Raw genomic sequence first — 57671 nt, forward strand, 5'->3', positions numbered from 1 at the left:
CGACTCTATCAGACTCTTTCGTGTCCGATTCCCGGCCGGCGGGATTCGCTTTCCAGTTCCACGCTTTCGCGTTTCCCTTTCCGGCGATTCCGACTTTATCAGAATCATTTCCGCTGACCTAATCAGCCTCGTGACTCTGGATTTCGGATGGCCCAGCAGGAAATTTGATTTCCGCGAGCGAGAGAGATGCTAACTGATGGTCCCGAACCTGTCCAGTTCGGGCAACCCATTAAATCTACCTCCCCACGCGAACCGTGTCAACGGTTTTGTGGGCGAAGGAGACACTAGCAGGTCAGCAGGGCCGTACGCACATCACGTAGCCACCGGCGGCCCGGCGCTTCGACCGGTGTCCTCGAGGTCCCCGGTCTCCCAACGGGGCCCCGGGTCGATGAGTGTCGCCGAGACCCACGGTCCGGCTCCTCGTACGCCCCCGGCCACAGGCTTCGCGCCGCCTGCGTAGTAGCGGGCGGCGCTGGTACTGCGGTCTGGTCAGGGGAATGCCGAAGGCGGAGTTTCCAGGTCTTCGAGCTCGAGGCCGGGGGCCGCCAGGACTACGTCACCCGCCAGGTGGACGGTGTACTGCTCGCCGGTGTCGAGTGCGCTGACCTGGTATTCGTCCACCATCAAGGGGCCATTGTCAGTGGCGTGCGCTTCACTCTTCAGTAGCGCCCAGGACTGGTCGACGGTTCGGGGGGCCAGCACGGGTTCCGTGAAAGCAACGAGGCGGACACGAGTGGCGGGGGTGGCGGGGGTGAGACGGAGCAGTCGGGCTGTGGCGACGAGAAAGGCGGGGGACGTGCCGGTGAAGGCGTGAGCACGGGCATTGCCTTCGGTGGCATGTTCGCCGGTGGGGTCGGTACGGACCCAGGTGACGCCCTCCAGGGCGGCGCCGCGGATCTGCCAGTTCGCGGCGTGGAGTTCCAGACGGATGGGGCGGCCGAGTTCGTCGATGGCCAGATCGACGGAGCCCGCGTGGTCGCCGGAGGGGGTCGTGATCTGCGAGACGTAGCGCCAGCCGGAGGGGCCGGGCGCGCAGTGGAAGTGTTCTTCACCCAGGGAGGTGTGGTCGTGCAGATCATGGAGCGAATAACGGCCGCGGGGCATGGGGTCCTTGGAGCTTTCTGAGGCCGGTACGAGGCAGGCCCCCGACACGGGGGTGCGGGGGCCTGCCTGGTACCTACTGCTGGGGATTCCTGCTGCGGATTCCTGCTGCCACAGGGATCAGTAGCGGTAGTGGTCCGACTTGTACGGGCCCTCGACCTCGACCCCGATGTAGGCGGCCTGCTCGGGACGGAGCGTCGTGAGCTTCACGCCGAGGGCGTCCAGGTGGAGTCGGGCGACCTTCTCGTCGAGGTGCTTGGGAAGCACGTACACGTCGGTCGGGTACTCGGACGGCTTGGTGAACAGCTCGATCTGGGCCAGCGTCTGGTCCGCGAACGAGTTGGACATCACGAACGACGGGTGGCCGGTCGCGTTCCCCAGGTTCAGCAGTCGGCCCTCGGACAGGACGATCAGCGTCTTGCCGCCGGGGAACGTCCAGGTGTGGACCTGCGGCTTGACCTCGTCCTTGACGATGCCGGGGATCTTGGCCAGGCCGGCCATGTCGATCTCGTTGTCGAAGTGGCCGATGTTCCCGACGATGGCCTGGTGCTTCATCTTGGCCATGTCCGTGGCCATGATGATGTCCTTGTTGCCGGTCGTGGTGACGAAGATGTCCGCGATGGAGACCACGTCGTCGAGGGTCGAGACCTGGAAGCCGTCCATGGCTGCCTGCAGCGCACAGATCGGGTCGATCTCGGTGATGATCACCCGTGCGCCCTGGCCGCGCAGCGACTCCGCGCAGCCCTTGCCCACGTCGCCGTAACCGCAGACGACCGCGACCTTGCCGCCGATGAGGACGTCGGTGGCGCGGTTGATGCCGTCGATCAGGGAGTGGCGGCAGCCGTACTTGTTGTCGAACTTGGACTTGGTGACCGCGTCGTTGACGTTGATCGCCGGGAAGAGGAGCTGCCCGTCGCGCTGCATCTCGTACAGCCGGTGAACGCCGGTGGTGGTCTCCTCGGTGACGCCGCGGATCTCGGAGGAGAGCTGGGTCCACTTCTGCGGGTTCTCACCGAGGGTGCGGGTGAGGAGCTGCAGGATGTGGCTGTACTCCTCGCTGTCCGCGGTGGCCGGATCGGGGACCGCGCCGGCCTTCTCGAACTCGACGCCCTTGTGGACGAGGAGGGTCGCGTCACCGCCGTCGTCGAGGATCATGTTCGGGCCGCCGGTGGGCGTGTTCGGCCAGGTCAGGGCCTGCTCCGTGCACCACCAGTACTCCTCCAGCGTCTCGCCCTTCCAGGCGAAGACCGGGATGCCGGCGGGGGCCTCCGGGGTGCCCTTGGGGCCCACGGCGATGGCGGCCGCGGCGTGATCCTGGGTGGAGAAGATGTTGCAGGAGGCCCAGCGGACCTCGGCGCCGAGAGCCACCAGGGTCTCGATCAGGACCGCGGTCTGCACCGTCATGTGCAGCGAGCCGGTGACCCGGGCGCCGGCCAGCGGCTGCGTCGCTGCGTACTCCTTGCGGATCGACATCAGGCCGGGCATCTCGTGCTCGGCGAGAGTGATCTCCTTGCGCCCGTAGGCCGCCAGGGACAGGTCGGCGACCTTGAAGTCCTGGGTGATGGCGTCAGTCGTCATATGGGCTGCTCCTCGGAAGGTTGGTCGAGGGTGTATCGGCTGGGATGTCCGGGCTGGATGCTGCGGCGACGGGCGTGAAGGCACAGGAATGCCCGAGCGCTCGCGGCGCAGTCCGTCGGAGGCCCTCTCTCCCTCGGCCGGTCCGCAGCGCGGACCGCCCGACCGCCATCAGCAGCGACGTCTGGCTCTCATCGAATCTACACCGATCGGCCGGCCGGCCCCCAGCCCGGCCGGGCCGTATGGCCGGTTCTCGTCCCGGTGTCCCGGCGCGCGGTCCCCCGGCATTGCCGTCAGTGCTGCGGCACGGGGGAAGGGCCGCCCGGAGTCGCCGCGGGGTCGTTGCCTGCCGCGGCCTCGGTCTCGCTGTAGATGTCCGGCTCCAGATAGATCACCCGCGCGATCGGCACAGCGGCCCGGATGCGGGTCTCCGCGGCGTTGATCGCCTGGGCGACCTTGACCGCCGTGTCATCGTGCTGGACCGCGATCTTGGCGGCGACCAGCAGTTCCTCGGGGCCCAGGTGGAGCGTTCGCATATGGATGACGGAGGTGACGGTCTCGTGATCGACGATCGCGTCCTTGATCTTGTCCACTTCCTCCGTGCCTGCCGCCTCACCGAGCAGCAGGGATTTGGTCTCCAGCGCCAGGACGGTCGCGATCACGATGAGCAGGGCGCCGATGCACACCGTGCCGACGCCGTCCCAGACGCCGTTTCCGGTGCCGATAGCGAGGCCCACCCCGGCCAGCGCCAGGGCCAGACCGATCAGCGCCCCGAAGTCCTCGAGCAGCACGACCGGCAGCTCGGGGGCCTTCGCACGGCGGATGAACTGCGACCAGGAAAGCGCACCGCGGGTCTGGTTGGACTCCTTGATGGCCGTCCGGAACGAATAGCCCTCCGCGATGATCGCGAACACCAGCACACCGACCGGCCAGTACCAGTTGTCCAGGGGGTGCGGGTGCTTGATCTTCTCGTAGCCCTCGTAGACGGCGAACATGCCGCCGACCGAGAAGAGCACGATCGAGACGAGGAACGCGTAGATGTAGCGCTCACGGCCGTAGCCGAAGGGGTGTTCCTGGGTCGCCTCGCGCTGCGCCTTCTTACCGCCGAGCAGCAGCAGGCCCTGGTTGCCGGAGTCGGCGAGCGAGTGGACGCTCTCGGCGAGCATCGACGACGAGCCACTCAAGAGGAACGCCACGAACTTCGCTGCTGCGATCGAGAGGTTGGCGCCGAGCGCCGCCACGATCGCCCTGGTTCCGCCTGACGCACTCATAGGTGGACATATTCCCTTCGTCGCTGCTGCGGCCCCGGCACCGCGTGCTGCGGCCGCTGTTCGGCCGCATATTGTCGCATCAGGCGACGACGGTGGCGCGGTAGATCGTGCCCGCTCCGGACAGTGTGACGTTCTCGCCCGCGGGGACGAACACCGACCGGCCCGGAGCGAGTGTCAGTTGGCCGACGCCGGGCTCTCCCGCCGTGCAGAGCAGGATCTGAGCGGGGGAGGCGGGCAGCGTGAGCGGGGCTGCGCCCTCCGGCCGTACGTAGCGGGAGAGCCGGAACTCATCGATCGGGGTGTCGTAGAGCTCCTCACCGTCCGGGGCGGCCTCCGGGCGCAGGACGCCCGGGTCGGTCGCCTCGAAGCGGACGATACGGAGCAGCTCGGGTACGTCGACGTGTTTCGGGGTCAGGCCGCAGCGCAGCACGTTGTCGGAGTTGGCCATGATCTCGACGCCAAGGCCGTTGAGGTAGGCGTGCGGGACACCGGCGCCGAGGAACAGCGCCTCTCCGGGCTGCAGTTGTACGTAGTTGAGCAGCATCGCCGCGATGACGCCCGGGTCGCCCGGATAGTGGTGGGCGATGGCGGCGTACGGGGCGTGCCCCCCGCCGAGCCGTCCGGCGGCGGTGGCCGCCTCGGTGACGGTGGCGTGCATCTCCTCCGGGTCGGCTGTCAGCACCGCAGTGAGGACCTCGCGCAGCGCCGCCTCCTCGGGGTGGGCGCGCAGGAGGTCGACGTACGGTTCGAGGGAGTCCACTTCGAGCGCCGCCAGCAACGCGGCCGACTCCTCGGGGGCGCGGAATCCGCAGAGGCCGTCGAACGGGGTGAGGGCGCAGATCAGTTCCGGCTTGTGGTTCGCGTCCTTGTAGTTGCGGTGCGGAGCGTCGATCGGGACACCGCTGCGCTGTTCGTCCTCGTACCCCTGCTTCGCCTGTACGAGGTTCGGGTGGACCTGGAGGGACAGCGGGGCGCCGGCCGCGAGGATCTTGAGCAGGAAGGGGAGGTGCGGGCCGAACTTCTTGACCGTGGCCTCCCCCAGTTCGGCCTCCGGGGCGGCGTCGATGACCGCCGACAGTGGTGCCGCGCCGGTCCCGCGGTCGATGCGGGAGGGGGCTCCCGGGTGTGCTCCCATCCACATCTCCGCCTGCGGCTCGCCGGTGGGGGCGGTGCCGAGGAGGGCCGGGATGGCGGTCGGCGAGCCCCAGGCGTAAGGGCGCACGGTGTTGGCGAGGCGGTCCATGACACTACTTTCCGGGGTGTTTCAGGTGGGGGCTTTCAGGCCGAGGCGGCGAGGGCCAGGTAGACGGCGGCGAAGTCGGTGACGGCGAGCAGTTCCGCGAGAGATTCGAGGTCGCTGCCCTCCTCCGGTTCGAGCTCACTGATGGCGGTGTCCTGGCCGAGGGCGAGTTCGCGGGCTGCCGGGGCCGCGCTGAGACCGCCGGCCGGCCGGTCGCGGAGCAGCACCACTCGGGCATGCAGCGCCTGTTGCTCGTTCACCCGGTCGCGGAAGAAGTCCTCCGGGTCCGCGTCCCCCGCCAGCGCGCTCACCAGCAGTGCGCCGTGCGCGGGCAACGCCTCGGGCAGCTCGGCGGCGAGGGCGGGGCGGCCGGCCAGCTCGGTCAGCACGGCGGCGAAACGACGGCCCGCCGGCCCGGCGGCGGTGCCCTCGGTCCAGATCAGGGGGAGCGAGTCCGCGAGCTCCGATGCGAGGGTCTTGGCCGGGTTGCTGTAGGTCGCGATGGCCGGACCGCAGCGTTCCGCGGTGGAGTCGAGGCGGTCGGCGACCCGCTGGAGCGTCTCGGGCGGAGCGGTGACGAGGCCGACCCGGTCGAGCAGGACGAGCAGCGGGGTGAAGAGGGCCCACAACGCCCCGGAACCGGCCCCGGTGAACGGCGCTTCGGTCGCTTCGGTCTCCTCCTCGTACGGTGCCGTCGCCATCGGTACGACCATGCCGTGCACCCCGTCGACCGCTTCGGTGAGCGGGGAGCGGACCGGTGCCACCGCGACGACCGTGCAACCGCGGCGGTACGCCTGCTCGGCGAGCAGCGCCAGGCCCGGTTCCGAGCCGTCCGCGGTGGCGATCAGCAGCAGGTCGACCGAGCCGGTCCAGCCGGGCAGGGACCAGCGCAGGGCGCCCGCTGCGGGCGCCACGCCGGTGGGCGCCAGCCGGACGACGGGGGCCGATGCGCCGGCCAGTGCGGTGAGCAGATCGGCGACGCCGTTGGCGGCGGTCCCCGCGCCGGCGACCAGCACGGCCCGCGGGCGCCCTTCCGGTTTCAGCTCCGCGAGACCGGCCTCGGTGGCGTGCCGGGCGGCGGTGCGGACGCGGGCTCCGGCCTCGGCGGCGCCGCGGAGCAGCCCGCGGCGGTCGGCTCGGGCCAGTTCCTCCGGGGCGTCGAGCAACGACTCGTCGAGCATCGGGGTCTGCCTCCGATTCACCTTGCGGGTACGGGAACGCGGCTGCCGCGCCGGTGAGGCACGGCGGCACGGTGGGTCTGCGGGCGTAGGGTCTGCCGGCGGTGCGGCGGCCCGCCGGCGGCGGTCAGGCCGGGCGGCGTGCTTCGTCGACGAGGAGTACGGGGATGCCGTCCCTGACCGGGTAGGCGAGGCCGCAGTCCTTGCCGGTGCAGATCAGCTCGGGGTTCTCCTCGGCTGCCGACTGGTCGTTGAACGGTGCGTGACAGACCGGGCAGGCGAGGATCTCCAGAAGGCCGGCTTCGAGCGGCATGGGGTGGTCCCTTCGAACATACGGTTTGGGCCTGGTCAGCGTACCGCCGGGGCGGGGACGGTGCGGGGTGTCGGCGCGGTTGGCGGACGCCGGGGATCCCGCTTCGCCCCGCGCCGGCGATCTGCCCGCAACGGGCGCCGGCGATTCCGCCTCAGGTGGCGCGGACCAGTTGCAGCACGTCGTCGCGCACCTTGGCCATGGTCGGCTCGTCCCGGGCCTCCACATTGAGGCGCAGCAACGGCTCGGTGTTGGACGGGCGGAGGTTGAACCACCAGTCCTTCGACGTCACCGTCAGGCCGTCCAGTTCGTCGGTGGTGACGCCGGGCAGACCGGCATAGCTCGCCCGGACGGCGTCGGTACGAGCCTGCTGGTCGTCGACCGTGGAGTTGATTTCGCCCGAACCGGTGTAGCGGTCGTACTGGGCCACCAGGGACGACAGGGTGCCTGGCTGGTGGCCGAGCGCGGCCAGGACGTGCAGGGCGGCGAGCATGCCCGTGTCGGCATTCCAGAAGTCGCGGAAGTAGTAGTGGGCGGAGTGCTCGCCGCCGAAGATCGCGCCGGTGGTGGCCATCTCCTGCTTGATGAAGGAGTGCCCGACCCGGGTGCGGACCGGGACGCCGCCGTTCTCCCGCACGACCTCGGGGACGGTCCAGGAGGTGATCAGGTTGTGGATCACCGTGCCGCCGGGGTGCTTGGCGAGCTCCCGGGCCGCCACCAGTGCCGTGATCGCGGAGGGGGAGACGCCTTCTCCTCGCTCGTCCACGACGAAGCAGCGGTCCGCGTCCCCGTCGAAGGCCAGGCCCAGGTCCGCACCCTCGGCCCGCACCCGGGCCTGCAGGTCGACGAGGTTCGCCGGGTCCAGCGGGTTGGCCTCGTGGTGGGGGAAGGTTCCGTCCAACTCGAAGTAGAGCGGTACGACATCGAGCGGGAGCGGCGCGAAGACGGTGGGGACCGTGTGGCCGCCCATGCCGTTGCCCGCGTCCACCACGACCTTCAGGGGGCGGATCGCGGTCAGGTCCACCAGGGAGCGCAGGTGTTCCGCGTAGTCGTTCAGGGTGTCGCGTTCGGTGACGGTACCGGGGGTGCGGGCAGCCACCGGGGCGCCGGAAACCGCCCAGTCCTCGACGAGCGTACGGATCTCGGTCAGGCCGGTGTCCTGGCCGACCGGTGACGCGCCGGCCCGGCACATCTTGATGCCGTTGTACTGCGCCGGGTTGTGCGAGGCGGTGAACATCGCTCCGGGCAGACCGAGTTGGCCGGAGGCGAAGTACAGCTGGTCCGTCGAGCACAGGCCGATGAGCGTGACGTCGGCCCCCCGCGCGGCAGCGCCGCGGGCGAAGGCTCCGGACAGGCCGGGTGACGAGGGGCGCATGTCATGGCCCACCACGATCGCCGAGGCGTCCGTCACCTGCACGAACGCGGCGCCGAGCAGCTCGGCCACCGACTCGTCCCACTGGTCGGGGACGACTCCGCGTACGTCGTACGCCTTCACGACCTGCGACAGGTCGACGGCAGCAGCCACTTCGCTCCTCCTGGGTTCCGCTTCGGGGCCATCAAACTACCCGCAGGGGTGACATGGCCGAGCGCCCCGTCTTCAGCTCGGGGCGGGGCTCCGGGCGGCTCGGGGCTCCGGCAGCCGGGGCTCAGGGCTCCGGGGACCGCAGCACCCGCAGATGTCCGCGGCGCCCGGCCTCGACCGGATTGGCCGTCCGTCCGCCACCGGGTTCGGCCGCACGGTCGTGCGGCCTGGCTGCTTCCCGTACCGCGTTGGCGAGGGCTTCGAGATCGTCACCGCTGGGCCTGGCGGGCGCGGAACCGTCGGTGAGGCGGACGACCTCCCAGCCGCGCGGAGCGGTCAGCCGCTCGCTGTGCTCGGCGCACAGGTCGTAGCAGTGCGGCTCGGCGTAGGTGGCGAGGGGGCCGAGGACCGCGGTCGAATCGGCGTAGACGTACGTCAGCGTCGCGACGGCGGGGCGGCCGCACGCAGTGCGAGAACAGCGACGTACAGGGCTCACGGTATGGGACCGTACCGCACTCTTGAGCGGGCCGCGACGACGCGCCCCGGCGTCACCCCACCGTGTCGTGGCGCGATCTCCCTCCCCCGAGCACCCTGGGCAACTCACTTGACCTGCACGGCTACCGGGCGTGCCCAGGGAGTCGCCGAACCGATCCCGTCCGCGGTGCGGCGATTTCCGGTCACCCGCCGCGAGATACCCGGTCGAAAGCAGCCCGCCAACCGATCGGAGTCATGTCCGGTATGCACATTCTGTGACATCGCGGTGGGTGGCCGGGTATCCCGCTTCGCCGGGTCGCCCGGAGAGCTACCCTGCGTCAGTGATGGACAGCTCCCTACCGACCCCGCCGACCGAGCCCCGGCCGCGCCGTCGCGACCGGCACGGCCGCGGTATGCGCGGCCCTGTCGCACCACCGCAGGTGCCGCTTTCCGCGAGCCGGGCGGAGACCTTCCGCGATCTGGTGCAGGACTCCGTCGAGCGGCTGGAAAGGCGCTGGCCGCAGCTGTCCGAGGTGGATTTCCTGGTGCTCGACGTGCCCCGTACGGACAGCACGGACCGTCCCGACGAGTGGCCGGGCGAGACCTCCGTACCGCTCGGGGTGGCGGTCCCGGCCGCCAAGAACCGGCCCGCGCAGATCGTCGTCTACCGGCGGCCCGTCGAGATCCGCACCAAGAACCGCGACGAGCGGGCCCTGCTGGTGCACGAGGTCGTGGTCGAACAGGTCGCCGAACTGCTCGGTCTGGCACCGGAGTCGGTGGACCCGCTGTACGGCCAGGACTGACAGCTGTACGGCCAGGACTGACAGCTGTGCGGCCAGGACTGACGTCCCCACGGGCAGTCCGGCAGGCCTCAGTTGTTCAGCAGTGACAGGTCCTGCCGAGCCGTCGGCACCGAGACGGTCCCGCGATCGTCGGGCAGAGTCTGCACGGTGAACATCGGAATGCCACCCTGCGGGAGTTCCAGGGTGCGCGCCGCGTAGACCGGGCCGCCGCCCGGTTGGGGCTCGACCGTCAATGCGTACGAGCCCTTGAGCCCGGACGGCACCGGTGGCTTCGTGGCGAGCGTGGTTCCACCCTTCACGACATAGGTCTTGACGACCGGTTCGCCACCGCCGCTGCCCGCCGACGCCGTGACCTTCACTTTGGCCGTGGCACCCGGCGCGGTCAGCGAGAGCACCGACCCCTTGGACCGGTTGTCGGCCGCGGTGGCCCGCTCGCCGACCGGGCCGGTCGCCGGGATGAAGGCCACTTCCTGCTTGCTGCCCTTGCCGCGCACCACGCGCAGCGCGGCCACGAAAGGCACCGCTTTCCCGCCACCGTCCTGCGACAGCACCAGGGAGCCGGCGATGCCCTTGGTGAGATCACCGAGGTCGACGGCGGCTGTCATTCCCGCCTTGAGGTGCAGGCTTTCGTGCCCGGCCGGTGTGATCGTGCCGTCCTCCGCGGCCAGTTGGATCTTCAGGTCCGCGTCGTCCGAACCGGGCGCGAAGGCCACCAGGCGCACCGATGTGGCGTCCGCCGGGATGCCCGGCAGCACGAGCTTTCCGGCCGGGGACGCCGATGCCGGCAGCCAGTCGCTGCCCACCTTGTCGTCCATGGACTGCACCACCGCGCCGACCCGGCCGGTACGGGTGCTGACGTGGACGGTCACGTTGTCGGCCGGATCCGGCGCCAGGGTGGAGAGCAGCACGGGGACGGACGAGCGGGCCGGGACCGTGATGCCCTCCCCCACATCCGACTTGATCGCCCCGTCCTTGCCGTAGAGCTCGATGTCGGCGACCGCGGCGGTGTCGTCCGGGTTGGTGAGATGGACGTAGTCCTGGCGGTCCGCCGATGTGCTCGCACCGGGGAACCAGAAGTCGGTGTCCGGGGCGGTGCAGCGGGTTCCGAGCACGCCGCGTGAGCTGCCCGCGTCGACCGTGGTGGTCTGCTGAGCGGCCCAGCCCGGGGCCAGGCGGCCGTCGGCCGCGCCGATGAGGGCGGGCGTCTCGCCGCCCGACTCCTCGTCGGTGACGGGCTTTCCAGGTTCCTTGAGCGACAGCAGCGGCTTGTCCGAAGCCGACTTCTTGCTCCCCTTGCCCTTCTTGCCGTCGTCGGTGGTGGACGGCAGCAGCTGAGCCGTGCCCGTCGCCCCGCCGTCCTTCCCGGCCTTCCCGGCGGGCGTGAAGGAGGTGTATCTGGTCTCCGCCAGATCCGAGGTGCTGGGCGCCGGGCAGAGCAGGCTGGACCGCTCGACGGGCAGCCGGGCTGCCGCCTTCGTCACCGTCGAGTCGCTGCCCGACGGCGCGGTGAGCGAGGCGAATCCGGTGATCGCCACCAGGGCGGTGACGGCCGCGGCGAGGGCGAGTGCGGTGCGGTTCACTGATTGCTCCCGTCGGGGCGGTGCTCGTTCTCGTCGGGGTACGGGGGGTGGGGCGGTCGGGGCGGCTGCGGGTAGCCGGACGGATCGTAGGAGCCGTCCTGCGGGGGCTGTTGGTACGGATCGTCCGGGTAGGCGCCGTCCTGGTAGCTGCCGTCGTCGTAAGTGACGCCCTGTTGCCGGCCGGTGTCGTACTGCTGGTTGCCGAACTGCTCGTCGGCGTACTGACCGGCGGGATACTGACTGCCGGGGTACTGACTGCCGGGGTACTGCCCGTTGCCGTACTGGCCGGCGTACTGATCGCCCCCGTACTGGTCCGGCGCCGCGTACTGGTCGGGCGCCGCGTACTGATCCGGTGTCGGGTACTGATCCGGTGTCGGGTACTGCGGGTATTCGGCGGTCCCGTACGCGGACTGCTCCCACTCACCGTATGCGGGCTGCTGCGGCACCTCCGCCCCGTACTGCGGCTCGAAGTCGCCGCCGGGCGCGGGTGCGGGAGCCGGGCCCGGCTCCGGCTCGGGCTCGGGCTCGTCGGCGGCCTCGGCCAGCGCAGCGGCACGCAGTCGGCGGGCCCTGCGTCCCTCGCCGTCGACGGGCGCGGCCGCTGCGGCGGGTTCCTCCTCCGGCAGGTCGTCGTCGACCTCGGTACGGCGGCCGGGCAGGGCCAGGACCAGCAGTACGACGACGAACAGGCACTGGATCCAGACCCATGCCGTACGGGTGATCGGGGTGTCGTAGGTGAGGTCGAGCCGGCCGCCCTTCTCGGGCAGCCGGAATCCCTGCGCCCAGCCGTCCACGGTGGTGGCGGTCAACGGGTGACCGTCCAGGGTGGCCTGCCAGCCCGGGGCCACCGCGTCCGCGATGCGCAGCACCCGTCCCGATGCGCCGGCCGGGATGGTCGTGTGAATGTCCACCGGGCCGGCCGCGACGGACTGCGGCTCGGCGGCGTTCGGGGAGGAGGTCGACGTGCCGGAGACGATCGTGGCCCGCGCGACCTGCCGGTCGACCCGCCACAACGCGCTGCCGTCGAGCTGGCTCAGCCGGCTGAGTCCGGGGGTGGCGTCCAGCACCCGGCTGGTCCGGGCCGGTGCACCGTCCCGGACCAGTACGTAGCGCACGGCGTAGCCGCTGAGCTGAGTGGACTGGTCGGCGCCCGATCCGGCGACCAGGTTGGCCACGATCTTGTCGAGCCGGGGGCTGTCGCCTCCCGAGCGGGCGAGTTCGGCGTCGCCGAGTCGGCCGCCCGAACCGCGGACCAGCGTGTACCCGACCTCCGCCGAAGATTTTCCACCGATCACCAGGGTGCGGGGCTGGTCGCGGGTGCCGCTCTCCTCGGCGACGAAGGCCGGCACCTGCACCGGGTCACGCCGTTCCAGCGGGCCGTCCGCGCCGCTGATCATCCAGCTGAAGGCGGCGATCAGCGGTGCCAGCACGGCGGCGACGGCGATCAGCCCGGCGACCGGCTGGCGCCAGCCGAAGCTCTGGGTGGCGACGCGCTCGCGCGCGCCTTCGGCACCGATGACCGCGGCGAACAGCAGGGCGATGCCGTAGACCAGCGTGGCGGGTCCGGCCCAGCCCGAGTTGTTGGCGAGGACCGAGAAGACCAGGCCGACCAGGGCGACGGCCCAGGCGCTGCGGATCGCGAACTGCCGCTCGCCGCGCAGCAGGGCGGCCAGGGCCGCAAGGACCACGCCGATCAGCAGCACGCCGCCGGCCGCCTTGGGTCCGCCGGGGCTCATCCCCAGCAGGTCGAGGGCGGACGCGGAACCCTTGCCGAACTCCATCCCCGCTTCCCGGAAGAAGGCGGAGGGCGAGGTGAGCAACGAGAGCGACCAGGGCGCCAGCACCACCAGCGGGGTGACGATCACCGCGACGAACCGCAGCCCGTACGCCGTGATGTCGGCCCGGTTCAGCGCCAGTACGGCGATCCCGAGCACCAGCGCGAGCAGCCACACGATCGGCGTGAAGGCCATCGCGAGGGTCAGCAGGAAGGTGTACGCCCAGACGGCCCGCCAGCTTCCGCGCGCCCCGCGCAGCCCGGCCGCGGCCACCGCGCAACGGGCGATCAGCGGCAGCAGGACGGCCAGTACGGCGGTGCCGAGCCGACCGGAGGCCAGCGCGCCGGTGGCGGCCGGCAGGAAGGCGTAGGCGATGGCGCCCCAGGCCCGCAGCAGCCGGGACTCGGTGAGCGGGCGGGAGGCGAAGTAGGCGGTGAGGCCGGCCAGCGGCACCGAGCAGACCAGCAGCACCGTGAGCGCGAGCCCGATATGTCCGAAAAGCACGGCCGCCAGCGCGGCGAGGATGGCCAGATAGGGAGGCGCGGTCTGCCTGCCGCCGGTGCCGAAGGGATGCCAGGCGTCGGCGTAGCGGTCCCACAGCTCCGAGACGTGTTCGGGTGCGGGCAGCAGCGCGCCGCCCGCGAGCGCGCCGGAGCCGAGCAGTTGCCGGCAGGCGACGAGTGAGACCAGCAGCAGTACGGCGAAGAGCACCGGGCCCGGTTTACGGGCCAGCCGCTTCAGCCGCGCGAACTGTTCGACCTCCAGGAAGTCGGCGTCGTCCCCGCCGGGCCCCGACTCGACGGCGCCGTGCCGCGACCCGCCTGCTTCCACGTCGGAGCTACCGCCGAAATGGCTTACGACCTGCTCGGCGGTGGCCTTGACGGTGGCGCCCGGCGGCGGGAAGAGCGGTCGCAGCTCGCCGGCGTCGACCGTGCCGGTACCGCGTCTGCGCCGGGCGGCGAGGATCCGCTCGGGGCGCAGCACGGTGCCCATGAATCCGGCGACTTCGTCGAGGGCCTGGCCGGGCGCCTTGCCGACCAGATAGGCGATCACCCGCAGCAGCGTGCCCAGGACCAGTCGCAGCAGCACGTAGGGCAGGCCGCTGCCCCGGGTGTTGGCGAGCAGGGTGTAGACGGCGCCCGCCTTGTCCACGCGGTGCGGGTTGGCAACAGAACGGCCGACGCAGTCGATCGGTCGGCGCTCGCGCGCCGAGGCCTCCGCGTGTCGCAGTACGGCGTCGGGTGCGATCACGACCCGGTGCCCCGCCGCATGCGCGCGCCAGCACAGGTCGACGTCGTCGCGCATCAGCGGCAGCCGCCGGTCGAAGCCGCCCAGTTGCTCCCAGACGTCCCGTCTGATGAGCATTCCGGCGGTCGACACGGAGAGCACCGAGCGCACCTGGTCGTGCTGTCCCTGGTCCTGCTCGCGCCGGTCCAGCCCGGTCCAGCGCCGTCCGCTGTTGGCGATCGAGACGCCGACCTCGAGCAGTTGCTTGCGGTCGTACCAGCCGCGGAGCTTCGGTCCGACGACGGCGGCCTGCGGGTCGTTCTCGACGACCCGCAGCAGTTCGGCGAGCGCGTCCGGGGCGGGCGCGCAGTCGTCGTGCAGCAGCCAGAGCCACTGCACCGGTTCCCCGTGCGGCAGTTCGGGCAGGTCATAGGCGTCGTCGCGCCAGCTGCGGCTCACCGGGTCCCAGCCGCTGGGCCGCTTCAGATACGGCAGTTCCTCGGGGGTGAGGACGCCTGCCGTGCGGACCGCCTCGTCGACGGCGGTGCCGAAACCGGTACGGCGCGCGAGGTGCAGTACGCGCTCGGCGCCGAGCGCTTCGGTGACCAGGACCGCCGAAGCGTCGGCGCTGCCGGTGTCGGCCGCGACCACGTTCTGTACGGGGCGCTCCTGCCCGAGCAGCCCGGCGAGCGCGTCGGGCAGCCAGCGGGCGCCGTCGTGGGAGACGAGCACGGCGGTGACGACATGGCGCGGGAACTCTGGCGTTGCGGCCTCGTGAGGGGCCGTCGATTGGCTGTGCACGGACATCGAGGTACGGGCCCCTCCGGCCGGGGTCCGGGGGTCGGTCCCCCCGGAAGGCTGGGTTGCGGATGCGGTGGACGCACGCGTCCCCTGGGGACGTTGGTGCATCGCGGACGGGGCCCCACACTAACGGCTGGCTATGGCAGCGGTCCGCCGCCCGTCGGGTGGGGACGGGCGGCGGACCGGATGTTCCGCATGTTCGGTGCGACGTACGTCGGCCGTCCCGGACGGACTCGCGGTCGCGTTCGTGGTCGCGTTCCGGGTACCGGGTTTCCGGTACCGGGTCAGACGGCGGCCTTCTTCAGGCGCCGGCGCTCGCGCTCGGAGAGGCCTCCCCAGATGCCGAACCGCTCGTCGTTGGCGAGGGCGTACTCGAGGCATTCGGAGCGGACCTCGCAGGCCAGACAGACCTTCTTGGCCTCGCGGGTGGAACCGCCCTTCTCGGGAAAGAAGGACTCGGGATCCGTCTGCGCACACAGTGCGCGCTCCTGCCAGCCGAATTCCTCGTCCGCGTCCTCGACCAGCAGTTGCTGGAACAGCTCGGTCATGTGCGCCCCTTGTCCGTCTTTGCGTCCCCGTGTTGCTGTCGCTACCGATTTCGGCCGAACGACACGAGTGAAATTACAAGCGTGTGATGCGAGCCAGTCAAGCCGAGATCTGCTATTGGGTCCCTTATTCACTCTGCAGAACCAAGGCTGGGCAGAAAGTGTTCAAATCACTAAAAACCTGACACACGCCACTGGCTCACCCGCACGCCTTCCCACTCATCGGGAGAAGACGCCACAGAGGTCGATCTTGTTGCGCCCCGTCCGGGGAAGCGACCCGGATCACAGTCCGATCACGGGAGTGCCGCAGCGTTTACGACGGGACTTGGTGCGCCACATCTCCACCTGCCCTTCCGGACAAACCTTTCTCCGGAAGGAGTAACCGGATGTGGTGAAACATTGCGGCCGAATCGTCCATTGAGTTGACAACCGGACCTCGAGCCGTTCTCCTTGACCTCATGCCAGCGACCGCAGCGTTCTCCGCAACCCACGTGCGTGGGTTCCGCAGCGCTGTCCAGGCGCGCTGTTGCTGTTCCAGCTGTTGAAGCCACTGACTGCCCCCAGCCACTGAAGCTCCAGCGCCCTTCCCGCAGCACCGTCTGCACGCTCTGTGACGGCCCGGCCTGCGACCCCAGCGCATTGACCGCCGAGGAACCCCCGCACCATGAACAGCAACAGCCTCACCACCGGCGACCGCACCCCGGTCGGCCCTCGCCCCGTGCCCACGGAGAGCGACCTGCAGATCGCCGGCGACATCCTCTCCGTCCAGCATCTGCTCCGGCCCGCGCCCGAACACCCGGCCACCGTGGCCGAGTTCGCCGGGCTCGCCCGCTCCATCGCCGCCGACCGCTCCCAGTGGGAGCACCTCGTCGAGTACGACGCGACATCCCGCTGGTATCACCGGCTGCGCAGCGTCCCCCAGGCCCCCGGCTCCCCTCGGGCCGACCGCACCCCGCTCGGTTACGAGGTCTGGCTGCTCAGCTGGGTCCCCGGTCAGGGCAGCGGACTGCACGATCACGGCCGCTCCTCCGGCGTGCTCACCGTCCTCGACGGCCGGCTGACCGAGCACAGCGCACGCGGCTCCCGCACGCTGAGCGGGGGCACACAGAGGGTTTTCGCCCCGGGCTACGCCCACGAAGTCGTCAACGAATCGCTGGAGCCGGCGGTCAGTCTGCACGTCTACTTCCCGGGCCTGACCGAGATGCCGATGCACAACGCCCGGTGCACCCCGGCTTCCCTCATGGACTCGGGCGTGGCCTGACAGCCCACCCGTCGCCCGACCACCACCCCTCAAGGAATCAGGCTTCGCCTGACACACTGTCTGCATGCGCATTGTGGTTCTGGCCGGCGGTATCGGTGGTGCTCGGTTTCTGCGTGGCCTCAAGCAGGCCGCGCCCGACGCGGACATCACCGTCATCGGTAACACCGGTGACGACATCCATCTGTTCGGGCTGAAGGTCTGCCCCGACCTCGACACGGTGATGTACACCCTCGGCGGTGGCATCAACGAGGAGCAGGGCTGGGGACGTACCGACGAGTCCTTCGCCATGAAGGAGGAACTCGCCGCCTACGGAGTCGGACCCGAGTGGTTCGGCCTCGGTGACCGCGATTTCGCGACGCACATCGTGCGCACCCAGATGCTGAGTGCCGGCTACCCGCTCAGCGCGGTGACCGAGGCACTGTGCGAGCGCTGGCAGCCCGGCGTCCGGCTCATCCCCATGTCGGACGACCGCGTCGAGACCCATGTCGCGGTCGACGTGGACGGCGAGCGCAAGGCGGTGCACTTCCAGGAGTACTGGGTGCGGCTGCGCGCCTCGGTCGAGGCGCATGCCGTGGTCCCGGTCGGCGCCGACCAGGCCAAGCCGGCGCCCGGGGTGCTCGAGGCCATCGCATCCGCCGACGTCGTGCTCTTCCCGCCGTCCAACCCGGTCGTGTCGGTCGGCACCATCCTCGCGGTGCCCGGCATCCGTGAGGCGATCGCCGATGCGGGCGTGCCCGTCGTCGGGCTCTCGCCGATCGTCGGGGGCGCACCCGTGCGCGGGATGGCCGACAAGGTACTCGCGGCGGTCGGCGTCGAGTCCACCGCAGCCGCGGTCGCCGAGCACTACGGCTCGGGCCTGCTGGACGGCTGGCTCGTCGACACCGTCGACGCATCCGCCGCCGGCCGGGTCGAGGAAGCGGGGATCCGGTGCCGGGCCGTACCGCTGATGATGTCCGACCTGGAGGCCACGGCGGCGATGGCCCGCGAGGCGCTCGCGCTGGCGGAAGAGGTACGGGTGTGACCTCCTACCGCGTCTGGGCCCTGCCGGGGCTCCCCGAGGTGCAGCCGGGTGACGACCTCGCCAAGCTGATCGCCGGCACGTCACCCGGACTCGTCGACGGCGATGTCGTACTCGTCACCTCGAAGATCGTCTCGAAGGCCGAGGGCCGGATCGTCAGCGCGACGGACCGCGAGGAGGCCATCGACGCCGAGACGGTACGCGTGGTGGCCCGCCGCGGCACCCTCCGCATCGTCGAGAACCGGCAGGGCCTGGTGATGGCCGCCGCCGGCGTCGACGCGTCGAACACCCCTGCCGGCACCGTACTGCTGCTGCCCGAGGACTCCGACCGCTCGGCGCGGGCGATCCGCGAGGGGCTGCGGGACACCCTGGGCGTGGACGTGGGCGTCGTCGTCACGGACACCTTCGGGCGGCCGTGGCGCAACGGACTCACCGATGTGGCGATCGGGGCCGCCGGGGTGCGGGTGCTCGACGACCTGCGCGGCGGCACGGATGCGCACGGCAATCCGCTCAGCGCCACGGTCGTCGCCACCGCCGATGAGCTCGCCGCGGCGGGCGACCTGGTGAAGGGCAAGGCGGAGGGCCTTCCGGTCGCGGTGGTCCGCGGTCTCCCCCACGTCGTCGCTCCCACGGACGAGGGCGCCGCCGCGATGGTCCGGGTCGCCGCCGACGACATGTTCCGGCTCGGTACCTCGGAGGCGGTACGTGAGGCGGTCACCCAGCGACGCACGGTCCGTGATTTCACCGACGAACCGGTGGACCCCGGTGCGGTACGCCGCGCGGTCGCCGCGGCCGTCACCGCTCCCGCGCCGCACCACACCACCCCGTGGCGCTTCGTCCTGCTGGAGTCCGCCGAGGCCCGCACCCGGTTGCTCGACGCGATGCGGGACGCCTGGATCGCGGATCTGCGGAGCGACGGCAAGTCGGAGGAGTCGATCGCCAAGCGGGTGCGCCGCGGCGATGTGCTGCGGCGGGCGCCGTACCTGGTGGTGCCGTGCATGGTGATGGACGGCTCCCACACCTACGGGCACGCCCGGCGCGATGCGGCGGAGCGCGAGATGTTCGTCGTCGCGACGGGAGCGGGTGTGCAGAACTTCCTGGTGGCGCTCGCCGGTGAGCGGCTGGGGTCGGCGTGGGTGTCCTCGACGATGTTCTGCCGGGACGTCGTACGGGATGTGCTGTCGTTGCCGGCCGAGTGGGAGCCGATGGGGGCGGTGTCGGTGGGCCACCCGGCCGCCGCGGCTCCTGCCCGGGGGGCGCGGGACGCGGAGGCGTTTGTCGTGGTGCGGTGATGGGTGCGGGCCCGCGTTGATGCGGTGCATCCACTTATGGCCGGCGGCATCCAGCCTCTCCGGCGCTTGAGGAGCGGGGCCTGGGGCGGAGCCCCGGGAGTCACAGCCGCGCGATGTCCACCCGTGGCATCTTGGGCACGCGCCGCCCCGGCACCCGCCCCGTCAGCAGAATGAACCGCACGGCCCGATGCCGCTGCCCGGACTCGGCGTACGGCTCCAGCAGCTCCAGCATCCCCGCGTCGTCCACACCCCGGCGGCCCGTGAGCGCGTAACCGACGATGCCGGGGAGATGCAGGTCGCCGACGGTCACCGCGTCGGGTGCGCCGATGGATCGCTGGAGGGTTTCCGCGGAGGTCCAGGGGCCGATGCCGGGAATGAGTTCCAGGCGGCGGGCCGCCTCGGCCAGCGGCATCGCGGCGGCTTCCTCCAGGCGGCGGGCGACCCGTACCGCTCGCAGGACGGTCGATGCGCGCTTGTTGTCGACGCCCGCGCGGTGCCACTCCCAGGACGGGATGAGCGACCAGGTCCGCGGGTCCGGCATGACGTGCATGTGCTCGGGTGCGGGGCCGGGCGCCGGGGTGCCGAATGTCCGGACCAGGAGGCGCCAGGCCCGGTACGCCTCGTTCACCGTGACCTTCTGCTCGAGGATCGACGGGATCAGCGATTCCAGTACCAGACCGGTGCGGCAGAGCCGGAGATCCGGGTGCCGGCGGTGTACGTCGGCGAGCAGCCTGTGCCGCGGCACGAACTCGGCGTGGTCGTCCAAGTCCCCCAGAAGGGCGGGGAGTTGTTCGAGCAGCCAGTCCGCACCGGGGCCCCAGGCCTCCGCCCCGTCGTCCGCGACCCGCAGCGTGCCGGGGCCCTCGGGGGTAAGGCTGGCACGCCAGACGGCACCGTCCGGGGTCATCCGGAAGGTGGGGTCCCCCTGGCCACGACGGAGCACCCCGAGGACCAGTGCGAGGTCGGCGGGGCCGCGCCTCGCGATGAAACGTCCTGCCACCCGGTAGAGGCTACTGGTCCGACGAGAAACGCACGCACGCGTCCGGCAGGACCGCCTCGCACCAGATCCGGACCCCCGCGCGCAGCTCGTTGTCGGCGCCCACCCGCGCGCCGTCCCCGATGACCGCACCGGACAGCACCGTACGGGCCCCGATCCGCGCCCCGGCGCCGATCAGCGAGTCGGCCACCACCGCGCCGGCCTCGACGACCGCGCCGTCCAGCACCGTGCTGCCGTCGATCCGGGCGCCCGGGCCGATCACCGCGCCGGCGCCGATCACGGTGCCGCCGGTGAGTTTGGCGTCGACGGCGACCGACGCGGTGTCCAGCACCAGCCGGTCACCGCAGCGGCCCGCCACCGCGGGGGACGGCGCCCGGCCCAGTACCAGGTCGGCGGAGCCCCGGACGAAGGCCTGCGGGGTGCCGAGGTCGAGCCAGTACGTCGAGTCGACCATGCCCTGGAGGTGGGCGCCGGTGAGCAGCAGATCGGGGAACGTCTCGCGTTCCACCGAGACCGGTCGGCCGGTGGGGATGGTGTCGATGACCGAGCGCCGGAACACATAGGCGCCGGCGTTGATCTGGTCGGTGACGATCTCCTCCGGGGTCTGCGGCTTCTCCAGGAAGGCCGTCACCCGGCCGGTGCTGTCGGTCGGCACCAGGCCGAAAGCGCGGGGATCCTCGACCCGGGTGAGATGGAGCGAGACGTCGGCGCCGGATGTCTCGTGGGTGGCGACCAGGGCGCCGATGTCCAGGCCGGTGAGTATGTCCCCGTTGAAGATCAGCACCGGCTCGTCAGGGCCGGAGTGCAGCCGCGAGGCGACATTGCGGATGGCCCCGCCGGTGCCCAGGGGTTCGTCCTCGGTGACGTACTCCAGGTGCAGGCCCAGTGAGGACCCGTCACCGAAGTACGGCTCGAAGACCTCCGCGAGATACGAGGTGGCCAGCACGATGTGGTCGATTCCGGCGGCGCGGGCCCGCGCCAACTGATGGGTGAGGAAGGGGACTCCCGCCGCCGGAACCATCGGTTTGGGGGTGTTGACCGTGAGCGGGCGCAGCCGCGTGCCCTTGCCGCCGACCAGGAGTATCGCTTCTGTCACCTTGACGTCTCTGCTTCCTGCTGGGGTCGGCCGTTCACGGGCTGGCCAGTGTATGCAGAGGGGACAGGGCCGTTGCGGGCAGAGGTGCGGATCGCGGTCGTGGTCAGCGGCCCTGTGCTCGGGCGGCCGCGGTGCGGATCTCGCCGAGTTCGCTGTAGAGACGCGCTCCCGGGCATTCGGTCGCGAACCCGTCGCGGTGTCCGGAGATCACGTTGAGGCCGACCTTGCTGCCCTTCGCGTAGCGGTTGCCGCCGCCCGAGGTCAGGGTGGTCCTGCCGTCCGGGTTGGCGCCCGTCAGTCCGAGCTTCCAGGCGGTGAGCTTGGCCAGAGCGTCCGTCACGGCCTTGGGCGGGTCGGCGGTGGAGAAGGTGCCGAGGACCGCGATGCCGGTGGTGTCGGTGTTGAAGCCGAGCGTGTGGGCACCCATCACCGGCTTGGCCACCCCGCCCGCGCGGCCTTCGTAGATGTTGCCGCACTTGTCGATCGCGAAGTTGTAGCCGATGTCCCGCCAGCCGTTGCTCTTCACGTGGTAGCGGTAGATACCCCGCAGAAGTGAGGGTGCCTGCTCGCAGGTGTAGTTGTTGCCGGTCGCGGTGTGGTGGATGAAGGCGGCCTTGACCGTGTTGGTGTAGAGGAAGCCGTCTTCTCTGATGCTCTCGTCGGCGCCCCAGCCCTTTCGGGTGATGATGCCGGGGCGGGGTCCGATGAACGAGGCCTTGAAGCCGGTGGTGTGTGAGGTGCCCATGGTGCCCGGGGCGGGGGTGGTCTTCGTGGCGTCGTTCAGCGCCTTCTCGGTGGCCTCCTTGCTGAGCGCCGGGATCCTGTTCGCGCCGAGCGGCGCGAGCCCGGCGTTCGCCTCGGAGCTCGCGCGGGCCGCGCTGCCGGCCGCCGGGACATCGGCGGCGCTCTCCGGTGCGGGGTCGGGCCCGGGATCGACGAGGTCCAGGTGCAGCCCGCGCGGAAGCGGGGCCACCGCGGCCCGTGCGGACGTCGGCTTGTGCTGCTGGACCCGTAGCTGCACACCGTTGGAAGGGCCCACCCACAGCGGGGGGGTGGAGCCGTGCACGGTGGGGGCGTCGGCCTCCGCGGTGCCGGGGTCGGCCGCGTGGTCGTCGTTGTGCATCTCGATGTTCTGCCAGCCGGTCCAGGTGCTGGAGCCCACCGGCCGGGTCCTAACCTGGGCGGTGCCGTCGAGCGCGGCCTTCGGGTCGTCCCAGACCACGCCGACCAGCGAGAACGGTTTGACGGACCGTGCAGGGAGCCCGACGGTGGGCGTCGGCGAACGATCGGACGAGGCGAGGGGGGTGAGTCGCAGCGACTGCGTGGAGCCGGGGACCCCGGCTGCGGACACCCTGGCGGCCGATGTCGCAGCGCCGGCCGGTGCGGCGATCGGCAGGGCCAGCGCGGCGGACGCCACGGTGATCGAGACGGACAGGACAGCAGAGGACATAAGTGGACGCATACCAGCAATCCTTGTCATAGTCAGATAAATCTGTCCATCCACGAACTGACGACCCATCGGCCGTTCCGGCGAGCGATCCGCCCGCAAGGCACTCCCCGGCCTGCCTCGCCGCGTACCCTTGCGCAGATGACTTCCAGCGACCGCACCCCCGCCGACCTGCTGCGATCCGCACTCGCCGCAGACCCGGCCCGCCCCCTGGTCACCTTCTACGACGACGCCACCGGCGAGCGCGTCGAACTGTCCGTCGCGACCTTCGCCAATTGGGTGGCCAAGACCTCGAATCTGCTCCAGGGCGAGCTCGCCGCCGGGCCGGGCGACCGGCTCGCGCTACTGCTCCCGGCGCACTGGCAGAGCGCCGTCTGGCTGCTCGCCTGTTCGTCCGTGGGTGTGGTCGCGGAGGTCGGCGGCGATCCGGCGCAGGCCGATGTGGTGGTGAGCGGCCCCGACACGCTGGACCGGGCGCGGGCCTGCGGCGGGGAGCGGGTCGCGTTGGCGCTGCGCCCGCTGGGCGGCCGCTTCCCGCAGACGCCGGCCGGGTTCGCCGATTACGCGGTGGAGGTGCCCGCCCAGGGCGACCGCTTCGCTCCATACGCCCCGGTGGACCCGGACGCAGCCGCGCTCACGGTCGGCGGACTCCGGCTGTCCGGCGCCGAACTGGTCGGGCGGGCCCGCGAAGACGCGGCCGCGCTCGGACTCACCCCGGGCGCGCGGCTCCTGTCGGGCCGTCCGTACGACAGCTGGGACGGCCTGTCCGCCGGGCTCTTCGCTCCGCTGGCGGCGGGCGCCTCCGTGGTGCTCTGCCGCAACCTGGCGGAGCTCGCGCCGGACGGCCTGGCGAAGCGCGCCGAGAGCGAGCGGGTCACGCACTCCGTGGCGTAGCCACAACGGGAAACCCGGCGGTGGAAACGCCACTCGTCCGGCCCAAGCGTGCCGAGTCCTCAAGGAGACACACACTCACAGGTACATGATCGGGAGAGAGCACAACCAAGCGCGGGGTTCAGTCGTCTATCCGTTCGACCGGCGGCCCAGCGCTTCGCCTACTCCGTGAATGGACGCAGACGTGACGGACAGTGCCGACAAGCCCGACGACGAGCGGCAGACGGATGCGCCGGAAGCAGACCCGGCGGCACCCGGCGTGCCCCCCGTCGGACGGAAGCGGCACTGGCTGCGCTGGACCGCGCTCGGCGTCTCGGTCGTGGTCCTCGCCACCGCGGGCACCGGCTGGTGGTTCTACCACAAGCTCGACCGCAACATCAGGACGGACAATGCCGCGACGGCGGAGCTGCGGGCCTACGAGAAGGAGCGCCCGACGCCGGTCGCCGCCGGCGCGGAGAACATTCTGCTGATCGGCTCCGACTCGCGTTCGGGCGACAACAAGAAGTACGGCAGGGATTCGGGGACGCAGCGCTCCGACACCACGATCGTGCTGCACCTGTCGGCGGACAAGCAGAACGCGGCGGCTGTCTCGATCCCCCGCGACCTGATGACCACCGTCCCCAGCTGCGCCAAGCCGGACGGGACCCGCACCAAACAGCAATTCGCGCAGTTCAACTGGGCGTTCGAGTTCGGTGGCACGGCGTGCACCGTGCGCACGGTCGAGAAGATGACGGGCATCCGCATAGACCACTACATGGTGATCGACTTCGAGGGGTTCAAGGGCATGGTGGACGCCGTCGACGGGGTCCAGGTCTGTCTCAAGAAGCCGGTCGACGACAAGGACGCGCACCTGAAGCTCCCGGCCGGCCGCCAGACGCTGAACGGTGAGCAGGCCCTGGGTTACGTCCGCGCCAGGCACTCCATCGGCAACGGCAGCGACACCGAACGCATGGACCGCCAGCAGCAGTTCCTCGGGTCGCTGGTGAAGAAGGTGCAGAGCAACGGTGTGCTGCTCAATCCGACCCGGCTCTACCCGGTGCTCGACGCGGCGACCAAGTCGCTCACCACGGACCCGGGACTGGACACGCTCAAGGACCTGTACGACCTGACGCGACGGATTCGTGACATCCCGACGCAGAACGTCAAATTCCTGACCGTGCCGCGGGAGCCGTACACCTACGACCCGAACCGGGACCAGCTCAAGCAGCCGGCCGCGAAGAAGCTTTTCCAGCTACTGCGCGACGACACTCCGATAGTGATCAGTCACGGCCGTGCCAACGCCTCCGCGAGCACCTCGCCGGACAGCGGGGCGGAAGGAAAGGAGAAGAAGACAGCCAGCCCCCAGCCCACTTTCAAGGGCACCGACGCCGCAGCGGGGGCCTGCGGGTAAAACAATTCTCAAGGGGGGATCTGTGACGCATGTGGATTGGGTGGTATGCCCAGTTGTAAGGGACGGGGAATGTGTCCCGCACGTCGCTCGAGGTCGAAGTGGGCAGATAGTGTGACGCGATCCGGTGCATCCGGCCAAGTGGTCGCGCACTGCAGGAACGCAGGAACGAATGACCGAGCGCCCGGGGGGGAGGGCGCCTCGCGTGGCACCGACGGAGGACACAGGCAACCGTGGACGCGCATAGCCGTGGGCGGGCGGACGATATCGATCCCGCAGACCAATGGGTGCTCAACCCGAATACCGGCAATTACGAACTGCGACTGAACCCTTCCGGTCAGCAATCGGGAGGCGCGGGGAACCGGGATTCCGGGTCGGCTTCCGCATCCACCCCTCGCAGAGACACGCCACCCCGGCAGGCCGGCCGCCAGTCGCGCCGGACAGCGCCGCAGCAGCCCTCGCGCCGTGATGTGCCGGCGCAGCGCAGCCGGCGGGCCGGTACCGGCCAGGAGGCTCTGCACGGCCCGCCGCAGCCCGGCCGCCGCAAGCGCAAGCCGCAGAAGTCGCGGAAGCAGAAGGCGCTGATCTGGACCGGCGGGGTGATGGCCTTCGTCCTCGTCAGCGGCTCGGTCGGGGCGTATCTCCTCTACGAGCACTTCCAGGGCAACATCAAGACCGTCGACGTGGTCGGCGGCACCAACGGCTCGACCGCCAACCAGGCCGTCAACATCCTGCTGATCGGTACGGACAAGCGCACCGGCAAGGGCAACGAGGGCTACGGGGACAAGGGCAGCGTCGGTCACGCCGACACCAACATCCTGTTCCACGTCTCCAAGGACCGCACCAACGCCACCGCGCTGTCCATCCCGCGTGACCTGATCACCGACATCCCGGACTGCCAGACGAAGCAGCCCGACGGCAGCATCAGGACCATCCCGGGCACCCAGCAGGTCCGCTTCAACACCAGCCTCGGCCAGGACGGCCGGGACCCCGGCTGCACCATGGCGACGGTGAAGAAAATAACCGGTCTCACCGTCGATCACTTCATGATGGCCGACTTCAACGCCATCAAGACGCTGAGCACGGCGGTGGGCGGAGTCGAGGTCTGCGTGGCCCACCCCGTCGACGACAAGGAATCGCACCTCAAACTGCCCGCGGGCAAGTCCGTGGTGAAGGGTGAGCAGGCGCTCGCGTTCGTACGGACCCGGCACAGCTTCGGCAACCAGGGTGACCTCGACCGCATCAAGGTGCAGCAGCAGTTCCTCTCCTCGCTGATCCGGAAGATGACGTCGAGCGACATGCTCACCAGCCCCACCAAGCTGTACAAGCTGGCGGACGCGGCGACCAAGGCGCTCACCGTCGACAAACAGATAGGCAGCATCAGCAAGCTCAAGGCACTGGCGCTGGACCTCAAGAAGGTCAATCCGAAGAACGTCACGTTCGCGACGCTGCCGGTCCTCGACAACCCGGCGGAGAAGGTCCACGCGACGGTGGTCATCAACCCCACCCTGGCCGACCCGCTGTTCTCGATGATGCATGACGACGTCTCGCTCACCGAGGTCAAACAGAAGGCGAGCGCGGCCAAGAGCAAGCAGGAGGCACTCCTCAAGGGCACCCAGGCCGCGGCGTCCGACGTCCGGGTCAAGGTGCTCAACGGCGGCGCCGTCGCGGGCTCCGCGCAGACCACACTGAACTGGCTGCAGAACACCGAGGGCGTACTCAAGTCCGAAAACGGCGGGAACTACAAACCGGATCTCAAGAAGACCATCCTGAAGTACGCGCCGAACCAGGCCGACCAGGCCCGCAAGCTCGCCGACATGATGGGGCTGCCCGCGACGGCGATGAAGCCGGGCACCAAGGACGCGGTCGGTCTCACTCCGATGACTCTCATCCTGGGAGCCGACTTCCAGGCAGCGGGAACACCGATCGCCGCTCCGACGAAGGCGCCGAAGGACATCCCGCAAACACATGCCGACAAATCCGTGTGCGCCAAGTGACGCCAAGTCACCGGGGCATGGAGATACCTGAATAGCAGGGGGGACCGGTGGCACAGAGCAGCGCACGGAGGGAGGGGACGCGACCAAGCGTTCCGGACACCGCCCGGCCCGGCGGCCTGCCCGGGCAACGCGGCGCCGCCGGGCCCGGACCGCGCACGGGGGGCGGCGGGGGTCGTCGGCACGGCGGAGGCCGTCGGCGCGGCAAACGCGGGAAACGCCGAATACTTCGCTGGGTGGCGGCCGTCGTGTCCCTGGTGATCATCGGCACCGCAGGCGCCGGTTATCTCTACTACCGCCATCTCAACGGCAATCTGCAGAAGGACGCGCTCAACCTCGGGGACCACCAGGTCCCCAAGACGAAGGCGAACGCGGCGGGTCAGACGCCGCTCAACATCCTGCTCATCGGCTCGGACGCGCGGGACTCCAAGGAGAACCAGGAGCTCGGCGGCGCCAAGAACACTTTCGGCGCCGCCCCGCTGGCGGATGTGCAGATGCTGCTGCACGTTTCGGCCGACCGCAGCAACATGTCGGTGGTGAGCCTGCCGCGCGACACCGTGCTGAAGATTCCCAAGTGCACCGATCCGCAGGGCAAGACCTACCCCGCGACCGGGTGGACGCTGGCCAACGAGTCCCTCGGCCGCGGTGGCCCCGGCTGCACCGTCGCCACCTGGGAACAGCTCACCGGCATCCACATCGACCACTTCATGAAGATCGATTTCTCCGGGGTAGTCTCCATGGCGGACGCCATCGGCGGGGTGCCGGTCTGTGTGGACGCCAACGTGTACTCGCACACCCACGACGGTCACGGCTCGGGACTGAAGCTGAAGCGCGGCACCACGTCGGTCAAGGGCCAGCAGGCGCTGCAGTGGCTGCGGACCCGGTACGGATTCTGGCCCGACACCGACGTCGTACGCACCAGGGCCCAGCACCAGTACATGAACTCGATGGTCCGGCAGTTGCGCAAGGGCGCCAAGCTCACCGATCCCGGTAAGCTGATGGACCTGGCCGATGCGGCCACCAAGGCGGTCACCGTCGACACCGGTATCGGCACCCCCAAGAAGCTCTACGATCTGGCCGGCGAGTTGCAGAAGGTCCCCACGTCCCGGATCACCATGACCACCATGCCGAATGTGAACTCCACCCGGCCCGGGTTCAGTCAGAAGGTCGATCCCAAGGCGGGCGACGCGGACAAGCTGTTCGCGATGGTCCGCGACGACACACCGCTGGACGGCAAGGCGTCGAAGAAGAAGACCCCGAAGCTCTCGGACGATCCGGCGGCCGCCAAGGACGAGATCGGCATCACCGTGCGGAACGGCACCGGCGGGGACGGGGCAATGCCGACCAGCCACCGTGCGACGGACGTCGCCACCCTGCTCCGCGGCCAGGGCTTCACCCGGGCCGCCTCCGACACCCGGCAGGACCCGCAGAAGACGACCGAGATCCTCTTCCCCGGCGCCGACCTCGAGGGTGACGCCCAGTCCGTGGCTCAGGCCATCGGGGTGCCGCTGAGCTCGGTGAAGAAATCCACCGACGTATCCGGGGTCACCGTCGTGGTGGGCAGCGACTGGCGCACCGACACGATCTACAAGTCCGCCGCCGACGACGACGGCAAGACCCCGGATACGGCCGACGTGATCCATGGGGACGACAAGACCCAGTGCATGCACGTAGACCCGGCGTACACCTGGTGACGTGATCGTCAGGCCGTCGCCCGCACCGCCGGGCGGCGGCTGGCGATGACCTTCCGGGCAAGTGCCTTGGGGCTGGTCAGGAAGCCGAAGCCCCAGCACATGTGCATGGTGGCCAGGGCCACCGGGATCTGCGCCCGCGCCTTCAGCGACAGGCCCTTGCCGGCCGGCAGCGATCCCGCCACGATGGCCGCGACGTAGCCGGCCGGCACCAGGAACGCCCACGGCGTGACGGCCGCGCCGACCACGACGCCCGCGGCGATCGCGCAGACCGCGGCCGGCGGCGCGAGGTAACGGAGGTTGATCGAACCCTCGTGGTAGCGGGCGACGACATGACGCCAGCGGCCGTAGTCCTTGTACTGCTTGGCGAGTGCCCGGACGGACGGCCGGGGCCGGTACTGGACGCGCAGCTCGGGCGAGAACCAGATCAGGCCGCCCGCGTCACGGATCCGGAAGTTCAGCTCCCAGTCCTGGGCGCGGATGAACTCCTCGTTGTAGCCGCCCTGCTGCTCCAGCGCCTCCCGCCGGAATACGCCCAGGTACACGGTCTCGGCCGGACCCGCCTGCCCACCGGTGTGGAACGCGGCGTTGCCGACGCCGACCTTGGAGGTCATCGCCGCGGCGACCGCTTCCTCCCAGGCGTTCTCACCCTCGGCGTGCATGATGCCGCCGACGTTCATCGCGCCGGTCTCCGCCAGCAGCCGGACCGCGGTGGCGATGTAGTTCGGCGACAGCATGCCGTGACCGTCGACCCGCACCACCACGGGGTGCCGGGACGCCTTGATCGCGGCGTTCAGCGCGGCCGGGGTGCGGCCGGTGGGGTTGGCGACGGTGTGCACCCGGGGGTCTTCACGCACCAGCTCGGCGGCGATCTCCTCGGTGCGGTCCGACGACGGGCCGATGGCGATCACCACCTCCATCTCGCCGTCGTACTCCTGCTCCAGGATGTGGCGGACCGAGTTGCGCAGATGCCGCTCCTCGTTGAGGACCGGCATGATCACAGAAACAGCGGGCGTGGCGTTCATAGGGAGGTCACGTTACCGCGAACGAGGGACACCGGGCGCGGCGCCCGGGTCGCTTCCCCGGGACGTTGATCACAGCGGCCTACGGTGCTCGCGTCCCCTGCCCGACTTCCGCGGAGGTGCCCCCATGTCCCCCGTGCCCCCACCCCGCCGCAGCAGGCGGAAAGCACGGCCCCGCTGGGGCACGCGGATGGCCACCGCGATGTCCGTCCTGGTGCTGGGTGCCGGCGGCGTCGGCCACGCGGTGGTCAGCCAGCTCGACGACATCGGCCGGGTCGATCCCTTCCACGACATGAAGAACCGCCCGGCCGGCGGCCGCGGCATGAACGTGCTGCTCGTCGGCACCGACGGCCGGGACGAGATCACGCCGGCCGAGAAGGCGAAGTACCACCTCGGCGGCGCCCCCTGTCACTGCACCGACACGATCATGATCGTGCACGTCTCCGCCGACCGGTCACGGGTGAGCGTGGTGAGCCTGCCGCGGGACAGTTACGCCGTGGTGCCCGCCCGGACCGACCCGGCCACCGGGAAGGAACGCGCCGCCCACCCGATCAAGCTCAACGCGGCCTATGCGGAGGGCGGCCCCGGGCTCACTGTGCGGACCGTGGAGCAGCTGACCCATGTGAAGATCGACCACTATCTGGAGGTCGACTTCACCAGTTTCATGAAGACGGTGGATGTGCTCGGCGGGGTCGACGTCTGCACCACCCACCCGCTGAAGGACTCGTACACCGGCCTCGACCTGCCGGTCGGCACCACCAGGCTCGACGGCGGCGAGGCCCTGCAGTACGTACGCTCCCGGCACCTCGACGCCGCGTCCGACCTCGCCAGAATGCAGCGCCAGCAGCGCTTCCTCGCATCGCTGATCGCCAGGGCGACCAGCAGCGGCGTGCTGCTGAACCCGGTCAAGTTCCGCGAGGTGGCGTCCACGATCTTCGACTCGGTCCGTGCGGACAAGAGCTTCGGCACCGACGAGATGCTCGCACTGGGCCAGGCCATGCGCGGTTTCACCCCGGCATCGTCCGAGTTCTCGTCGGTGCCGGTCGGCAAGGCGAGCTTCCCGGTCAAGGGTCTCGGCTCCACCGTGAAATGGGACACCCCGAAGGCCGAGAAGCTCTTCGCGGCGCTGCGCGAGGACCGGCCGATCGCGGCTCCGCTGCCGAAGCAGCGGCAGGCCGCCCGGGTCGACGTGCCACCGGACCAGATCCTGGTGCAGGTGACCAACGGAACCACGAAGGACGGCCTGGCCACCCGCGCCGTCCAGGAGCTGCACGACACCGGTTTCCTCGCCTCGGTCGCCCCCATCGCCCCGGCCCCCGCCTCCCCGACCACCGTCACCACGAGCCCGGCCCACACGACCGCCGCCACCACGAGCGCGGCCGCTGAGCAGCAGGTTCCGCACACCGTCATCGAGTACGATCCGCGCTGGGACCGCTCGGTGAAGTCGGTGGCCGCGGCGCTGCCGGGCGCCGAACTACGGGCGGTGAACGGCATCGGCGGGACGATCAAGGTGACTATCGGGTCGGACTTCGACTCGGTGACCCAGGTCCGGGCGGACGAGCCGGCGCCGGACAAGTTCGACGCGGTGAAGGGCGACGAGGTGGTCTGCCACTAGGTCCGGTCCGGCGTGGGTGCGGTAGCCGGCTCGCGGGTCAGTCGTCGATCCCGTCGGCGACCCGCTGCTCACGGAGTTCCTTGATCGCGCGCCGCCTGGCGAGCCGGTGCGTACGCCGGATCTGGGCCTCCTGGTAGCGGCGCTTGTCCCGCTCGGTCTCCGGGAGCACCGGCGGTACCACCCGAGGCTTGCCGTCCGCGTCGACCGCGGCGAAGACCAGGTAGGCGCTGCCGACCTGCTGCGCCGGCGACGATTCGTTCCACCGCTCGGCCAGGACCCGGACCCCGACCTCCATCGATGACCGGCCCGTCCAGTTCACCTGGGCCTTCACGTGCACCAGGTCACCGACGCGCACCGGCTCCAGGAAGACCATCTCGTCCATCGAGGCGGTGACCGCGGGCCCGCCGGAGTGCCGGCCTGCCACGGCACCGGCCGCGTCGTCCACCAGTTTCATGATGACGCCTCCGTGCACCGTACCGAGGAGGTTGGTGTCCGTGCCCGTCATGATGTGGCTCAAGGTGGTACGGGAGGCCGAGGTGGGCTTGCCCGGAAGATCTGTCATACGTGCAGCTTATGCGGGTCCCGCCACCGCCATTTTGCATCAGCTTCGCAACAGCCCTGCCCCGATCCCTCACCCGCCCTGTGATGAGCACACCGGGTGACTGCACACTGGTCCGTATGAATGACAGGGACCGTTACGGACGCGGCAGCGAGAGTGCGCGACCCGAGGGCGCTCGGGTCATGCGGCAGGTGCCGCGGACACCCCCTGCTCAGGGGCAGCGCCGGGTACCGCCGCCCGCCCAGGGATACGACGACGGCTACGACGCCCCGTACGACAGCGGCTACAACACCGGCCAGGTCTACGGCCAGGACGGCCGGAGAGGCCCCGGCCGTCCCGGCGGCCCCCGCATCCCGGGCCCCCGCTCCGGCGAGCGCCCCGGCGCCGCTCCGAACTGGGGCCGTCGCATCAGGGTCGGCGCGCTGGTCCTGGTCGTCGCCATCCTCGGCGTCTCCATCGGCACGTACTTCTGGGCCGACGGCAAGCTCCGCCGTGAGGTCGACCTCTCGAAGGTGATCGACCGCCCCGCCACCGGCAAGGGCACGAACTACCTGATCGTCGGTTCGGACAGCCGCGAAGGCATGTCCGCGGCCGACAAGAAGAAGCTGCACACCGGCTCCGCCGAGGGCAAGCGCACCGACTCCATGATCATCCTGCATGTCGGTGACAACGGGAACACGATGGTCTCGCTGCCCCGCGACTCGAACGTCGAGATACCGACCTTCAAGGGCTCGGAGTCCGGCAAGACCTACCCGGGCACCGGCAAGCACACCAAGCTGAACGCCGCCTACGCCGAGGACGGCCCGGAGCTGCTGGTGCGCACCATCGAGTTCAACACCGGCCTGCACATCGACCACTACGCGGAGATCGGCTTCGACGGCTTCGCGAGCATCGTGGACGCGGTCGGCGGCGTGGAGATGAACCTCCCGCAGGGCTTCAAGGACAAGTACTCGGGCGCCGACTTCAAGTCGGGCAAGCAGACCCTCAACGGCCAGCAGGCCCTCGCCTTCGTCCGCACCCGCCACGCCTTCGCCGCCAGTGACCTGCAGCGCACCAAGAACCAGCAGAAGTTCCTGGCAGCCCTGGCCGGCCAGACCGCCACCCCCTCCACGGTCCTGAACCCCTTCAAGCTCTACCCGGTGATGGGCGCGGGCCTGGACACCCTGATCGTGGACAAGGACATGAGCCTGTGGAACCTGGCGTCCATGTTCTGGGCCATGAAGGGCGTCTCGGGCGGCGACGGCAAGCAGATGAACATGCCGGTCTCCGGCTCCACCGGTGGCAACCTGGTCTGGGACCAGGCCAAGGTCAAGCAGCTGGTGCAGGAGCTGCAGAACGACGACAAGGTGACCGTGTCGGGTAACTGACTCGCTCCGCCGTTAGGCCGTCCCGGTCACGTAGCCGCCTCGCCTGCCGTCCCTGCGGTGTGCCCCGCGCCCGCCGGCCCCGCCCTGCACCAAGTTGGTCCCCGTACGGGCTACGGGCCGCCGGACTGCGCACGGGCCGCGGGCCGGCCGTCCCGCGGGTGCCACGCGAGGTGAGGGAGCAGGCGGTGACTCAGCTGTACATCGACGGCGAGTGGGTCCGGGCGGCGGCAGGTGGCCGACGGGACGTGATCAACCCGTTCGATGCCTCCGTCATCACCTCCGTCGAGGAAGCCGACGCGAGCGACGTCGACCGCGCCGTACGGGCGGCGAAACGTGCCTTCGAGCGCGGTGACTGGTCCGGCTCGCCGACCCGCCACCGCGCCGACCTGTTGCACCGCGTGCACGATCTGCTGCTGCGCGACCAGGAGGAGATCGCCCGCACCGAGACCCTGGACACCGGCAAGACCCTGACCGAGGCGCGGATCGATGTCGAGGACGTGGCGAACGCCTTCCGCTACTTCGCCGAGATCGCCGACAAGGACGGCGGTCGCGTCGTGGACGTGGGCCCCGATGTCTTCAGCCGGGTCGTCCACCAGCCGGTCGGCGTGTGCGCGCTGATCGCACCCTGGAACTACCCGATGCTGCAGGCCTCGTGGAAGGTGGCGCCGGCGCTCGCGGCGGGCAACACATTCGTCCTCAAGCCCAGCGAGACCACGCCGCTCAGCACCATCGCCATGATCCGGCTCATCGAGGAGGCCGGCGCACCGCCCGGTGTGGCCAACCTGGTGCTGGGGCCCGGCGCCACCGTCGGTGCCGCCCTGTCCGCGCACCCGGAGGTGGATTTGGTCTCCTTCACCGGCGGACTGGCGACCGGGCGCCGGATCATGGAGGCCGCGGCGCCCGATGTGAAGAACATCGCACTCGAACTCGGCGGCAAGAACCCCAACATCGTCTTCGAGGACGCCGACTTCGCCGCCGCCGTCGACTACGCGCTGGACGCCGCTTTCCTGCACTCCGGGCAGGTCTGCTCGGCCGGCTCCCGGCTCATCGTCCAGGACACCGTCCACGACCGCTTCGTGGAGCGGCTGGCCGCCCGCGCGCAGGCCATCCGGCTCGGCAACGGCTTGGACCCGCAGACCGAGAGCGGCCCGCTCAGCTCCGCCGCGCACCGCGAGAAGGTGGAGAGCTACCTGCAGATCGCCGATGCCGAAGGGGCGCGGCTGGTCACCGGCGGGCGCCGTCCCGACGATCCAGAACTGGCCCGCGGGTACTTCCTGCTCCCCACGATCTACGCCGACTGCGACCGGTCCATGCGCATCGTGCAGGAGGAGGTGTTCGGCCCGGTGGTCACCGTGGAGCGGTTCCGCACCGAGGAGGAGGCCGTCGAGCTGGCCAACGACACCCGTTACGGGCTGGCCGGCGGCGTGTGGACCAGCGACGCGAGCCGCGCCCAGCGCGTCGCGATCCGGCTGCGGCACGGCACGGTCTGGATCAACGACTTCCATCCCTACGTGCCACAGGCCGAGTGGGGCGGATTCGGCCGCTCCGGCATCGGACGGGAGCTCGGGCCGACGGGTCTGCGCGAGTACCAGGAAGCGAAGCACATCTACCAGAATCTGCGCCCCGCGCCGTCCGGCTGGTTCAAGGGCTGACATGAGTGACGAGAGCGGATACGACTACGTCATCGTCGGCGGCGGAACAGCCGGCTGTGTACTGGCGGCCCGGCTGACCGAGGATCCGGACTGCCGGGTGTGCGTCGTGGAGGGCGGCCCCAGCGACGTCGGGGACGAGCGCATCCTGGCGCTGCGCAACTGGATCAACCTGCTCGACTCCGAGTTCGACTACGGCTACACCACCGAGGAGCAGCCGCGCGGCAACTCGCACATCCTGCACTCCCGGGCCCGGGTGCTGGGCGGCTGCTCCTCGCACAACACGCTCATCAGCTTCCTGCCGTTCCCCGAAGACCTCGACGAGTGGGCACTGCGCGGCTGCACGGGCTGGGACGCCCACACCGTGCTGCCCTACCGGCAGCGGTTGCGGAACCACATCGTCCCGGTCGCGGAGCAGGACCGGAACCCGATCGCCCAGGACTTCGTGACCGCTGCCGCCGAAGCGCTGGGCGTGCCCGTCGTCGAGGACTTCAACCGCCGCCCGTTCGCGGACGGCGCGGGCTTCTTCTCGGTCGCCTACGACCCGGCCACCGGCCACCGCTCCTCGGCGTCCGTCGCCTACCTGCACCCCGTGCTCGACCGGCCGAACCTCACGCTGAAGCTGGAGACCTGGGCGTACCGCCTGCTGCCGGACGCCTCCGGTCGCCTCACCCGCGTCCAGGTGCGTCACGCCGACGGCAGCACCGCCACCCTCCGGTCCGAGCGCGAGACGCTGTTGTGTGCCGGGGCGATCGACACGCCCCGGCTGCTGCTGCTGTCCGGCATCGGCCCCGCCGACCAGCTGCGCGCCCTCGGCATCGACGTACTGGCCGATCTGCCCGGCGTGGGCGAGAACCTGCTGGACCATCCCGAGTCGGTCATCGTGTGGGAGACCGACGGGCCGTTGCCGCCGAACTCGGCCATGGACTCCGATGCCGGACTGTTCGTACGACGGGACCCGGCCCTGTCGCGGCCCGACCTGATGTTCCACTTCTACCAGGTGCCGTTCACCGTCAACACGGCCCGGCTCGGTTACCCGACGCCGGACCACGGCGTCTGCATGACGCCCAACGTGCCCAAGGCCCGTTCGGTCGGGCGGCTGTGGCTGCGCAGTGCCGACCCGGGCGACAAACCCGCCCTGGACTTCCGGTACTTCACCGACCCGGAAGGCCACGACGAGCGCACCATCGTCGACGGGCTGCGGCTGGCCCGCGAGGTGGCGGCCACGGAACCGCTGCGGCACTGGCTGCGACGCGAGGTCGCGCCCGGCCCGGACGTACGGACCGACCGGGAGCTCTCGGAATACGGGCGCCGGGCCGCGCACACCGTGTACCACCCGGCCGGCACCTGCCGGATGGGCGCCGAGGACGATCCGACGGCCGTGCTCGACCCGCAGTTGCGGGTGCGCGGCCAGGACGGGCTGCGGGTGGTCGACGCCTCGCTCTTCCCGACCATGCCGGCGATCAACCCGATGGTCACCGTGCTGCTGGCCGCCGAACGCGCGGCGGACCTGCTGACCGGCCGGGACGGTCCCGCGCCCACCGGAACGGAACGCCGATGACGTCCGGGCTGCCGCAGACCGGCGGCGCGGCGGAGGAGCCCGGCGGGCACGGCGGAAACAGCGGGGCCGCCGGGGCGGAGCAGTCCGAGTTCCGCAAGGACATGGGGCCCTGGGCCAACTTCGCGCTCGGCTTCACCTACCTCTCGCCCGTGGTGAGCACCTACACCCTCTTCGCCACCGCGCTGGCCACCGGCGGACCGCCGATGATCTGGGCGTTCCTGATGGCCGGCGCCGGACAGTTCCTCGTCACCCTCGTCTTCGGCGAGGTCGTCGCCCAGTTCCCCATCGCCGGCGGCGTCTACCCCTGGGCGCGCCGCCTGTGGGGCAAACGCTGGGCGTGGATGACGGGCTGGATGTACATGTGGGCGCTGCTCGTCACGATCACCAGCGTGGCGTACGGCGCCGGCCCGTACATCGCCATCCTCATCGGTTTCCGGCCGACCGTGCACACGACCGTGCTGTGCACCATCGTCCTCATCTTCATCGCCGCGCTGGTCAACTGGGCCGGTACCAAAGCCCTGTCCATGGCCGCCATCATCGGCTTCAGCGCCGAGCTGATCGGCGCCCTCATCGTCGGCGTCTACCTGCTGTCCACCCACCGCGAGCACGGCATCGGCGTCATCGTCGACGACTTCGGGACCTCCGGCGGCGGCTCGTACACGCCGGTGTTCCTGGCCGCCGCCATCATCGGCTTCTACCAGTACTACGGTTTCGAGGCGTGCGGCGACACCGCCGAGGAGGTCAACCACCCCGGGCGCGTCATCCCCCGCGCGATGCGCCGCACCATCTACGTCGGCGGCGCCGCGGCCACGTTCACCTGCCTGAGCCTGCTGCTGTCCGTCACCGACTACCGGGCCGTCATCTCCGGCAAGGACACCGACCCGGTGGTGCGCGTGCTCTTCGACGCGCTCGGAGAGGCGGGGGCCAGGCTGGTCATGGCCGTCGTCCTCATCTCGTTCCTGTCCTGCACCATCAGCCTGCAGGCCGCGGCCGGGCGCCTCATCTACTCCTACGCTCGCGACGAGATGATCGTCGGCCACCGGTTGCTGCGCCGCTTCTCCAAGGCCCGTGCCGTACCGGAGTTCGCCCTGCTGCTGGCGGCGGTCATCCCCGCCCTGATCGCGCTGGGTTCGCTGTTCTCGGAGGACGCCCTCACCAAGATCGTCTCGTTCGCCATTCTCGGCATCTACACGTCCTTCCAGATGGTCGTGCTGGCCTCGTTGCGGGCCCGGCTCAAGGGCTGGCAGCCGGCCGGGGAGTTCCGGATGGGGCGCTGGGGCCTGCCGGTCAACGTGGCGGCGCTGGCCTACGGCATCTTCGCCATCGTCAACATCTCCTGGGCCCGCACCCCCGAGGCCCCGTGGTACGACAACTGGATCGTCCTGTTGTGCGGCGGAGTGGTCCTGATCGTGGGGCTCCTGTACATGTTCACCACCCACCACTACGGCCGCAGTGACGCCCCGGCGGGCAGCGCCATCCCGGACCGGACGACTGCGGACCGAGCGGCCCCGACCTCCTGAGGTCCGGCCGGGCAAACGCCGAGGGGCGCCCCGAAGGGCGCCCCGAGCCGGGCCACTGATCCGCCGGGTTACGGCAGGTTGCGGGCCATGACGATGCGCTGAACTTGGTTCGTGCCCTCATAAATCTGGGTGATCTTCGCGTCCCGCATCATCCGCTCCACCGGGTAGTCCCGCGTGTAGCCGTAGCCGCCGAGGATCTGGACCGCGTCGGTGGTGACCTCCATGGCGACGTCGGAGGCGAAGCACTTGGCCGCGGCGCCCGCGAAGGTCAGGTCGCTGTCGAGGCGTTCGGACTTGGCCGCCGCCGCGTAGGTGAGCTGACGGGCGGCCTCTATCTTCATGGCCATGTCGGCGAGCATGAACTGGATGCCCTGGAAGTCGTTGATCGGCTTGCCGAACTGCTTGCGCTCCTGGGCGTAGCCCTTGGCGTAGTCCAGAGCGCCCTGGGCGATGCCGAGGGCCTGGGCGGCGATGGTGATGCGGGTGTGGTCGAGGGTCTTCATCGCGGTGGCGAAGCCGGTGCCCTCGGCGCCGATCATGCGGTCGGCGGGGATCCGGACGTTGTCGAGGTAGACCTCGCGGGTCGGGGAGCCCTTGATGCCGAGCTTCTTCTCCGGGGCGCCGAAGGAGACGCCCTCATCGGACTTCTCGACGACGAAGGCGCTGATGCCCTTGGAGCGCTTGGTGGGGTCGGTGACGGCCATCACCGTGTAGTACTCGGAGACACCGGCGTTGGTGATCCAGCGCTTCACACCGTTGAGCACCCAGAAGTCACCGTCGCGGACGGCCTTCGTCTTCATGCCCGCCGCGTCCGAGCCGGCGTCCGGCTCGGAGAGGCAGTACGAGAACATGCCGTCGCCCTGGGCGAGCGGGGTCATGTACTTCTTCTTGAGGTCCTCGGAGCCGGAGAGGATCACCGGGAGCGAACCGAGCTTGTTCACGGCGGGGATGAGGGAGGACGACGCGCAGACGCGGGCCACCTCCTCGATGACGATGACCGTGGCGAGCGCGTCGGCGCCCGCGCCGCCGTACTCCTCCGGTACGTGGACCGCGTGCAGGTCTGCGGCGGTCAGGGCGTCCAGCGCCTCCTGCGGGAAGCGGGCCTCCTCGTCGACCGCTGCGGCGAACGGCGCTATCTTCGCCTCCGCCAGGGAGCGGACCGAGTCACGGAGCATGGCGTGCTCTTCGGCCGGGCGGTACAGGTCGAAATCGGGCGAACCTGCCAAGGTCACTCACTCCCCAGGATGCTAACTACCGTTAAGTAACTTCATTTTAGACGGCGAGCCATCACCGGTATATCGCCGTCGTACGTGAGGTTGGCGACAGCGGGAATCCGGCCGTCGGGGGCGCCCCGGATATGCTCGGGCGCGCACCCGAACCCGTACGCCCTCTGGAGCATGCTGATGGCCCTGAAAATCACCGTGATCGGCACCGGCTACCTCGGCGCCACGCATGCCGCGGCCATGGCGGAGCTGGGCTTCGACGTGCTCGGTCTCGATGTGGTGCCCGAGAAGATCGAGCTGCTCTCGCAGGGGCGGGTCCCGATGTACGAGCCGGGTCTCGAGGAGATCCTGCAGCGTCACGTCGCGGGGTTCGACGGGTCCACCGGGCGGCTGCGGTTCACCACCTCGTGGGAAGAGGTCGGGGAGTTCGGGGATGTGCACTTCGTCTGCGTGAACACCCCGCAGAAGCACGGCGAGTACGCCTGCGACATGTCGTACGTGGACAGTGCCTTCAGCCTGCTCGCCCCGCATCTGAAGCGGGCCGCACTGGTCGTCGGCAAGTCGACCGTGCCGGTCGGCAGCGCGGCGCGGCTGGCGGAGCTGCTCAGCGGGCTCGCCCCGGCGGGTGACTCCGTCGAGCTGGCCTGGAACCCGGAGTTCCTGCGCGAGGGCTTCGCCGTGCAGGACACCCTGCGCCCGGACCGGATCGTGGTGGGGGTGCGGAGCGAGCGGTCCGAGAAGCTGCTGCGCGAGGTGTATGCGGGGCCGATCGGCGAGGGCTCACCGTTCGTGGTGACCGACTTCCCCACCGCCGAACTGGTGAAGACCGCGGCGAATTCGTTCCTGGCCACGAAGATCTCGTTCATCAACGCGATGGCCGAGGTGTGCGAGGCCGCGGAAGGCGACGTGGCGAAACTGGCCGAGGCACTCGGCCATGACGAGCGGATCGGCAAGAAGTTCCTGCGGGCCGGTATCGGCTTCGGCGGCGGGTGCCTGCCCAAGGACATCCGGGCCTTCATGGCGCGCGCCGGCGAGCTGGGCGCCGACCAGGCCCTGACGTTTCTGCGCGAGGTCGACTCGATCAATATGCGGCGGCGCGGGCACATGGTCGAGCTGGCCCGGGAAGCAGTCGGCGGCGGTTCGTTCCTCGGCAAGCGGGTCGCTGTGCTGGGTGCGGCCTTCAAGCCGGATTCGGACGACGTACGGGATTCGCCCGCGCTGAACGTCGCCGGGCAGATTCATCTGCAGGGCGGCCAGGTCACCGTGTACGACCCCAAGGGCATGGAGAACGCCCGCCGTCTCTTCCCGACCCTCGGGTATGCGGAGTCCGCGCTGGACGCGGTACGCGGGGCGGACGTCGTGCTGCACCTGACCGAGTGGCGCCAGTTCCGGGAGCTGGACCCGGTGGAGCTGGGGGCGGTGGCCGCCGAGCGGATACTGCTGGACGGGCGCAACGCGCTGGACGCCGCAGCGTGGCGGGACGCCGGGTGGACGTATCGCGCCATGGGGCGGCCGCGGGCGTAGCCGGCGGCCGCCGGGCGGTCAGCCGTCCAGATCGGCCAGGGTCGCGTTGGACGGGCCGCGCTGCGACTGGAGATCGCGCGCGACGTCCTCCGCCGCGCGCAGCACTCGTACGGCGTTCAGCCAGGTCAGCTTGGACAGCTCGTCCACCGACCAGCCCCGGCGGATCAGCTCGCCGATGAGATGCGGATAGCCGCCCACGTCCTCCAGACCGGCCGGGGTGAACGCGGTGCCGTCGTAGTCGCCACCGATGCCGATGTGGTCGACACCGGCGACCTCGCGCATGTGGTCGAGGTGGTCGGCGACGGTGGACACGGTGGCCATCGGCCGGGGATGCGCCTCCTCGAAGGCGCGCTGCACCTTCATGCCGGCGGGCGTCGTGTCCAGGTGGTGCAGGCCGTGGGCGCGCATGTTCTCGTCCGCCCGGACGGTCCACTCGACCGCCTCGGGGAGGATGAACTTCGGAACGAAGGTCGCCATCGCGATCCCACCGTTCACCGGCAGCTGGGCCAGCACGTCGTCCGGGATGTTGCGCGGATGGTCACAGACCGCGCGGGCCGAGGAGTGCGAGAAGATCACCGGCGCGGTGGACGTCTCCAGCGCGGCCCGCATCGTCTTCGCCGACACATGGGAGAGGTCCACCAGCATGCCGGTGCGGTTCATCTCCCGTACGACCTCGTGGCCGAAGGCGGTCAGCCCGTGTGCCTTCTCCACGTCGGTCGCCGAGTCCGCCCAGGCGATGTTGTCGTTGTGGGTGAGGGTCATGTACCGCACGCCGAGCGCGTACAGCGCGCGCAGGGTGCCCAGCGAGTTGTTGATGGAGTGGCCGCCCTCGGCCCCCATCAGTGAGGCGATACGGCCCTGACCGCGGGCGGACTCCATGTCGTCCGCGGTCAGCGCCCGGACCAGGTCACCCGGATAGCGGGCGATCAGCTGGTCCACCACGTCGATCTGTTCCAGCGTGGCGCTGACCGCCTCGTCGCCCGCCAGGTCGCTGCGGACGTAGACCGACCAGAACTGCGCGCCGACACAGCCCTTGCGCAGCCGGTGCAGGTCGGTGTGCAGCCGGCCCGTCTGGTCGCGCGCGATGTCGAGCTTGTCCAGGTCGTACCGGACGTGTTCGCGCAGCGCCCACGGCAGGTCGTTGTGCCCGTCGACGACCGGGTGGTCGGCGAGCACATCGAGGGCCTCGGTGAGATGAGCCGACATGGCTTCCGCCTACTTTCCGAATCCGAAGGAACCTGCCCCTTCGACCTTCGCACGCAACCGCTTGCCCTTCTCGGTGGCCTGCTCCTTCAGCTCCTGCTGGAATTCCCGCATCTTGTCGAGAAGTTCCGGATCGGCGGTGGCCAGGATCCGCGCGGCGAGCAGGCCGGCGTTCCGCGCGCCGCCCACCGAGACCGTCGCCACCGGGACGCCGGCCGGCATCTGGACGATGGACAGCAGCGAGTCCATGCCGTCCAGGTACTTCAACGGCACCGGCACGCCGATCACCGGAAGCGGGGTCACCGAAGCGAGCATGCCCGGCAGGTGAGCCGCTCCCCCGGCACCCGCGATGATCGCCTTGAGACCACGACCCGCGGCCTCCTCGCCGTACGCGATCATCTCGTGCGCCATCCGGTGTGCGGAGACGACATCGACCTCGTAGGGGATCTCGAACTCGTCCAGCGCCTCGGCGGCGGCCTCCATGACCGGCCAGTCGGAGTCCGAGCCCATGACGATGCCGATGAGCGGGGTGGTCGTACCGACGGGCTCATTCATGTGAGCAGTGTCCCTCGCAGGTATCCGGCGGCGTGACGGGCGCGCTCCAGCGCCTCGTCCAGGTCGTCACCGTAGGTGTTGACGTGGCCGACCTTGCGTCCCGGCTTCACGTCCTTGCCGTACATGTGGATCTTCAGCTGCGGATCGTGCGCCATGCAGTGCAGATACGCCTGGTACATGTCCGGGTAGTCGCCGCCGAGGACGTTGCACATGACCGTCCAGCGGGCGCGCGGGCGCGGGTCGCCCAGCGGCAGGTCGAGCACGGCTCGCACGTGGTTGGCGAACTGCGAGGTGACCGAGCCGTCCTGGGTCCAGTGACCGGAGTTGTGCGGGCGCATCGCGAGCTCGTTGACCAGGATCCGGCCGTCGCGGGTCTCGAAGAGCTCCACCGCGAGGTGGCCGGTCACCCCCAGCTCCGCCGCGATCCGCAGGGCGAGCTGCTGGGCCTGGCCGGCGAGCTCCTCGTCCAGGCCGGGGGCCGGTGCGATCACCGTGTCGCAGACCCCGTCGACCTGCTGGGACTCCACGACCGGGTAGGCCACCGCCTGGCCGTGCGGGGAGCGCACGACGTTCGCCGCGAGCTCCCGTACGAAGTCCACCTTCTCCTCGGCGAGCACCGGGACGCCCGCCTTGAAGGGCGCTTCGGCGTCCGCCCGGGAGCGTACGAACCACACGCCCTTGCCGTCATAACCGCCCCGGACGGTCTTGAGGATGACCGGGAAGCCACCGACCTCGTCCGCGAAGGCCACCGCGTCGCCGGGGTCCGAGACGATCCGGTGCCGGGGGCAGGGCGCGCCGAGGGCGGTGAGCCGCTCGCGCATCACCCCCTTGTCCTGGGCGTGCACCAGCGCGTCCGGCCCGGGCCGGACGGGAATGCCGTCGGCCTCCAGGGCCTTCAGATGCTCGATCGGCACATGCTCGTGATCAAAAGTGATCACGTCGCAGCCGCGGGCGAAGGCGCGCAGCGTCGGCAGATCACGGTAGTCGCCGACGACGACTTCGTTCACCACCTGAGCGGCCGAGTCCTGCGGGGTGTCACTGAGCAGCTTGAATCTGATGCCGAGGGGGATGCCTGCCTCGTGGGTCATACGGGCGAGCTGTCCGCCACCGACCATGCCGACTACGGGAAACGTCACACACCCAGGGTATCCGCCGGTCTGTCACAGCCCTGCCACCGCTCGGCCACCCGCAGCGCGGGCCGGTAGGCGCTCGTCTAGCATGGCGGGGTTGACGACCGAGTGACGGCAGGCGACCGGCGCACCTGCCGGCGGTACGGGACGGGGCTGAGCCACACCATGAGCGAACGGGGCGCGCTGCGGATACGGGTGGACGCGCTGGCTCGCGAGCTCGCCAAGTTCGGGGCGGTCGGGGCGATCGGTTTTGTAGTCAATGCGGTCGTTTTCAATATCTGCACGCACTCTTTTGATCTCGCGGTGGTGCGATCCGGGGTGATCGCCACCTGCGTCGCCATCGCGACGAACTATGTCGGCAACCGCTACTGGACCTACCGGCACACCGACCGCAGCAAGCGGACCCGGGAGCTGACGCTCTTCCTGCTCTTCAGCGGTATCGGTCTGGTCATCGAGAACGGCACGCTGGCCCTGTCGCACTACGGCTTCGGCCTCACCTCGACGCTCGCCGACAACATGGCCAAGAACGTCGTCGGCCTGGGCCTCGGCACCGTCTTCCGCTTCTGGTCCTACCGAACCTGGGTGTTCCGTGCGCTGCCCGCCCAGGAAGCGATGCAGACCGCCGGGCGGTGACCCGCCTCATCTGATCGTCGGCTTCTCCTGATCCGGACCGGAGGCGGCCGTCAGCCCCTGGGACACCCGGCTGAGGAAGAGCGCGAAGACCGGTGGGTGCTGCTGCAGCATTTCCAGACGGCCGCCGTCCGCCTCGGCCAGGTCGCGGGCCACGGCAAGCCCGATCCCGGTGGAGTTGCGGCCGCTGATGGTCCGCTCGAAAATCCGCGCCCCCAGCTCGGGCGGCACCCCGGGGCCCTCGTCCGTCACCTCGACGACGGTCTGGGTGCCGGTGACCCTGGTGCGGATCGCGACGGTGCCCCCGCCGTGCATCAGCGAGTTCTCGATCAGCGCGGCCATCACCTGGGCCACCGCGCCGGGGGTACCGACGGCGCGCAGGCCGTGCTTGCCGGACCGTACGATCGCGCGTCCCGCGCTGCGGTATGCCGGGCGCCACTCCTGCAGTTGCTGCTTGACGACTTCGTCGAGATCGAAGGTGACGGCGGAGCCGGTGCGCGGGTCCCTGGAGTTGGTCAGCAGCCGCTCCACCACGTCGGTGAGCCGCTCCACCTGGGTCAGGGCGATGGTCGCCTCCTCCTTCACCGTGTCCAGGTCGTCGGTGAGGGTGATCTCCTCCAGCCGCATGGAGAGCGCGGTCAGCGGCGTCCGGAGCTGGTGCGAGGCGTCCGCGGCGAGCCTGCGCTCGGCGGTCAGCATGCGGGTGATCCGCTCGGCCGACGAGTCCAGCACATCCGCGACCCGGTCCAGTTCGGGTACCGCGTACCGCTTGTGCCGCGGACGCGGGTCGCCGGAGCCAAGACGTTCGGCGGTCTCGGCGAGATCGGTGAGCGGCGAGGCGAGCCGGTTGGCCTGGCGCACGGCGAGCAGCACCGCCGAGATGATCGCGAGCAGCGCGACCGCCGCGATGATCAGCAGGGTTCGGCCCACCTCGCGGGTGACGGTGGAGGCCGGTTCCTCGACGGAGATCTTCTCGCCGCGCCCGCCGGTTGCCGTACCGCGGATGACGCTGCCCTGCGGTTCCGTGCCGAGCCGGATGGTTCCCTTGCCGGGGATCTGGACCACCGCGTAGCGGTTGGCGTCCACCTGGTCGCGAAGGATGTCCTTGGTGACCCGCTCGTCACCGACCAGCCGGCTCTCCACGATGCTGGACAGCCGCAGCGCCTCGGAGTCCACGCTCTCCTGGGCGCTGCTGCTGATGGTGCGCGTCTCGACGATGACGAGCGAGACGCCGAAGACGGCGATCACGACGAGCACGACGGCGAGCGTGGAACTGATCAGGCGGCGGCGCATGCCGCCAGTGTCGCAGCCGCTCTCCGCGGCGGACCGTCAGCTCTTCTCGAAAGCGTCAGCTCTTCTCGAAAGCGTCAGCTCTTCTCGAAAGCGTCAGCTCTTCTCGAAACGGAAGCCGACACCGCGCACGGTGGCGATGTAGCGCGGGTTCGCCGCGTCGTCGCCGAGTTTCTTGCGCAGCCAGGAGATGTGCATGTCGAGGGTTTTGGTCGAGGACCACCAGGTGGTGTCCCACACCTCGCGCATCAGCTGATCCCGGGTGACGACCCGGCCGGCATCCCTGACCAGCACCCGCAGCAGGTCGAACTCCTTCGCGGTGAGCTGGAGCTCCTCGTCACCCATCCACGCGCGGTGCGACTCGACATCGATCCGGACGCCGTGGGTGGCGGGCTGCGGGGCCGTCTCGGAGGCGCCGCGCCGCAGCAGGGCCCGTACCCGGGCGAGCAGCTCCGCCAGCCGGAACGGCTTGGTGACGTAATCGTCGGCACCGGCGTCCAGGCCGACCACCGTGTCCACCTCGTCGGCGCGGGCGGTGAGCACCAGGATCGGCACGGCGTGCCCTTCGGCACGCAGCCGCCTGGCCACCTCGAGACCGTCCATGCCGGGCAGACCCAGATCCAGGACGACCAGGTCCACACCTCCCTGAAGGCCGGCGTCGAGCGCGGTCGGACCGTCTTCCCGCACCTCGACCTCGTAACCCTCCCGACGCAGTGCGCGGGCCAGGGGCTCCGAGATGGATGCGTCGTCCTCGGCGAGCAGTACACGGGTCATGGAGGTGATGGTAGTCCGCGACGGGTACTGCTCGTGTGGTGATCGACAACCCCTGCAGGTGTGCGCCAGAACGCTGGTTTGAACCTTCGAATGTGGGAACGTGGTTCCATGTTCACCTGTGATCCATGTCTCAAGTACTTCCAAATGCCATGACTGGCTCCTTATGGTGTCGATACGCCTGTAGCACCACTCGGGACTCTTTGGCCTGCTATGACATGCCAAAGGTCCTTTTTCTGTGTGAGGTTGGCATCGCCGGCCTCGTGGACAGTGAATGACCAGCGAATGACCTAGCGGCCGGGCCGCGCACGCCGAAGCGCGTGCGGGGTGTAGATCCCGGTGTGGTTTTCCCCCTCGGCCCGGAGCATCTCCGGCCGGGACCCCAAGGCGTGGGCGGGGAGGGGCCACGCCGGTGCCGGCCACCCCCCACCGGGCGCTGCTCCGTTTCGCGGCGCGTCCCGAAAAGCAAGGAACGACCATGGCGTCCAGCCTGACGAAGGACCCGGCCAGCACGGCCGATACCGGGAAGACCTTCTTCGGCCACCCCCGCGGCCTGGCGACTCTCTTCATGACCGAGATGTGGGAGCGTTTCTCCTACTACGGCATGCGCGCCCTCCTTCCGCTGTATCTGATCGCGCCCAATGGGCTGCACATGAACCCGGCGACGGCCACCGCGATCTACTCGGTCTATCTGTCCCTGGTGTATCTGCTCGCCATGCCCGGCGGCTGGTTCGGTGACCGGGTCTGGGGCCCGCGCAAAACGGTCGCCGTCGCCACCGCCGTGATCATGCTCGGGCACCTGACCCTGGCGCTGCCCTCGCAGGGCACCTTCTTCGTGGGTCTCGGCCTGGTCGCACTGGGCTCCGGCCTGCTGAAGGCCAACATCTCCACGATGGTCGGGCACCTGTACGACGGACCGGACGACCCCCGGCGCGACGGCGGCTTCACCGTCTTCTACATGGGCATCAACCTCGGTGCCTTCGCCGCGCCGCTGACCATCGGCACCGTCGGCGAGAACGTCAACTGGCACTTCGGCTTCGCCCTCGCCGCACTCGGCATGGCGCTCGGCCTCGTCCAGTTCCTGATCGGCACCCGCCACCTGAGCGAGCGCAGCAGCGTCGTCCCGAAGCCGCTCTCGGCGGCCGAGCGGTCGTCCTCGCTGCGCAAGGCCATGATCTGGATGGCGGTCGCCGCCGTCTTCTACCTCGGCACGGTCGTCACCGGCGTCTACACCCTCAACTGGGTGCTGATGCCGATCACACTGGCCGGCCTGATCATTCCGCTGGTGGTGCTGACCCGGATCAAGCGGGACAAGGAGCTCAGCGAGACCGAGCAGCGCAAGATGTCCGGCTACATCTGGTTCTTCGTCGCCGCCGCCGTCTTCTGGATGATCTACGACCAGGGCGGATCGACCCTGTCGATCTTCGCCGATTCCTCGGCCCACAACGCGGTCTTCGGCTGGAACTTCCCTGTCTCCTGGTACCAGTCGGTCAACCCGGTCCTGATCATGGCGCTGGCCCCGGTCTTCGCCGCCTTCTGGCTCACGCTGAACCGCAAGGGCAAGGAGCCCAGCACGGTCGTGAAGTTCGCGTCCGGCCTGGTGCTGATCGGCGCCTCGTTCTTCGTCTTCCTGGCACCGCTGGCGATCGCCACGGACGGTGCGAAGGCCGGCGCGCTGTGGCTGGTCGCCATCTACTTCGTACAGACCGTCGGCGAGCTGACACTCTCCCCGGTCGGCCTGTCGGTCACCACGAAGATGGCCCCGGCGAAGTACGCCAGCCAGATGATGGGTGTCTGGTTCCTGGCCGTCACCGCGGGCGACTGCATCACCGGCATGCTCTCGCTGCCGCCGTTCAGCCTCGACCTCAACAAGAGCGGCATCGTCGCGGTCGAGGCGATCGTCGCGGTGCTCGCCGGTGTCGCCGTGTGGATGAACCGCGGCAAGGTCAAGGAGCTCATGGGCGACGTCCACTGACGAGGTCCGCATGCTGTACGGAGGGCCCGGCCGCACCGATTTCGGTGTCGCCGGGCCCTCTTGTCGTCAGAGGTCTGTGGCGTTCGCGGTGCGGCTACGCGGGGGCGGAGAGCTCCGCCCAGACCATCTTGCCGGGGCTGCCGGGCGTACGGACGACGCCCCAGTCCACACAGAGCCGCTCGACGATGAACATGCCGTGCCCGCCCGGCCGACCCGCCCGGTGCGGGCTGCGCGGGGCGGGCTGGCCCGCGCCGCGGTCGGCGACTTCCAGCCGCAGCACCTTCTGCCCGTACGAGACCCGCAACTCATCGGGCCCCTCGGCGTGCAGGCAGGCGTTGGTGACCAGCTCGGAGACCACCAGCAGGACATCCTCCGCAGCGGCGCGCCGTTCGGCGCTCTCCGCGGGCAGCCAGGCCCAGTCGTACAGCGCCTGGCGCGTGAAATCACGCGCCAGCGGAACAATGCCGCTGGCGCTCTGCAGGGAGAGCGTGCGGCTGCGGCCGTCGGCGGACATGGTAAAGCCTGGTCCGGCGCCGTCACGCTCGGGGCCGAGGTCCCCCGGCGGCTGCTGCCGGGTGGTGCTCATCAGCGCTTCACCTCACCGATTCACCGGTTCAAGAAAGTCAGCGGTACATAAGATTGCGGAGGGACTCCTGCCCTGCCGAATGGTGACAACACCCATTTCTTTCGACAGAGTGTGTGGGCTCAGTCGCGCAAGGCGTCGTCCAGGGAATCGTGCACGGTGAAGACCGCCTCGGCACCTGTGATCTCGAACACTCTGGCTACCACCGGTTGCATACCTGCCAGGTGCACCCCGCCACCGGCGGCCTCCGCCTTGAGCCGGGCCCCCAACAGCACGTTCAGCCCGGTGGAGTCGCAGAATTCGAGCTCGGAGCAGTCGACGACCAGACGGGTGCGGCCGCGCTCCAGAGCTTCGTCCAGTGGTTCGCTCAGCAACTCGGCAGTGTGGTGGTCCAATTCACCCGCCGGGGTCACGACTTCACTCCGGCCCTCGGTGCGGACCTCGACCAGAAGCCGGCCCCTGTTCGCGCTGCCGACGGTCCCGCGGTCCATGTCCGTGTCCGTCCTCTTCGCCGTGGTGGGAGATGTCTTGACGTGCAGCAACGAAGACTACGCCCTCAGCACGCCGTCCGGTAGCCGAACAACCCCAACAAGCGGGACCAATACGGACATTTGTCACTTGCGCTCGTACCTACCCAGCCGATAGGGGTAGTACGCACACCATTCGAAACGACCGGCTTTGGAGGCGCCGCTACACCGCGGACGAACGAACAGGCATCGGCAGCCATACGCCGAGAACCATGGAGGACACCATGTCACCCCGGCTCGACGAATACCGCAGTGGTGCGTCGACAAACCAGACTGACCAGCCCAACCGGATCGAGACCGGACTCGAGGACCTTCCCGAGATTCCGCCGTACGACGAGGTGGGCCCGCTGGATGCCAGGGCCCTGTCGAAGACGCTCTTCGCGCGTCTCGAGTCCCTCGAAGAGGGAACGCACGAATACGCCTACGTACGGAACACACTGGTCGAGCTGAACCTCGCGCTGGTCAAGTTCGCCGCCTCCCGCTTCCGCTCCCGCAGCGAGCCGATGGAGGACATCATCCAGGTCGGCACCATCGGCCTGATCAAGGCGATCGATCGCTTCGAGCTCAGCAGAGGTGTGGAATTCCCCACCTTCGCGATGCCGACCATCATCGGCGAGATCAAGCGCTTCTTCCGTGACACCTCCTGGTCGGTGCGGGTACCGCGCCGCCTCCAGGAGCTCCGGCTCGACCTCGCCAAGGCGGGCGACGAACTCGCGCAGCAGCTCGACCGCTCCCCCACCGTGGCGGAACTCGCCGCGCGGCTCGACCTCAGCAGGGAAGAGGTCGTCGAGGGGATGGCGGCGAGCAACGCCTACACCGCGAGTTCGCTCGACGCGCAGCCCGAGGAGGACGATTCGGAAGGCGCGCTGGCGGACCGGATCGGCTACGAGGACCACGACCTCGAAGGCGTCGAGTACATCGAATCGCTGAAGCCCCTCATCGCCGGGCTGCCCGCCCGCGACCGGCAGATCCTCTCACTGCGCTTCGTCGCCAATCTGACGCAGTCCGAGATCGGCGACGAGCTGGGCATCTCGCAGATGCACGTGTCGCGGCTGCTGTCGCGCACCCTGGTGAAGCTGCGCAAGGGGCTGACCCTGGAGCAGTGAGCACGCCCACGAGGGGCCCCGGCCCCTCGGCTCAAGAGCCGGTCCCGCTCGTCGGGACCGGCTCTTCCGCGTCGAACAGGCCCTCACGGCCGTTGTGACCTACGACAAGCGGCTCGCCTGCCGCTGCCGCCGACCGCGGCCTGCCGGGAGAAATGCCAGGGCTGTGACCCCGCTGTATGCGCATGTCAGAGTGCGCGCTCACCGCGCTGCCACACCGCTGAGACCAGCGGGACGCCGGGGCGGTAGGCGAGGTGGACCGGTGACGGCGCGTCGAGCAGGGCCAGGTCGGCGCGGGAGCCCGGCGTGAGGCGGCCCACATCGGTGCGACGCAGGGCGGCCGCGCCACCCGCAGTGGCCGACCAGATCGCTTCGTCGGGGGTCATCCCCATGTCCCGTACCGCGAGCGCGATGCAGAACGGCATGGAGGACGTGAAGGACGAGCCGGGGTTGCAGTCGGTGGAGAGGGCGACCGTGGCGCCGGCATCCAGCAGTCGGCGGGCGTCCGGCCAGGCGGCCCGGGTGGAGAACTCGGCCCCGGGCAGCAGCGTGGCCACCGTGTTGCCGCTCGCCAGGGCGGTCACGTCCGCGTCGGTGAGATGGGTGCAGTGGTCGGCCGACGCCGCGTCAATTTCCACCGCCAGCTGGACTCCGGGACCGTAGCTGAGCTGGTTGGCATGGATGCGTGGATGCAGCCCCTTGGCCCGGCCCGCGGTGAGGATCGCGCGGGCCTGGTCGCCGTCGAAGGCTCCCCGCTCGCAGAACACATCGATCCAGCGGGCGTGCGGGGCGCAGGCGTCGAGCATCGCGCCGGTCACCAGCGCCACATAGGCTGCCGGGTCGTCGGCCTGCTCGGGCGGCACTATGTGGGCGCCCAGATAGGTGACTTCGTCGGTGTGTGAGGCTGCGATGCGCAGCGCCCGCGCTTCGTCGTCCACGGTCAGGCCGTAACCGGACTTGGTCTCCAGGGTGGTGGTGCCCTGTCGGAGCGCCTCCCGCAGGTACTTCTCGACGTTGGCCGACAGTTCTTCGTCGGACGCCGCCCGGGTGGCGGCGACCGTGGTGCGGATGCCGCCCGCCGAATAGCTGCGGCCCGACATCCGGGCGTTGAACTCGGCTGTCCGGTCACCCGCGAAGACCAGATGCGAGTGGGAGTCGACGAAGCCCGGGATCACCGCACGCCCGCCGGCGTCGACCGCGTTGTCAGTGGCGGGTGCTTTGCTGGATTCACCGACCCAGGCAATGCGGTCGCCGTCGATGACGAGCGCCGCGTCCTGGATCAGTCCGAGGGGGGAACATCCCCCGTGCTCGAATTTGCTCGAACGGGGGGACCCCCATCCGAGGGAGGGGTCGTTGGTGACCAGAGTGCCGATGTTGGTGAGTGCGGTGGTTGTCGTCATCGCGGTGTGCTCCTACGCGTACGGGGCGGGGCGCGGGTGGTCCCGGCTCGGGCGGTCCGGGCTCAGGCGTGCAGTGCGTCGATGGACCGGGCCAGAGCCTGCGGCACGTCCGGGACCAGGACGTGCACTCCGTCGCGCACGACCTGGCGTCCGCCCACGACCGTGTGGCGAACGTCCGCCGCGGAGGCGGCGAATACCGCGGTCTCCGCTCCGAGCCGCGGCAGCGGCCCCGCTGTTCTGACCGTGTCCAGCGCGATCGTCGTGAGGTCGGCGAGAGCGCCTGGCTCGATGGTCCCTGCCTCCGGCCAGCCGATGGCCGCATGGCCGCCGGCGGTGGCGGCGCGCAGCAGGGCGGCCGCCGTCCAGTGACCGCGGGTACGGGTGCGCAGGCGCTCGTTGAGCTCCATCGCGCGCGCCTCCTCGAACATGTCGATCACGGCGTGGCTGTCACTGCCGAGGGCCAGCGGGCTGCCCGCCTGCTGGAGCCGGACCGCGGGGCCGATGCCGTCGGCGAGGTCCCGTTCGGTCGTCGGGCACATACAGGTGCCGGTCTGCGTCGAGCCGATGAGGCTGATATCGCCCGCGGTGAGATGCGTGTTGTGGACCCCTGTCGTCCGCGGGCCGAGCACACCGTGGTCGGCGAGCAACCGCGTGGGCGTGCAGCCGTGGGCGGTCTGGCATGCCTCGTTCTCCGCGGTCTGTTCGGAGAGGTGCACATGGAGCGGCGCACTGCGCGCACCGGCCCACTCGGCCACCGTGGAGAGCTGGCTCGCGGGCACCGCGCGCACCGAGTGGACGGCCGCGCCGATCCGGGCGTACTCGCGGTCCTTCAGCAGCGACACCCGCTCGGCCCAGGCCTGCGCGGTGCCGTCGGAGAAGCGCTGCTGGTGCTGGGTGGGGGCGGCGCCCCGGCGCCTGTCCACCAGTCCGGAGGCGAGGTAAGCGGTGTCGAGAAGGGTGATGCGGATGCCCGCGTCGGCAGCGGCCGCGATCAGCGCCTCACCCATCGCGTTCGGCTCGTCGTAAGGCGTGCCGCCCGGCCCGTGGTGCAGATAGTGGAACTCACCCACGGCGGTGATACCGGCCAGCGCCATCTCGGCGTACACGGCGCGGGCGAGCGCGTGATAGCTGTCCGGGGTGAGCCGGGCGGACACCCCGTACATCACGTCGCGCCAGGTCCAGAAGGTGCCGGAGCCGACCTGGACGGTGGAGCGCAGGGCGCGGTGAAAGGCATGGCTGTGCGCGTTCGCGAGGCCGGGCAGCGTCAGGCCGCGCAGCGCCGTCGCACCTGGCGGAGGTGTGGGGACCTCCTTGCGGACGGCGGTGATCCGGCCGCCGTCGGTCTCCAGGACGACACCCGGCTCGACATGGGTGTCCAGCCAGGCATGTTCCAGCCAGTACGTCACCTGCACGCCAGGCCCTCCAGTACATCGGCGAGTGCGGTCACCCCGGCGAGGCAGTCGTCCTCCCGGGCGTGCTCCGCCGGGGAGTGCGAAACACCCGTGGGGTTGCGTACGAACAGCATGGCGGTAGGGACCGAAGCGGAGAGGATTCCGGCGTCGTGTCCCGCCCCCGTTCCGAGGACGGGTATGCCGCGGCCGTCCCGGCCGCTGTCGCCTGCGCCGAGGATCTCGGCGAGTTCGTCGCGCAGCGCGTGCTCGAACTCGACCACCGGAGTGAAGGACTCCCGGGTGACCCGGACGTCCACCCCGTCGCGCTCGCCACGCTCCCGGGCGGCCTGTTCGATGCCGGCGATGACCGTGTCCAGGGTGGACTGGTCGGCGGCGCGCGAGTCGAGCCAGCCTCGGACCAGCGAGGGGATGGCGTTGACGCCGTTCGGCTCCACGGAGATCTTGCCGAAGGTGGCGACGGCGCCGGCGAGTTCCGCTTCCCGGCGGGCGGCGAGGACGGTCTCGGCGTACGTCAGCATCGGGTCGCGGCGGTCCACCAGGCGGGTGGTGCCCGCGTGGTTGGCCTCGCCGTGGAAGTCGTACCGCCAGCGGCCGTGCGGCCAGATCGCGGACGCGATGCCGACCGGGTCGCCGCTGAGGTCCAGGGCGCGGCCCTGCTCCACATGCAGTTCGACGAACGCGCCGATCCGGGCCAGCCGCTCCGGGTCGGGGCCGATCGACTCGGGGTCGTATCCGGCCTGCTCCATCGCGTGGGGCAGCGACACGCCGTTGCCGTCGCGCAGCGCGTGCGCGTTCTCGACGGTGAGCCGGCCGGCCGTCAGCCGGGAGCCCACACAGGCGAGGCCGAAGCGGGCGCCTTCCTCGTCGCCGAAGTTCCCGATGGCCAGCGGCTTGGTGAAGGTCACGCCCCGGCCGCGGAGTTCGTCGAGCGCCGCGAAGGACGACACCACGCCGAGCGGACCGTCGAAGGCGCCGCCGTCCGGGACGGAGTCGAGATGCGAGGCGGTGACGACGGCATCGGCGCCCTTCGGGTCCCCGAGCCAGGCCCACTGGTTGCCGTTGCGGTCGAGCTCGTACGTCAAGCCGCGGAGCTCCGCCTGGCCCCTGAACCAGGCGCGGCAGTCGGCGTCCGCCGCGGTCCAGGCGTACCTGCGGTATCCGCCGCTGTCCGCGTCGCGGCCGAGGGGGGCGAGGTCGCGCCACATGTCCTGGAAGGACGGCGCCGCGCTGCTCGCCGTCACTGGGAGTCCTCACGCATCGGGATGCGGACGCCGCGCTCGTCGGCCACCCGCTCGGCGATGTCGTATCCGGCGTCGACGTGGCGGATGACGCCCATGCCGGGGTCGTTGGTGAGCACCCGGCGGATCTTCTCGCCCGCGAGCGCCGTACCGTCCGCCACCGACACCTGGCCGGCGTGGATGGAGCGGCCCATGCCGACCCCGCCGCCGTGGTGGATGGAGACCCAGGAGGCGCCGGACGCGACGTTGACCATGGCGTTGAGCAGCGGCCAGTCGGCGATCGCGTCGGAGCCGTCGAGCATGGCCTCCGTTTCGCGGTACGGGGAGGCCACCGAGCCGCAGTCGAGGTGGTCGCGTCCGATGACCAGCGGGGCGGCCAGGGTGCCGTCCGCCACCATGTCGTTGAACAGGGCCCCCGCCTTGTCGCGTTCCCCCTGGCCGAGCCAGCAGATCCGGGCCGGCAGCCCCTGGAAGTGGACCCGCTCGCCTGCCATCTTGATCCAGCGGTGCAGCGATTCGTTCTCCGGGAAGAGCTCGAGCAGCGCCTTGTCCGTCTTGTGGATGTCCGCGGCCTCGCCGGACAGCGCCGCCCAGCGGAACGGGCCCTTGCCCTCGCAGAACAGCGGGCGGATATACGCCGGAACGAAGCCGGGGAAGTCGAACGCCCGGGTGTAACCGGCAAGTTGGGCCTCACCACGGATGGAGTTGCCGTAGTCGAAGACCTCGGCGCCGGCGTCCATGAAACCGACCATCGCCTCCACGTGCCGGGCCATCGACTCGCGGGCGCGCAGCGTGAAGTCGGCGGGCTTCTCCGCGGCGTACGCCGCCATGTCGTCGAAGTCGACGCCGACGGGGAGGTAGGCGAGCGGGTCGTGGGCGGATGTCTGGTCCGTCACGATGTCGATCGGAGCGCCCTCGGCGAGCAGCCGAGGCAGCAGCTCGGCCGCGTTGCCGAGCAGCCCGATGGAGAGCGGCTTGCGGGCGTCGCGCGCCTCGACGGCGAGCCGCAGCGCGTGCTCCGCGCTGTCGGCCTTCACATCGAGGTAGCGGTGTTCGATCCGGCGCTCGATGGCGCGCGGGTCGACGTCGATGCAGATGGCGACGCCGTCGTTCATCGTCACGGCCAGCGGCTGGGCGCCGCCCATGCCGCCGAGACCGGCGGTGAGGGTGATCGTCCCGGCGAGGGTGCCGTTGAACCGCTTGGCGGCGACCGCGGCGAAGGTCTCGTAGGTGCCCTGCAGGATGCCCTGAGTGCCGATGTAGATCCAGGAACCCGCGGTCATCTGGCCGTACATGGTCAGGCCGAGCGACTCAAGGCGGCGGAACTCCTCCCAGTTCGCCCAGTCGCCGACCAGGTTGGAGTTGGCGATCAGCACCCGCGGAGCCCACTCGTGGGTCTGCATCACACCGACCGGGCGGCCGGACTGGACGAGCATCGTCTCGTCCTGCTTCAGCGTCCGCAGTGTGCGCACCATCGCGTCGAAGGAGCGCCAGTCACGGGCGGCCTTGCCGGTGCCGCCGTAGACGACGAGCTTGTCGGGGTGTTCGGCGACCTCGGGATCGAGGTTGTTCTGCAGCATCCGCAGAGCGGCTTCCTGCTGCCATCCCAGGGCGCTCAGCTCCGTACCGCGCGGTGCCCGTACCGGCCGGGGTCCTGACATGGCGTGCCTCCTCGATCCACGACTATTGCATTAACTATTCACATATTGACGGGCTGAATAGAGCTAGTCAATACGGCTCGGTACCCCACTGCACCCGGACGGATGATTGGCTGGATCCCATGGCTTCTGAATCGGCTCCCGAGGCGGCTACCGCCGAACCCCCCGGCGCGGCGCACGGACCGGCCCCCAGCCCGGCGCACCACACACCGCACGGAAGAGCCGCCGCCCTGCGGCGCGAGCAGGCGGTCCTGGCCGCGGTGGAGACCGGCATCACCGGCCCGGAGGCCCCCATCGTCGGGCTCCTCGACATCGCCGGCATCCGCAGCAGCGCGGCCGCCCTGCATGCCGCGTTCGCCGCGGTCACCCCGGCCGGCACCCCCGTGCTGCACGCCTTCGCCGTGAAGGCCGCACCCCTGGTGCCGGTGCTGCGGCTGCTCAGGGACGAGGGCATCGGAGCGGAGGTCGCCAGCCCCGGCGAGCTGGGGCTGGCCCGCGCCGCGGGCGTACAGCCGGAGCACACCGTGCTCGACTCGCCCGCCAAGACCCCGGCCGAGCTGCGCGAAGCCCTGGCGCTGGGGATCGCGGTCAACGCGGACAATCCGCAGGAGCTGGCCCGCATCGACGCACTGGTCGCCGCCGCGCCGACCGGCACCCCGCTCGGCCTGCGGGTGAACCCGCAGATCGGCGCGGGGTCCATCGGGGCACTGTCGACCGCCACCGCGACATCGAAGTTCGGGATCGCACTGCGCGACGAAGGGGCCCGCGAGTGGGTCGTCCGCGCCTACCTGGACCGGCCCTGGCTGAACCGCCTGCACACCCATTCCGGCTCGCAGGGCGTACCGCTCGCCCTGATGGCCGAAGGCGTCCGGACCGTCCACGAGCTCGCCGATGAGATCAACGCGGCAGCCGGCCGGCAGCAGATCGACACCATCGACATCGGCGGTGGTCTCCCCGTCAACTTCTCCTCCGACGAGGAGACCCCCGGCTACGCCGAATACGCCCGCCTTCTCAAGGAGACCGCCCCCGGACTGTTCGACGGCCGCTACGGCCTGATCACCGAGTTCGGCCGCTCGCTGCTCGCCAAGCACGGCACGATCCTGGCCCGCGTCGAATACACCAAGTCGGCCGGCGGTCGGCCGATCGCAGTGACCCACGCGGGCGTCCAGGTCGCGACCCGCACGGTGTACGCGCCCATCTCCTGGCCGCTGCGGATCGCCGCCCATGACGCCAAGGGCCGTCCCAAGTCCGGTCCCCCGGTGGCGCAGGACGTGGCGGGGCCCGCGTGTTTCGCCGGTGATCTGCTGGCTGAGAACCGGGAGTTGCCGATGCTGGCGCCCGGGGACTATGCGGCGGTACTCGATACGGGGGCGTATTACTTCGCCCACCACTATGCGTACAACAGCCTTGGCCGGCCGGCGGTCTACGGGTTCGCTGCCCGGGAGGACGGGGTGCGGTTCGTGGTGGTGCGGGATGCGCAGACTGTGGCGGAGATCGTGGCGGAGGCGGGTGGAGCGCACCGGGACGCGCTGCTTCCGGAGTGACGTCCGCAGGGCATGACTGCCCGGCCGACGCCCGCATCCGAGCGGCGGAACCCGGACTTTAGCCTCGCGCCGCATGTTCCGCCGGAAAATGCCAGAACTCCCACCAGCAGAGCGAACGTTGCGTAACTTCACGGTT

The 57671-nt window shown here is 70.1% G+C and carries 46 protein-coding genes; 18 read left to right on the forward strand and 28 right to left on the reverse strand.

Features of this window, described 5'->3' with window-relative positions; genetic code table 11:
* Positions 1 to 489: 489 nt before the first annotated feature.
* The 8 genes from AB0436_RS21135 to AB0436_RS21170 all read right to left on the reverse strand — a co-directional run bounded on the left by AB0436_RS21135 (position 490) and on the right by AB0436_RS21170 (position 8693).
* A complete protein-coding gene (locus AB0436_RS21135; protein WP_366469449.1) occupies positions 490 to 1104 on the reverse strand; it encodes a hypothetical protein in 615 nt (204 codons plus the stop codon).
* A 117-nt stretch (positions 1105 to 1221) separates the two neighbouring features.
* Positions 1222 to 2679, reverse strand: a complete 1458-nt coding sequence (gene ahcY, locus AB0436_RS21140; protein ID WP_366469450.1) for an adenosylhomocysteinase — start codon at positions 2677 to 2679, stop codon at positions 1222 to 1224.
* A 290-nt stretch (positions 2680 to 2969) separates the two neighbouring features.
* Complete coding sequence (locus AB0436_RS21145; RefSeq protein WP_366469451.1) at positions 2970 to 3947, reverse strand: cation diffusion facilitator family transporter; 978 nt, start codon at positions 3945 to 3947, stop codon at positions 2970 to 2972.
* 79 nt (positions 3948 to 4026) lie between these two features.
* On the reverse strand, positions 4027 to 5190 hold the full coding sequence (gene manA / locus AB0436_RS21150; RefSeq protein ID WP_366469452.1) for a mannose-6-phosphate isomerase, class I: 1164 nt from the start codon (positions 5188 to 5190) through the stop codon (positions 4027 to 4029).
* A 35-nt stretch (positions 5191 to 5225) separates the two neighbouring features.
* A complete protein-coding gene (locus AB0436_RS21155; RefSeq protein ID WP_366469744.1) occupies positions 5226 to 6368 on the reverse strand; it encodes an SIS domain-containing protein in 1143 nt (380 codons plus the stop codon).
* A 124-nt stretch (positions 6369 to 6492) separates the two neighbouring features.
* Positions 6493 to 6678: a Trm112 family protein gene (locus AB0436_RS21160; RefSeq protein WP_365856415.1), complete on the reverse strand. Its 186-nt coding sequence runs from the start codon at positions 6676 to 6678 to the stop codon at positions 6493 to 6495.
* Between the two features lie 151 nt (positions 6679 to 6829).
* Entirely contained in the window at positions 6830 to 8200 is a 1371-nt protein-coding gene (locus AB0436_RS21165) for a phosphomannomutase/phosphoglucomutase (RefSeq protein WP_366469453.1), read from the reverse strand.
* A gap of 121 nt (positions 8201 to 8321) precedes the next feature.
* Entirely contained in the window at positions 8322 to 8693 is a 372-nt protein-coding gene (locus tag AB0436_RS21170) for a DUF3499 domain-containing protein (protein ID WP_366469454.1), read from the reverse strand.
* Positions 8694 to 9015: 322 nt separating this feature from the next.
* Between AB0436_RS21170 and AB0436_RS21175 the strand changes: the two genes are divergently transcribed.
* The gene (locus AB0436_RS21175; protein ID WP_366469455.1) at positions 9016 to 9474 is read left to right on the forward strand and encodes a metallopeptidase family protein; all 459 of its coding nucleotides are present in this window, start codon (positions 9016 to 9018) and stop codon (positions 9472 to 9474) included.
* A 68-nt stretch (positions 9475 to 9542) separates the two neighbouring features.
* Here the strand turns inward: AB0436_RS21175 and AB0436_RS21180 are convergent, their stop codons facing one another.
* The 3 genes from AB0436_RS21180 to AB0436_RS21190 form a co-directional block, all read right to left on the reverse strand.
* Complete coding sequence (locus tag AB0436_RS21180; RefSeq protein WP_366469456.1) at positions 9543 to 11054, reverse strand: DUF5719 family protein; 1512 nt, start codon at positions 11052 to 11054, stop codon at positions 9543 to 9545.
* Positions 11051 to 14863 (reverse strand): glycosyltransferase, encoded by a 3813-nt coding sequence (locus tag AB0436_RS21185; RefSeq protein WP_366469457.1) that lies wholly within the window; start codon positions 14861 to 14863, stop codon positions 11051 to 11053. The genes AB0436_RS21180 and AB0436_RS21185 overlap by 4 nt, the downstream gene beginning before the upstream one ends.
* A gap of 278 nt (positions 14864 to 15141) precedes the next feature.
* On the reverse strand, positions 15142 to 15405 hold the full coding sequence (locus tag AB0436_RS21190) for a WhiB family transcriptional regulator (RefSeq protein ID WP_164266780.1): 264 nt from the start codon (positions 15403 to 15405) through the stop codon (positions 15142 to 15144).
* 715 nt (positions 15406 to 16120) lie between these two features.
* Between AB0436_RS21190 and AB0436_RS21195 the strand changes: the two genes are divergently transcribed.
* From AB0436_RS21195 to AB0436_RS21205, 3 genes are all read left to right on the forward strand, one after another.
* Positions 16121 to 16663: a cysteine dioxygenase family protein gene (locus tag AB0436_RS21195; RefSeq protein ID WP_366469745.1), complete on the forward strand. Its 543-nt coding sequence runs from the start codon at positions 16121 to 16123 to the stop codon at positions 16661 to 16663.
* A gap of 64 nt (positions 16664 to 16727) precedes the next feature.
* Positions 16728 to 17684, forward strand: a complete 957-nt coding sequence (cofD, locus tag AB0436_RS21200; RefSeq protein ID WP_366469458.1) for a 2-phospho-L-lactate transferase — start codon at positions 16728 to 16730, stop codon at positions 17682 to 17684.
* Positions 17681 to 18973, forward strand: a complete 1293-nt coding sequence (locus AB0436_RS21205) for a coenzyme F420-0:L-glutamate ligase (RefSeq protein ID WP_366469459.1) — start codon at positions 17681 to 17683, stop codon at positions 18971 to 18973. The genes cofD and AB0436_RS21205 overlap by 4 nt, the downstream gene beginning before the upstream one ends.
* 100 nt (positions 18974 to 19073) lie before the next feature.
* Here the strand turns inward: AB0436_RS21205 and AB0436_RS21210 are convergent, their stop codons facing one another.
* The 3 genes from AB0436_RS21210 to AB0436_RS21220 all read right to left on the reverse strand — a co-directional run bounded on the left by AB0436_RS21210 (position 19074) and on the right by AB0436_RS21220 (position 22528).
* Positions 19074 to 19973, reverse strand: a complete 900-nt coding sequence (locus tag AB0436_RS21210) for a DNA-3-methyladenine glycosylase 2 family protein (RefSeq protein WP_366469460.1) — start codon at positions 19971 to 19973, stop codon at positions 19074 to 19076.
* Between the two features lie 10 nt (positions 19974 to 19983).
* Positions 19984 to 21066, reverse strand: coding sequence for an NDP-sugar synthase (locus tag AB0436_RS21215; RefSeq protein ID WP_366469461.1), 1083 nt, complete (start codon positions 21064 to 21066; stop codon positions 19984 to 19986).
* A 103-nt stretch (positions 21067 to 21169) separates the two neighbouring features.
* A complete protein-coding gene (locus tag AB0436_RS21220; protein ID WP_366469462.1) occupies positions 21170 to 22528 on the reverse strand; it encodes a peptidoglycan recognition protein in 1359 nt (452 codons plus the stop codon).
* A gap of 126 nt (positions 22529 to 22654) precedes the next feature.
* On the opposite strand from AB0436_RS21220, the gene AB0436_RS21225 reads away from it, so the two are divergent.
* The 4 genes from AB0436_RS21225 (at position 22655) to AB0436_RS21240 (ending at position 28479) form a co-directional block, all read left to right on the forward strand.
* Entirely contained in the window at positions 22655 to 23407 is a 753-nt protein-coding gene (locus AB0436_RS21225; RefSeq protein ID WP_366469463.1) for a TIGR03089 family protein, read from the forward strand.
* A 181-nt stretch (positions 23408 to 23588) separates the two neighbouring features.
* Positions 23589 to 24794, forward strand: coding sequence for an LCP family protein (locus tag AB0436_RS21230; protein ID WP_366469464.1), 1206 nt, complete (start codon positions 23589 to 23591; stop codon positions 24792 to 24794).
* 230 nt (positions 24795 to 25024) lie between these two features.
* Positions 25025 to 26788: an LCP family protein gene (locus AB0436_RS21235; protein ID WP_366469465.1), complete on the forward strand. Its 1764-nt coding sequence runs from the start codon at positions 25025 to 25027 to the stop codon at positions 26786 to 26788.
* A 47-nt stretch (positions 26789 to 26835) separates the two neighbouring features.
* On the forward strand, positions 26836 to 28479 hold the full coding sequence (locus AB0436_RS21240; protein WP_366469466.1) for an LCP family protein: 1644 nt from the start codon (positions 26836 to 26838) through the stop codon (positions 28477 to 28479).
* 8 nt (positions 28480 to 28487) lie between these two features.
* On the opposite strand, the gene AB0436_RS21245 is transcribed toward AB0436_RS21240, so the two are convergent.
* On the reverse strand, positions 28488 to 29501 hold the full coding sequence (locus AB0436_RS21245) for a glycosyltransferase family 2 protein (RefSeq protein ID WP_366469467.1): 1014 nt from the start codon (positions 29499 to 29501) through the stop codon (positions 28488 to 28490).
* A gap of 124 nt (positions 29502 to 29625) precedes the next feature.
* Between AB0436_RS21245 and AB0436_RS21250 the strand changes: the two genes are divergently transcribed.
* Positions 29626 to 31113: an LCP family protein gene (locus tag AB0436_RS21250; RefSeq protein WP_366469468.1), complete on the forward strand. Its 1488-nt coding sequence runs from the start codon at positions 29626 to 29628 to the stop codon at positions 31111 to 31113.
* 37 nt (positions 31114 to 31150) lie between these two features.
* On the opposite strand, the gene AB0436_RS21255 is transcribed toward AB0436_RS21250, so the two are convergent.
* A complete protein-coding gene (locus AB0436_RS21255) occupies positions 31151 to 31675 on the reverse strand; it encodes an acyl-CoA thioesterase (protein ID WP_366469469.1) in 525 nt (174 codons plus the stop codon).
* 116 nt (positions 31676 to 31791) lie between these two features.
* Here AB0436_RS21255 and AB0436_RS21260 point away from each other — a divergent pair, with 116 nt between their 5' ends.
* From AB0436_RS21260 to AB0436_RS21275, 4 genes are all read left to right on the forward strand, one after another.
* Positions 31792 to 33039, forward strand: coding sequence for an LCP family protein (locus AB0436_RS21260; RefSeq protein WP_366469470.1), 1248 nt, complete (start codon positions 31792 to 31794; stop codon positions 33037 to 33039).
* Between the two features lie 185 nt (positions 33040 to 33224).
* Positions 33225 to 34691: an aldehyde dehydrogenase family protein gene (locus tag AB0436_RS21265; protein ID WP_366469471.1), complete on the forward strand. Its 1467-nt coding sequence runs from the start codon at positions 33225 to 33227 to the stop codon at positions 34689 to 34691.
* Position 34692: 1 nt separating this feature from the next.
* Positions 34693 to 36249: a GMC oxidoreductase gene (locus AB0436_RS21270; protein WP_366469472.1), complete on the forward strand. Its 1557-nt coding sequence runs from the start codon at positions 34693 to 34695 to the stop codon at positions 36247 to 36249.
* Positions 36246 to 37769 (forward strand): amino acid permease, encoded by a 1524-nt coding sequence (locus tag AB0436_RS21275; protein WP_366469473.1) that lies wholly within the window; start codon positions 36246 to 36248, stop codon positions 37767 to 37769. The genes AB0436_RS21270 and AB0436_RS21275 overlap by 4 nt, the downstream gene beginning before the upstream one ends.
* 68 nt (positions 37770 to 37837) lie before the next feature.
* On the opposite strand, the gene AB0436_RS21280 is transcribed toward AB0436_RS21275, so the two are convergent.
* Positions 37838 to 38995, reverse strand: coding sequence for an acyl-CoA dehydrogenase family protein (locus AB0436_RS21280; RefSeq protein WP_366469474.1), 1158 nt, complete (start codon positions 38993 to 38995; stop codon positions 37838 to 37840).
* 177 nt (positions 38996 to 39172) lie between these two features.
* Here AB0436_RS21280 and AB0436_RS21285 point away from each other — a divergent pair, with 177 nt between their 5' ends.
* A complete protein-coding gene (locus AB0436_RS21285) occupies positions 39173 to 40516 on the forward strand; it encodes a UDP-glucose/GDP-mannose dehydrogenase family protein (RefSeq protein ID WP_366469475.1) in 1344 nt (447 codons plus the stop codon).
* Positions 40517 to 40534: 18 nt separating this feature from the next.
* Here the strand turns inward: AB0436_RS21285 and AB0436_RS21290 are convergent, their stop codons facing one another.
* The 3 genes from AB0436_RS21290 to AB0436_RS21300 are packed head-to-tail and all read right to left on the reverse strand — an operon-like array spanning position 40535 to position 43410.
* Positions 40535 to 41722, reverse strand: coding sequence for a dipeptidase (locus AB0436_RS21290; protein WP_366469476.1), 1188 nt, complete (start codon positions 41720 to 41722; stop codon positions 40535 to 40537).
* 9 nt (positions 41723 to 41731) lie between these two features.
* Complete coding sequence (gene purE / locus AB0436_RS21295; RefSeq protein WP_366469477.1) at positions 41732 to 42274, reverse strand: 5-(carboxyamino)imidazole ribonucleotide mutase; 543 nt, start codon at positions 42272 to 42274, stop codon at positions 41732 to 41734.
* Positions 42271 to 43410, reverse strand: a complete 1140-nt coding sequence (locus tag AB0436_RS21300; RefSeq protein ID WP_366469478.1) for a 5-(carboxyamino)imidazole ribonucleotide synthase — start codon at positions 43408 to 43410, stop codon at positions 42271 to 42273. Before AB0436_RS21300 ends, purE begins: the two co-directional genes overlap by 4 nt.
* Positions 43411 to 43569: 159 nt before the next feature.
* Here AB0436_RS21300 and AB0436_RS21305 point away from each other — a divergent pair, with 159 nt between their 5' ends.
* Positions 43570 to 44037 (forward strand): GtrA family protein, encoded by a 468-nt coding sequence (locus AB0436_RS21305; RefSeq protein ID WP_366469479.1) that lies wholly within the window; start codon positions 43570 to 43572, stop codon positions 44035 to 44037.
* A gap of 6 nt (positions 44038 to 44043) precedes the next feature.
* On the opposite strand, the gene AB0436_RS21310 is transcribed toward AB0436_RS21305, so the two are convergent.
* A complete protein-coding gene (locus AB0436_RS21310) occupies positions 44044 to 45327 on the reverse strand; it encodes an ATP-binding protein (RefSeq protein ID WP_366469480.1) in 1284 nt (427 codons plus the stop codon).
* Between the two features lie 93 nt (positions 45328 to 45420).
* Positions 45421 to 46098, reverse strand: a complete 678-nt coding sequence (locus AB0436_RS21315) for a response regulator transcription factor (protein ID WP_365856356.1) — start codon at positions 46096 to 46098, stop codon at positions 45421 to 45423.
* Between the two features lie 475 nt (positions 46099 to 46573).
* On the opposite strand from AB0436_RS21315, the gene AB0436_RS21320 reads away from it, so the two are divergent.
* On the forward strand, positions 46574 to 48070 hold the full coding sequence (locus AB0436_RS21320; protein WP_366469482.1) for an oligopeptide:H+ symporter: 1497 nt from the start codon (positions 46574 to 46576) through the stop codon (positions 48068 to 48070).
* Between the two features lie 94 nt (positions 48071 to 48164).
* On the opposite strand, the gene AB0436_RS21325 is transcribed toward AB0436_RS21320, so the two are convergent.
* Complete coding sequence (locus AB0436_RS21325; protein ID WP_366469483.1) at positions 48165 to 48656, reverse strand: ATP-binding protein; 492 nt, start codon at positions 48654 to 48656, stop codon at positions 48165 to 48167.
* 119 nt (positions 48657 to 48775) lie between these two features.
* Positions 48776 to 49144: an STAS domain-containing protein gene (locus AB0436_RS21330; RefSeq protein ID WP_366469484.1), complete on the reverse strand. Its 369-nt coding sequence runs from the start codon at positions 49142 to 49144 to the stop codon at positions 48776 to 48778.
* Between the two features lie 248 nt (positions 49145 to 49392).
* Here AB0436_RS21330 and AB0436_RS21335 point away from each other — a divergent pair, with 248 nt between their 5' ends.
* Positions 49393 to 50286 carry an RNA polymerase sigma factor SigF gene (locus AB0436_RS21335; protein ID WP_366469485.1) on the forward strand — a complete coding sequence of 298 codons (894 nt, stop codon included), beginning with the start codon at positions 49393 to 49395 and terminating at the stop codon, positions 50284 to 50286.
* 185 nt (positions 50287 to 50471) lie between these two features.
* Here the strand turns inward: AB0436_RS21335 and hutI are convergent, their stop codons facing one another.
* From hutI to hutU, 4 genes are all read right to left on the reverse strand, one after another.
* Positions 50472 to 51683, reverse strand: coding sequence for an imidazolonepropionase (gene hutI / locus AB0436_RS21340; RefSeq protein ID WP_366469487.1), 1212 nt, complete (start codon positions 51681 to 51683; stop codon positions 50472 to 50474).
* A gap of 62 nt (positions 51684 to 51745) precedes the next feature.
* Positions 51746 to 53095: a formimidoylglutamate deiminase gene (locus AB0436_RS21345; protein WP_366469488.1), complete on the reverse strand. Its 1350-nt coding sequence runs from the start codon at positions 53093 to 53095 to the stop codon at positions 51746 to 51748.
* Positions 53086 to 54300 (reverse strand): allantoate amidohydrolase, encoded by a 1215-nt coding sequence (locus AB0436_RS21350; protein ID WP_366469746.1) that lies wholly within the window; start codon positions 54298 to 54300, stop codon positions 53086 to 53088. The genes AB0436_RS21345 and AB0436_RS21350 overlap by 10 nt, the downstream gene beginning before the upstream one ends.
* Positions 54301 to 54332: 32 nt before the next feature.
* Complete coding sequence (gene hutU / locus AB0436_RS21355; RefSeq protein ID WP_366469490.1) at positions 54333 to 55994, reverse strand: urocanate hydratase; 1662 nt, start codon at positions 55992 to 55994, stop codon at positions 54333 to 54335.
* 119 nt (positions 55995 to 56113) lie between these two features.
* Here hutU and AB0436_RS21360 point away from each other — a divergent pair, with 119 nt between their 5' ends.
* Positions 56114 to 57535 (forward strand): diaminopimelate decarboxylase, encoded by a 1422-nt coding sequence (locus AB0436_RS21360; protein WP_366469491.1) that lies wholly within the window; start codon positions 56114 to 56116, stop codon positions 57533 to 57535.
* Positions 57536 to 57671 lie beyond the last annotated feature (136 nt).

Source organism: Streptomyces sp. NPDC051322 (genome assembly GCF_040689485.1).
GTDB lineage: Bacteria > Actinomycetota > Actinomycetes > Streptomycetales > Streptomycetaceae > Streptomyces.

What these genes read in the sequence shown, in the direction of transcription:
- hutU (WP_366469490.1), bottom strand. Translation starts at nt 55,994, where the DNA reads ATGTCAGGACCCCGGCCGGTACGGGCACCGCGCGGTACGGAGCTGAGC.
- AB0436_RS21155 (WP_366469744.1), bottom strand. Translation starts at nt 6,368, where the DNA reads ATGCTCGACGAGTCGTTGCTCGACGCCCCGGAGGAACTGGCCCGAGCC.
- AB0436_RS21185 (WP_366469457.1), bottom strand. Translation starts at nt 14,863, where the DNA reads ATGTCCGTGCACAGCCAATCGACGGCCCCTCACGAGGCCGCAACGCCA.
- AB0436_RS21360 (WP_366469491.1), top strand. Translation starts at nt 56,114, where the DNA reads ATGGCTTCTGAATCGGCTCCCGAGGCGGCTACCGCCGAACCCCCCGGC.
- AB0436_RS21285 (WP_366469475.1), top strand. Translation starts at nt 39,173, where the DNA reads ATGGCCCTGAAAATCACCGTGATCGGCACCGGCTACCTCGGCGCCACG.
- AB0436_RS21270 (WP_366469472.1), top strand. Translation starts at nt 34,693, where the DNA reads ATGAGTGACGAGAGCGGATACGACTACGTCATCGTCGGCGGCGGAACA.
- AB0436_RS21220 (WP_366469462.1), bottom strand. Translation starts at nt 22,528, where the DNA reads ATGCGTCCACTTATGTCCTCTGCTGTCCTGTCCGTCTCGATCACCGTG.
- hutI (WP_366469487.1), bottom strand. Translation starts at nt 51,683, where the DNA reads ATGACGACAACCACCGCACTCACCAACATCGGCACTCTGGTCACCAAC.
- AB0436_RS21255 (WP_366469469.1), bottom strand. Translation starts at nt 31,675, where the DNA reads ATGACAGATCTTCCGGGCAAGCCCACCTCGGCCTCCCGTACCACCTTG.
- AB0436_RS21320 (WP_366469482.1), top strand. Translation starts at nt 46,574, where the DNA reads ATGGCGTCCAGCCTGACGAAGGACCCGGCCAGCACGGCCGATACCGGG.
- AB0436_RS21330 (WP_366469484.1), bottom strand. Translation starts at nt 49,144, where the DNA reads ATGGACCGCGGGACCGTCGGCAGCGCGAACAGGGGCCGGCTTCTGGTC.
- AB0436_RS21260 (WP_366469470.1), top strand. Translation starts at nt 31,792, where the DNA reads ATGAATGACAGGGACCGTTACGGACGCGGCAGCGAGAGTGCGCGACCC.
- AB0436_RS21190 (WP_164266780.1), bottom strand. Translation starts at nt 15,405, where the DNA reads ATGACCGAGCTGTTCCAGCAACTGCTGGTCGAGGACGCGGACGAGGAA.
- AB0436_RS21225 (WP_366469463.1), top strand. Translation starts at nt 22,655, where the DNA reads ATGACTTCCAGCGACCGCACCCCCGCCGACCTGCTGCGATCCGCACTC.
- AB0436_RS21325 (WP_366469483.1), bottom strand. Translation starts at nt 48,656, where the DNA reads ATGAGCACCACCCGGCAGCAGCCGCCGGGGGACCTCGGCCCCGAGCGT.
- cofD (WP_366469458.1), top strand. Translation starts at nt 16,728, where the DNA reads ATGCGCATTGTGGTTCTGGCCGGCGGTATCGGTGGTGCTCGGTTTCTG.
- AB0436_RS21245 (WP_366469467.1), bottom strand. Translation starts at nt 29,501, where the DNA reads ATGAACGCCACGCCCGCTGTTTCTGTGATCATGCCGGTCCTCAACGAG.
- AB0436_RS21145 (WP_366469451.1), bottom strand. Translation starts at nt 3,947, where the DNA reads ATGAGTGCGTCAGGCGGAACCAGGGCGATCGTGGCGGCGCTCGGCGCC.
- AB0436_RS21305 (WP_366469479.1), top strand. Translation starts at nt 43,570, where the DNA reads ATGAGCGAACGGGGCGCGCTGCGGATACGGGTGGACGCGCTGGCTCGC.
- AB0436_RS21335 (WP_366469485.1), top strand. Translation starts at nt 49,393, where the DNA reads ATGGAGGACACCATGTCACCCCGGCTCGACGAATACCGCAGTGGTGCG.
- AB0436_RS21160 (WP_365856415.1), bottom strand. Translation starts at nt 6,678, where the DNA reads ATGCCGCTCGAAGCCGGCCTTCTGGAGATCCTCGCCTGCCCGGTCTGT.
- AB0436_RS21290 (WP_366469476.1), bottom strand. Translation starts at nt 41,722, where the DNA reads ATGTCGGCTCATCTCACCGAGGCCCTCGATGTGCTCGCCGACCACCCG.
- AB0436_RS21135 (WP_366469449.1), bottom strand. Translation starts at nt 1,104, where the DNA reads ATGCCCCGCGGCCGTTATTCGCTCCATGATCTGCACGACCACACCTCC.
- AB0436_RS21275 (WP_366469473.1), top strand. Translation starts at nt 36,246, where the DNA reads ATGACGTCCGGGCTGCCGCAGACCGGCGGCGCGGCGGAGGAGCCCGGC.
- AB0436_RS21175 (WP_366469455.1), top strand. Translation starts at nt 9,016, where the DNA reads ATGGACAGCTCCCTACCGACCCCGCCGACCGAGCCCCGGCCGCGCCGT.
- manA (WP_366469452.1), bottom strand. Translation starts at nt 5,190, where the DNA reads ATGGACCGCCTCGCCAACACCGTGCGCCCTTACGCCTGGGGCTCGCCG.
- AB0436_RS21250 (WP_366469468.1), top strand. Translation starts at nt 29,626, where the DNA reads ATGTCCCCCGTGCCCCCACCCCGCCGCAGCAGGCGGAAAGCACGGCCC.
- purE (WP_366469477.1), bottom strand. Translation starts at nt 42,274, where the DNA reads ATGAATGAGCCCGTCGGTACGACCACCCCGCTCATCGGCATCGTCATG.
- AB0436_RS21350 (WP_366469746.1), bottom strand. Translation starts at nt 54,300, where the DNA reads ATGTGGCGCGACCTCGCCCCCCTCGGCCGCGACGCGGACAGCGGCGGA.
- AB0436_RS21310 (WP_366469480.1), bottom strand. Translation starts at nt 45,327, where the DNA reads ATGCGCCGCCGCCTGATCAGTTCCACGCTCGCCGTCGTGCTCGTCGTG.
- AB0436_RS21315 (WP_365856356.1), bottom strand. Translation starts at nt 46,098, where the DNA reads ATGACCCGTGTACTGCTCGCCGAGGACGACGCATCCATCTCGGAGCCC.
- ahcY (WP_366469450.1), bottom strand. Translation starts at nt 2,679, where the DNA reads ATGACGACTGACGCCATCACCCAGGACTTCAAGGTCGCCGACCTGTCC.